General features: G+C 52.6%; 38 protein-coding genes (2 of these 38 running past the window's edge). 6 read left to right on the top strand and 32 right to left on the bottom strand.

The window, feature by feature from the left end; all coding sequences use genetic code 11:
• Positions 1–1,134 carry the 5' portion of a peptidoglycan D,D-transpeptidase FtsI family protein gene (locus tag DQG23_RS22995; protein ID WP_113033291.1) on the bottom strand. The gene continues 828 nt to the left of window position 1, outside the view, so 1,134 of the gene's 1,962 nt are visible here — the first part of the coding sequence; the start codon lies at positions 1,132–1,134; its stop codon lies beyond the left edge, outside the window.
• 152 nt (positions 1,135–1,286) lie between these two features.
• Complete coding sequence (locus tag DQG23_RS22990; RefSeq protein ID WP_113033227.1) at positions 1,287–2,489, bottom strand: M14 family zinc carboxypeptidase; 1,203 nt, start codon at positions 2,487–2,489, stop codon at positions 1,287–1,289.
• A gap of 269 nt (positions 2,490–2,758) precedes the next feature.
• On the opposite strand from DQG23_RS22990, the gene DQG23_RS22985 reads away from it, so the two are divergent.
• Positions 2,759–4,123, top strand: a complete 1,365-nt coding sequence (locus tag DQG23_RS22985) for an FAD-binding oxidoreductase (protein WP_113033226.1) — start codon at positions 2,759–2,761, stop codon at positions 4,121–4,123.
• Positions 4,124–4,563: 440 nt separating this feature from the next.
• On the opposite strand, the gene DQG23_RS22980 is transcribed toward DQG23_RS22985, so the two are convergent.
• The 4 genes from DQG23_RS22980 to DQG23_RS22965 all read right to left on the bottom strand — a co-directional run bounded on the left by DQG23_RS22980 (position 4,564) and on the right by DQG23_RS22965 (position 6,617).
• A complete protein-coding gene (locus DQG23_RS22980; RefSeq protein WP_113033225.1) occupies positions 4,564–5,598 on the bottom strand; it encodes a UDP-N-acetylmuramate dehydrogenase in 1,035 nt (344 codons plus the stop codon).
• Positions 5,579–5,857, bottom strand: coding sequence for a DUF1450 domain-containing protein (locus DQG23_RS22975; protein WP_113033224.1), 279 nt, complete (start codon positions 5,855–5,857; stop codon positions 5,579–5,581). The genes DQG23_RS22980 and DQG23_RS22975 overlap by 20 nt, the downstream gene beginning before the upstream one ends.
• A gap of 5 nt (positions 5,858–5,862) precedes the next feature.
• Positions 5,863–6,138 (bottom strand): HesB/YadR/YfhF family protein, encoded by a 276-nt coding sequence (locus DQG23_RS22970; RefSeq protein ID WP_113033223.1) that lies wholly within the window; start codon positions 6,136–6,138, stop codon positions 5,863–5,865.
• 122 nt (positions 6,139–6,260) lie between these two features.
• Entirely contained in the window at positions 6,261–6,617 is a 357-nt protein-coding gene (locus DQG23_RS22965; RefSeq protein WP_113033222.1) for a HesB/IscA family protein, read from the bottom strand.
• Positions 6,618–6,786: 169 nt separating this feature from the next.
• Between DQG23_RS22965 and DQG23_RS22960 the strand changes: the two genes are divergently transcribed.
• Positions 6,787–7,428 carry a helix-turn-helix transcriptional regulator gene (locus DQG23_RS22960; RefSeq protein WP_113033221.1) on the top strand — a complete coding sequence of 214 codons (642 nt, stop codon included), beginning with the start codon at positions 6,787–6,789 and terminating at the stop codon, positions 7,426–7,428.
• Positions 7,429–7,441: 13 nt separating this feature from the next.
• Here DQG23_RS22960 and DQG23_RS22955 read toward each other — a convergent pair whose 3' ends face one another.
• The 13 genes from DQG23_RS22955 to DQG23_RS22885 all read right to left on the bottom strand — a co-directional run bounded on the left by DQG23_RS22955 (position 7,442) and on the right by DQG23_RS22885 (position 27,783).
• Positions 7,442–7,978 (bottom strand): NADPH-dependent FMN reductase, encoded by a 537-nt coding sequence (locus tag DQG23_RS22955; protein ID WP_113033220.1) that lies wholly within the window; start codon positions 7,976–7,978, stop codon positions 7,442–7,444.
• A gap of 573 nt (positions 7,979–8,551) precedes the next feature.
• Complete coding sequence (racE, locus tag DQG23_RS22945) at positions 8,552–9,361, bottom strand: glutamate racemase (protein WP_113033218.1); 810 nt, start codon at positions 9,359–9,361, stop codon at positions 8,552–8,554.
• A gap of 506 nt (positions 9,362–9,867) precedes the next feature.
• Complete coding sequence (locus tag DQG23_RS22940; RefSeq protein ID WP_113033217.1) at positions 9,868–10,863, bottom strand: polysaccharide deacetylase family protein; 996 nt, start codon at positions 10,861–10,863, stop codon at positions 9,868–9,870.
• 274 nt (positions 10,864–11,137) lie between these two features.
• Positions 11,138–11,971, bottom strand: coding sequence for a 1,4-dihydroxy-6-naphtoate synthase (locus tag DQG23_RS22935; RefSeq protein WP_113033216.1), 834 nt, complete (start codon positions 11,969–11,971; stop codon positions 11,138–11,140).
• Positions 11,968–12,633, bottom strand: a complete 666-nt coding sequence (locus DQG23_RS22930) for a futalosine hydrolase (protein WP_113033215.1) — start codon at positions 12,631–12,633, stop codon at positions 11,968–11,970. The genes DQG23_RS22935 and DQG23_RS22930 overlap by 4 nt, the downstream gene beginning before the upstream one ends.
• 177 nt (positions 12,634–12,810) lie before the next feature.
• Entirely contained in the window at positions 12,811–14,994 is a 2,184-nt protein-coding gene (locus tag DQG23_RS22925; protein WP_113033214.1) for an ankyrin repeat domain-containing protein, read from the bottom strand.
• 302 nt (positions 14,995–15,296) lie between these two features.
• On the bottom strand, positions 15,297–19,232 hold the full coding sequence (locus tag DQG23_RS22920) for a carbohydrate binding domain-containing protein (RefSeq protein WP_158560655.1): 3,936 nt from the start codon (positions 19,230–19,232) through the stop codon (positions 15,297–15,299).
• 311 nt (positions 19,233–19,543) lie between these two features.
• Entirely contained in the window at positions 19,544–20,434 is an 891-nt protein-coding gene (locus DQG23_RS22915) for a carbohydrate ABC transporter permease (protein ID WP_113033212.1), read from the bottom strand.
• A gap of 45 nt (positions 20,435–20,479) precedes the next feature.
• Positions 20,480–21,439: an ABC transporter permease gene (locus DQG23_RS22910; protein ID WP_113033211.1), complete on the bottom strand. Its 960-nt coding sequence runs from the start codon at positions 21,437–21,439 to the stop codon at positions 20,480–20,482.
• A 109-nt stretch (positions 21,440–21,548) separates the two neighbouring features.
• Positions 21,549–23,147, bottom strand: a complete 1,599-nt coding sequence (locus tag DQG23_RS22905; protein ID WP_113033210.1) for a type 2 periplasmic-binding domain-containing protein — start codon at positions 23,145–23,147, stop codon at positions 21,549–21,551.
• A gap of 477 nt (positions 23,148–23,624) precedes the next feature.
• Entirely contained in the window at positions 23,625–23,756 is a 132-nt protein-coding gene (locus DQG23_RS42610) for a helix-turn-helix transcriptional regulator (protein ID WP_113033209.1), read from the bottom strand.
• Positions 23,753–26,035, bottom strand: coding sequence for a helix-turn-helix domain-containing protein (locus DQG23_RS22895; protein ID WP_158560654.1), 2,283 nt, complete (start codon positions 26,033–26,035; stop codon positions 23,753–23,755). The genes DQG23_RS42610 and DQG23_RS22895 overlap by 4 nt, the downstream gene beginning before the upstream one ends.
• Before the next feature lie 674 nt (positions 26,036–26,709).
• Complete coding sequence (locus tag DQG23_RS22885) at positions 26,710–27,783, bottom strand: Gfo/Idh/MocA family protein (protein WP_113033206.1); 1,074 nt, start codon at positions 27,781–27,783, stop codon at positions 26,710–26,712.
• A gap of 125 nt (positions 27,784–27,908) precedes the next feature.
• On the opposite strand from DQG23_RS22885, the gene DQG23_RS22880 reads away from it, so the two are divergent.
• Entirely contained in the window at positions 27,909–28,802 is an 894-nt protein-coding gene (locus tag DQG23_RS22880; protein ID WP_113033205.1) for an AraC family transcriptional regulator, read from the top strand.
• Between the two features lie 275 nt (positions 28,803–29,077).
• On the top strand, positions 29,078–30,187 hold the full coding sequence (locus DQG23_RS22875; RefSeq protein WP_113033204.1) for an SGNH/GDSL hydrolase family protein: 1,110 nt from the start codon (positions 29,078–29,080) through the stop codon (positions 30,185–30,187).
• Positions 30,188–30,277: 90 nt separating this feature from the next.
• Here DQG23_RS22875 and DQG23_RS22870 read toward each other — a convergent pair whose 3' ends face one another.
• The 7 genes from DQG23_RS22870 to DQG23_RS22835 form a co-directional block, all read right to left on the bottom strand.
• Complete coding sequence (locus DQG23_RS22870) at positions 30,278–32,770, bottom strand: glycosyltransferase (RefSeq protein ID WP_158560653.1); 2,493 nt, start codon at positions 32,768–32,770, stop codon at positions 30,278–30,280.
• A gap of 466 nt (positions 32,771–33,236) precedes the next feature.
• A complete protein-coding gene (locus tag DQG23_RS22860; protein WP_113033201.1) occupies positions 33,237–35,990 on the bottom strand; it encodes an alpha-L-rhamnosidase in 2,754 nt (917 codons plus the stop codon).
• A gap of 157 nt (positions 35,991–36,147) precedes the next feature.
• Positions 36,148–37,014 (bottom strand): sugar phosphate isomerase/epimerase family protein, encoded by an 867-nt coding sequence (locus DQG23_RS22855; RefSeq protein WP_337589408.1) that lies wholly within the window; start codon positions 37,012–37,014, stop codon positions 36,148–36,150.
• Entirely contained in the window at positions 36,995–40,339 is a 3,345-nt protein-coding gene (locus DQG23_RS22850) for a carbohydrate binding domain-containing protein (RefSeq protein WP_113033200.1), read from the bottom strand. The genes DQG23_RS22855 and DQG23_RS22850 overlap by 20 nt, the downstream gene beginning before the upstream one ends.
• Before the next feature lie 63 nt (positions 40,340–40,402).
• Positions 40,403–41,998, bottom strand: coding sequence for an extracellular solute-binding protein (locus tag DQG23_RS22845; RefSeq protein WP_113033199.1), 1,596 nt, complete (start codon positions 41,996–41,998; stop codon positions 40,403–40,405).
• Between the two features lie 228 nt (positions 41,999–42,226).
• A complete protein-coding gene (locus DQG23_RS22840; RefSeq protein ID WP_238177988.1) occupies positions 42,227–43,096 on the bottom strand; it encodes a carbohydrate ABC transporter permease in 870 nt (289 codons plus the stop codon).
• The gene (locus DQG23_RS22835) at positions 43,096–44,031 is read right to left on the bottom strand and encodes an ABC transporter permease (RefSeq protein ID WP_238177987.1); all 936 of its coding nucleotides are present in this window, start codon (positions 44,029–44,031) and stop codon (positions 43,096–43,098) included. Before DQG23_RS22835 ends, DQG23_RS22840 begins: the two co-directional genes overlap by 1 nt.
• A gap of 191 nt (positions 44,032–44,222) precedes the next feature.
• On the opposite strand from DQG23_RS22835, the gene DQG23_RS22830 reads away from it, so the two are divergent.
• Complete coding sequence (locus DQG23_RS22830; RefSeq protein WP_113033198.1) at positions 44,223–45,974, top strand: sensor histidine kinase; 1,752 nt, start codon at positions 44,223–44,225, stop codon at positions 45,972–45,974.
• A gap of 30 nt (positions 45,975–46,004) precedes the next feature.
• A complete protein-coding gene (locus DQG23_RS22825; protein WP_113033197.1) occupies positions 46,005–46,853 on the top strand; it encodes a response regulator transcription factor in 849 nt (282 codons plus the stop codon).
• A gap of 157 nt (positions 46,854–47,010) precedes the next feature.
• On the opposite strand, the gene DQG23_RS22820 is transcribed toward DQG23_RS22825, so the two are convergent.
• The 6 genes from DQG23_RS22820 to DQG23_RS22795 form a co-directional block, all read right to left on the bottom strand.
• Positions 47,011–49,791, bottom strand: a complete 2,781-nt coding sequence (locus tag DQG23_RS22820) for an alpha-L-rhamnosidase (RefSeq protein ID WP_113033196.1) — start codon at positions 49,789–49,791, stop codon at positions 47,011–47,013.
• A 63-nt stretch (positions 49,792–49,854) separates the two neighbouring features.
• Positions 49,855–53,364 carry a DUF4838 domain-containing protein gene (locus DQG23_RS22815; protein ID WP_158560652.1) on the bottom strand — a complete coding sequence of 1,170 codons (3,510 nt, stop codon included), beginning with the start codon at positions 53,362–53,364 and terminating at the stop codon, positions 49,855–49,857.
• Positions 53,365–53,424: 60 nt separating this feature from the next.
• On the bottom strand, positions 53,425–54,261 hold the full coding sequence (locus DQG23_RS22810) for a carbohydrate ABC transporter permease (RefSeq protein WP_113033194.1): 837 nt from the start codon (positions 54,259–54,261) through the stop codon (positions 53,425–53,427).
• Between the two features lie 35 nt (positions 54,262–54,296).
• Entirely contained in the window at positions 54,297–55,268 is a 972-nt protein-coding gene (locus tag DQG23_RS22805; protein WP_238177986.1) for a carbohydrate ABC transporter permease, read from the bottom strand.
• A 44-nt stretch (positions 55,269–55,312) separates the two neighbouring features.
• On the bottom strand, positions 55,313–56,785 hold the full coding sequence (locus DQG23_RS22800) for an extracellular solute-binding protein (protein WP_113033193.1): 1,473 nt from the start codon (positions 56,783–56,785) through the stop codon (positions 55,313–55,315).
• A 289-nt stretch (positions 56,786–57,074) separates the two neighbouring features.
• A protein-coding gene (locus DQG23_RS22795) for a helix-turn-helix domain-containing protein (RefSeq protein ID WP_113033192.1) crosses the window boundary here: on the bottom strand, positions 57,075–57,671 show its 3' end. 1,719 nt of this gene lie beyond the right edge of the window; the window shows 597 of its 2,316 coding nt (coding positions 1,720–2,316); the start codon falls outside the window, past its right edge; its stop codon occupies positions 57,075–57,077.

Raw genomic sequence — 57,671 nt, 5'->3', positions numbered from 1 at the left:
CAGCACGGTTAAGGGCTTGATCGTCGACCCCAGAAATACGAGGGAATTCGTATGAGCGTTCATTTCCTTCTCCGGGTAATCGGGATAAGACGTGCGGATCGTCCCGTTATTGACAAATTGTCTGATCTTGTTATAAGCCTCGACCGGAATGCTGCTGCCTGTCCATATGTTTGTATCGTAGTCCGGCATGCTCGCCATAGCGACAACCCGGCCCGTGTCGACCTCCATCGCGACGGCGTAGCCCGAGCGAGCCGCCATGCCTTTTCCTAGGCCGTAATCTTTCTGTTGAAGCAGCTGAATTTGATCCGTGATCGCCTGCTCGGCCACAAGTTGAACATCTTTATTGATTGTTAGATAAATATTGTTGCCACGCGTAGGCGGGGCAATTTCCGGAATGCCGATAATTTTGTTGATCGCATTAACCGGATACGTCTTCAACCCTTTTTTGCCGCGGAGTTGTTCTTGATACATCAGCTCGATACCGTCAAAGCCGACATCCTCCGTATCCATATATTCGCCTTTAGGTTGTTCCTTGTAGTAGGCGAGTCCGTTCTGCTTCTCCCTTGCGGCGTTGAACCGCTTCAAATAACCGACGAGCTGTGCCGCTATGCTTTGGGGATCGTATTGGCGGATGCTCTCCTCGACGATCTCGATGCCCTGCAGCTCATCGCGGTGTTCGGTAATAACGGCCGCCTCGTCCTTGGACAAATCCGTCTTGATACGCCGCGGCACATTGTAGAAGCTCGGATTTTTGGCCTTCGACTTATCGAGATTGATGCCTACGTCCATCCGCTTCAGGATGTCGGCGGCGGTCAGCGTTTCCTGCCCGGCTTTGCCGTGTTCTTCGAAAATTCCCTCCAGCCCATAGGCGATCTCAATGATATCGTCATCACTCTGGCCTACCTCGACACGGAAATACAACGATTGCACCGGCTTTGAAACCGCAATCGGATGTCCGTTGGAATCGTAGATATTTCCGCGGATCGGAGCGATCGGAGTAGGTTTGTAATCGATGAACGTCTCCGAAGCCTTCAGATCCTCGCCTTCTACGAATTGCAAATAAGCAAGCCGGACGAGCAGCACGCTAAACAAAAAAAATACGGAAAAGAAAAACAAATTCAGACGGAACGTCATCCGTTTCCTGTTGTCGACGGCCTGCTGCTTCGGATCTTGTTCTTTCGTTTTGTTCACAAGCACACCGTTCCCCTCGCCTCTCCTGTTCCGTTTTTATCTATGTATAACAATATTTTACCAGATGGAGGCATTTCAGGTAATCAAATTTTTTGTTAAACATTGAGCCCTTCCAGCATAATGCCGACGGTTTCATTATAGATTGCCGGAAATTGCCCGATCGGCAGCGGGTTGACGCCGATTCCGGCTTCAACCGTAAATCCGGGGCGACGGAAATCCTGGATAAACCAGTCCTTGCATCCGGCGTCGCTGCCGGTCAGCTTGACGACCCGGTATCCGCTCGCTTGGCCGAAGCGTTTGGCGATCGACTCGGACTCGAACGGCTCCAAATCGCGGTAATTCCAATAGATTTCCCGGCCTTGCGTATGGAAAGAAACGATGAGACTGAAATCTTTACTTCGCGTAAAATCGGCAATCGCCTTCGCTTCCGGCTCGCAAAGCGGCGCAGCCCCGGAATAATCGGACGGGCCGGGCCCGGCTGCAGCCCGTCGCTCCCGCTCCGCTTCCCAGCGCGCGGGAAACTGATCGTTCAAATCGACGCCGCGAATATTCGCCTTCCACTTGGAAAAATCGAACGAACCGTTATTCATATCCAATAATTCGCGGTAATACGGATGCTGCGGGGTGATGCCTTCCTGGACAAGCTCAACCCCGTCCGGATTCAGCATCGGTGCAAGCCACAGCGTTGCGTTCTCGTATAACTTTCGCGCACTCCTGCCCCGAAGCAGCGTGCCTCCCGAGTAAGCCGCCGCATATTCCTCGGCGAATTTCATCAGCAGCGGCGCCGTAATCCATTCGTTCGCGTGAATGGAAGCCTGATAATGAATCCGCTTCGGACCGGTGCCGATCCGCAGCGCCGGTATATCCTTGCGGAGGACGCTTTCGCCGATAACCTCGCAGCCGATAAACGGATAAGCCTGCAGCAGGGCCGATATATCGTCCATCATTTCGACGTACCCGTACATGACCGTCGTGTCTACGATCGCCGTCCTTTTGCCGGACGGAAGCAAAATCGTACGTCCTGCCTGCAGCCGCTGCGGATCAAGACCCGGATTGGCGGCCAGCAAATCGGACGGGGCTATATCAAATCTTTTGGTTATGTAATAGAAGGTATCGCCCCGCTGCACGACATATCGGTTTGGAACGGCCTGCGGAATCGTCAGCATTTGGCCGGGGACGATTTGATCGACATTCCCAAGCTGCGGATTGGCAGCCGCTATTTCCTGTACGCGGACACCCAATCGTTTGGCGATTCTGTAGACGGTGTCTCCCTTTTGCACGACATAGGAAAATGCCATATTGCTCATGCCCCTTCCCCGAAAAATCCCGTCATTAGGATGCATATGCCGTTGAAACGGCGGCAATTCCAAGTCAACCGTACGAGAGCGCCAGCATCGGCATTTTGTACCCTTAAAATCGCCCCGGACCGAAATATAGTACACTTTATAAATATAAATATTTACTAAGTGTACTATGTGAGCTATAATGTACACAGTTCCACTGCCGTCTATTGTCTATCGAATTAACGGAGCAGCGGACAATCTACCATACTTAGGAGGGAAACCATTTGTTCGAGCAATTAAAAGCGGAGTTAATCGGACGACTCATTTTAACGGGCGAGGAAGGCTATCACGATAGAAGAAAAATATGGAACACCGCCTTCGATAAACATCCCGCGGCGATTGTGGTTTGCAAAGCCGCTTCCGATGCCGTCGCTGCCGTAAAATTCGCCAAAGAAAAAGAGTTTGCAGTGACGATTCGCGGCGGCGGTCATCATGTAGCCGGAACAGCCATATGCGACGGCGGCATCATGGTCGATTTCTCCGAAATGCGCAAGGTAACTGTCGATTTGGAGCGCCGCGTCGCGATCGTAGAACCGGGGGCGACACTCGGCGACGTTGATGCGGAAACGCAAAAATACGGCATGGTAACGCCGACCGGAACCGTTACGGAAACGGGCATCGCCGGACTTGCTTTATGCGGCGGCACCGGTTATTTGAGAGGCAAATACGGCTTGACGAGCGACAATATCGTATCCGTTCGAATGGTTACGGCCGATGGAGAACACCTACAAGTCAACGCTCAGGAGAATCCCGATTTGTTCTGGGCGATCCGCGGCGGCGGCGGCAACTTCGGCATCGTCACTTCTTTCGAATTTCAATTATATCCGCTGGGACCTGAAGTTCTGGCGCTCGACGTTATGTACGACTATAAGGATGCTAAACAAGTTTTGCGCAATACCCAAGCTTTTTTGCGTACGGCGCCCGACGAAGTATCCTTTAACATGATGACCTTCCAAATGCCTGCCGCTCCGGGCGTGCCCGAGTCGCTGCATAATAAGCGGGTCATCGTGATTGCCGGTTTATATGCCGGAGATAAAGACGGCGGGGAGAAGGCCGTTCAACCGCTTCGCGAATTGGCTCAACCGATCTCGGATAATACGGGAATCGTCCGATATACGGAGCTGCAGTCGAGGTTCGACCTCGCGGCGCCGAAAAATGTCGCTGTTGCAGGAACGTCGTTATTCATTAAAGAGTTCAACGACGAAGCGATTGACGCCCTGCTCGCCAAGATCGAGTTATTGCCGAGACCGTCCTTATTGGTTCAATTCTGGGAATGCCACGGCAAAATGAACCGGATCCCTTCCGACGCGACGGCGTTTGCCGTTCGGGATGCCTCGTTTCTCCTTTGCTTCGATGTCGATTATCCGATGGAAGAAGAGAAGACATTCAAGGATTGGATCGAATCCGCTTATGAAACGATGCTGCCGTATTCGGTTCGCAAAACGTCGTATCTGAACACGGTCCGGAACGACCGCCAAATCACGAAAGATACTTATGGGGACAATTACGCGAAATTAGCCTCCATCAAGCATAAATACGACCCGACCAATTTTTTCCGGCATAATCACAATATCGAACCGCAAGCTTAGCGCTCTAACCCCCTCGGGCTGTCGGGTTCCTGCTGGCGAATCGTATTGTCCTTCTAACCGCTACATACACTTGTTGACATCTGACGAATGCTGTGAGTTTGAATATGTCCAAAAGCACGGGATATGCCATGTCCCCCCTCGAAATTCAACTCTGGCGTTCATTACATGTTCGGCATAGGATATGTGTGTGGAGTGAATGACACCACCCGGTTCGGCAGCCGCGGTTAACCCTCCGCCGTCTTGCAGCGACAAGATCCCGGGAACTGCGCTACGCTGCGGTGCGAAAGGTGATTTGGGGCAGTGCCAAAAGTCCATGGACTTCGGTGCTGTCCCGTTTATTTTTAATTCATCCAAGGGAAAATGCCTCTCAGCGTCGTTTCATTAAAAAAAGACCCCATTTTCCGCCTGATAGCGGATGCTAGGGTCTTTTCGCTCGAAATTTAGGCTTCCTCCATGATGACCACTTCCGGCTCGGGAATAAAGCCGTAATGCCGGTGTATGGCTTCCGAAACGGTATCCTTCAAGTATAAAATATGTGCAGCCGTCGCATGATCGGCATTCAAAATCATATTGCCGTGATAGGGCGAAATGATCGCCCCGCCGTGAGAAAGTCCTTTTAATCCCAGCCTGTCGACAAGAGCTCCGATTGAAGAGCCTGCTGCATAATTGTTTTTGAAAAAAGAGCCGCATGAGCGGTATATAAAGTGCTTATTCTGCGTACGGTATCGTTCGATGTCCTGCATTGGCGCAGGTATGCCGGTCCTTCCGGCCTGAAGCTCGCGTAATTCTCGTGAGAAAAAGGAATAAAACGAATCCAATGACGACAGTTGGCCGTTCGCCGCTTTATATTTCGAAAGAAGCCCGCCTATGCCGCCCGAAATCGGTCCTTCAAACTCCGGAACCTTGATTTTCGCCCCGACAATAATCCATGGATTATGCTGGAAAATCGATTGTTTATAGCCAAACCTGCAATCCTCGGCACGAATCGTTTGCAGCGACAACGTCGGATCGTCCAAATCGATATAAGAAACCGTCTCGATTTTGTCGCCGACTTGCTCATTGTAATATTTGGCGTTCATATAAATGCCCGCGCCCAGACTGCCCGGCATCAAATAAGTAAATTGAAACTCCGGCGCCCCCGTAATCATGCCGGCAACGGACAGCATCGAAAGCGGCAAACCGGATGTGACGAACCAGCGGGACCCGTTTACCGTAACGTCGGCCATTTTTTTTAACGAAATGTACAACGTCCCCCGTTTGGGCCGATCCGGGAACAGCATGTTCGAGCCCATGCCGAACACAACGCGATCCATTCCATACGTTGCGCTCACTTCCAAAATGGTAACGAGCTGCTCGATCGTTGCCGGCATTGCGAAATAATCCGCATACCCGCCGATTCCGTAAGAACTATGCTCCGATAACCGCACATCTCGCATACAAAGCTTGTCAAAAAGCTCATACCGATCCTTCGTCATTGTCGAGCAGCTCCATAACATCGTTTATTTCCTTTACGGCCGCCTCCCGGATCAGGTTCAGGCAAACGGATGCCGACTTGGCCAATACCCGCTTCCCCTCCACCATCGCATACGGCACGGCCCTGCATACATGGCACATCGACAGGCAATCGGTTCGAAGCACGGCAATTTCCGGATAATCCGCTTCAAGTTCTTCCAACTCAATAGCCGCAATAGCGTTTCGCTGACACACTTCGACAACCACAAGCCCTAAAGACATAACGGTCACCCGCGGACAAACGCGATTTCATCATAACGGCAATCAAGCGTCAAATCGCGGCCATCCAGGTGCCATAAATCGTTTTCTTCAATGAAAAACGTAATACCGCCAAAATCATTCGATATTGCGGGATAACGCGGATCGTCTCTCGTAATGCCGAATGCGAATGCATCTTCCCCGCCGCCGCTATACCTGACATAAATACGTACGAAGTCTCCCTCGCGATAACCCCAGTCCTTCCGGAAACATTCCACCGCGGTATCCGTAACGATCAGCTTCAAAATGTTTTCCTCCTCAACGATCAATCCGTTTCTGATAACGCCGACTGCTTTTATCCAATTACAGGCTCAGGCCGACGCTGATGCTTACATCATACCATAGCCGGCCATTCGTTTCCCGGAATTCAGTCGCATTTTTCCGCCTTGCCCCGATAAACCGCTGTCCGAAAGCTGGCTCCGCAGCCGCATGAAAATTTGGCATTCGGATTGTCGATCGTAAAACCTCCGTTCATCCCCGATTCCTTATAATCGATTTGTATGCCTTCAAGGTACTCTACACTGGCATAGTCGATGGCCACTTGAAATTCGCCCCACGCGACGACTTGATCCTCCTCGTCCAACGTATCGTCAAAGCGAATGCTGTACGACAAACCGCTGCACCCGCCGTCACTCACGCCAATGCGCAAAAAATAACGATCGGAATCGATGTCCCTTATCATTTCGGCGATTTTGTCCGCTGCCGTATCAGTAATTTGAATCATGTCCGTTACCTCCAGTCAATTTTAGATAGATTATAAACGATTATATTTACAATATTTGTTGCGTACCGCCGCACTTGTCAAGCTGTTGGTTTGTGTTAAAATACTTTTTATAAATAAAGTTTAATTAAGTTGATTACTCCATGAAGTTCTAAATAAGGTGGTGACCCCTTTGCAGCCTAATGCCGAATTATCGACCCGCGATACGATCTTGCATCTGCTCAAAACAAATGAAGAGCTTACTGCCAAAGAACTTACGGAGCGTCTGGACATTACGTCCATAGCCGTCCGCCGTCATATCGACGGGCTGGAGCGCGACGGTTTGATCGAATCCAGAATCATACGGCAGCCTATGGGCAGGCCGACTGCTGCGTACCATTTGACCGATCGCGCCGATGCGCTGTTTCCGAATAAATATCATGCCGTCGCCCTCGACTTGCTGGACGAGCTGGTGCAGGAATCGGGCGAAGCGATGGTCGAGCGATTGTTCGAACGCCGTAAAGAAACGTTGTACAAGAAGTATGCAGGCATGATGGGTGACAAGGACTTTGAAGATAAAGTATCCGCGCTTGCCGACATTCAGAACGAGAACGGCTACATGGCGGAACTGCAAAAAAACAGCGACGACGAATACGTGCTTATCGAGCACAACTGTCCGATCGCGCAAATCGCGAATCAATACACCCATGCCTGCCAATGTGAATTACGTTTGTTCGAAGCTTTGCTGGATGCGGATATTACCCGTCCGGAATGTTTGGCCAAAGGCGGCAAAAAATGCGTATATCGTATTCGGCCGCGCAACCTCCAATCCTAGATTGGGGGTTCTTTTACGCTTTGAGTCTTTGATGCATAAAAACGACCTCATGCGCCAATTTATCGATGCGCTGCAGCACATCCGGGTCGACAATTTTTTTCTCCGGATTAAAATGATCGTCATGGAGATAAACGTAACTCGGCGCTACGAAAGCCCGAAAATATCCGGCGATCGGCTTGAGCTGATTTTCCACGACGAGATAGTGCTGATAGGTCCCGCCCGTTGCGATAAAACCCATCACTTTATTGTATAACGCGTCAACAGGAACAAGATCGAACAAGTTTTTCAGCACACCCGTAATGGACGATTGAAAAATCGGCGTTCCGATCAAGTACAGATCGGCCGACGATACGATGTCGATTACTTTCCTTGTATCTCCCGTATAATCCGACGGATTCCGCCCGTCGCAAAACTGCAGGTCATATTGCCTAAGATCCAGTAGCTCCGTCTGTACCTCGGAATGACTCCGATTGACGGTTTCCAACGCCTTCTCTACGGCAATGGCCGTTTTCGACCCGACTATGGTTCCCGAAATGCCTAACAGCTTCATATTCGCCACCCCATCCTTTATATACTTTATAAATATTTTTGTTTACTTACTATCATTATTCGCAGTTGTCGGCGATTTGTCAACAGCTGCACGCAAAAAGAAAAATAACCGTCTACAAAACGTCGAACGGTCATTTGGCGAATGGCTATCGCTCCGTCAGAGAACGTTTGCGGCAGACGGGCAGTCTGCATGCATTGAAACACCGCGAACCGCGAGCGGCACTCACTACGAAAATCGGATCCGCCGCCCCAACATCCCTCGCGTACTCTTCAAGTTCCAAAGCCCCCTTCTCGCTCGTCGCTTGCACGCGCTAGAGTCCGATTTTGACCAATTGGAATCGAGTCCGGATCCCTTTCCTCGCCCGCAGTCCGAAAACGCCCACTTACAGCGGCTATTTGGCTCAGCGCACGGCTAAATCCATTCTCCAAGCGGGCAAAATCGAATTCCAGCGTTAAAGAAGCTTTGATTCCTTGCTCCAAGCGGGCAAATTCGAATTCCTGCATATGTGTATAAAAAATCAACGCGGCCCGCATGCTCTTTCGAGCCGCAGCCGCGCTGAATACGTAATATCGCTTATAAAATTTGCGGAACCTGCCAGACGACCGGCGTCACTCTGATTTGCTCGCCGAGCCATTCTTGCGCAATTTTCTGAAACATGACGGGATCCCCGCTGCAAAAAAACTGGTGAACCGGCAGTTGGCTCGCCTTGGCCAATTGGCCGCTGTGATAGAGCACCGTACTGATTTCGCGGGCCGTTTCGTCGGCCGAGCTGATCAGTGTAACGGAAGGTCCCATCGCTTCGGCGATCGCTTCGCTGATGAACGGATAATGCGTACATCCGAGTATGAGACAGTCCATCGGATAACCGGTTAGCGGAGCAAGCGTCTGTCTGATCACCTGACGCGTTTCGGCCGTACGGAACCGGCCTTGCTCCACCAGCGGAACGAACCGCGGACATGCAAGGCTGATGACTTCGATGAAGGGGGACAATTCCTTCAGCGCGTTCTCGTAAGCGCCGCTGCGAACCGTTCCTTCCGTTCCGATCACGCCCACAAGACCGCGCCGGGTTGTTTTGATCGCCGCCCGGGCGCCCGGGTGAATAACGCCGACGACGGGGACCGGCACAGACGAGCGTATTTGCTCGAGCGCTACTGCTGTTGCCGTATTGCAGGCGATCACGATCATTTTCGGGTGAAACTGCATTAAATAATCGACAATTTGCCGGGTGAACAACGATACCTCGGCAGGCGTTCTGGGGCCATACGGAGTGCGGGCCGTGTCGCCGAAATAAATGATTTTCTCCTGTGGAAGCTGACGCATGACTTCTTTGACAACCGTTAAACCGCCGACGCCTGAATCCAATATCGCTATCGCTTGCTGCACGATCTATACGCTTCCTTTGCACGAGTATGGTCGAAAAGTTACGCTTAAGCGTTGCCGGTTTGCTGCTGAAGCGGATGACTGAGGGATCCTGCAACCTTCTTCCATTCCCCCCGCATGTATCCATCCACATGGTTAGAATATGAGAATAGCACAGGAAACGTACCGTGACAAATGCCTTCTATTCCCCTGCACAGGCGAAAATCGCGGCATCGGACAACCTTTCCCCGTTAAGGTCGATTTCTTGGACGAAAAGCCATATATTTTGCTCGCCGACAATTCTTTTTCCCGGTATTGCCTTGGCGTAACCCGCCTGGTTTTCACTATGCCCAGCCCGGCAGTATGGCAACTATCGAGTATGAAGAACAGTTCTAAGAATAGTTCCTCGCAATCTAATGATCATGCCTCGTCGGGCCACGCGCCATGATGAAAAAAAGCCGCCAGCCCGCTCCGACAGCGGTTTTGACGGCTTTTCGCTTATTGCTTGGACTGCCTAGTTCCGGTCGCAGTTACATATCGCTTAATAAAGCAAGCTCGTAGCCTTCCTTCTTAATCGCTTTGATGATCCGGTCGAGCGCTTCGATGTTTTCTTCCGAGCCTTGGTGCATCAAAATGACGTTGCCGTCATGCAAATTGTTCATGATATCGTTGTACGGATCGTCGGCGCCGTTCTTGCGCGGCTCCCAGTCTCGCATAGCCGTCGACCAGAAGACGGACGAGTAACCCATACCGGAAATAACGTCGAGCAAATGCGGACTGTACTTGCCATAAGGGAAGCGGAAATACTTGACGATTTCCTTGCCCGTTATTTCTTTATACAGCTTCTCGTAATCCTCGATTTCCTTCTTCACCTGCTCATCGGTCATTTCGGTCATATCCTTGTGCGTCATCGTATGATTGGCGACCAAATGCCCGTCTTTCACAAGTCGTTTCAGAAACTCCGGATCCTTCTTGATATTGTAGCCCGCAACGAAAAAGTTCGCTTTCGCATCGTTATCCTTGAGCGCCTTCAGCATTTTATCCACATCGCCCAAAGGCCCTCCCGTATCGATCGTCAGGTAAACTTTTTTACCCGTTCCGACGTAGATCACCTTCTGCTCGGGCTTCATTTTTTTCGTTTCGGCCGGGAAGTCCGGCACTTGGCCTTTTTTCTTTTTCATGTAATACCAGGAGACCGCTTTTTTATCTCCCGAAGCTGCCGGAGCTCCCGTCGGTTTAGCCGTCTGCGCAGGTTTGGCCGTCGCGGACGGAGACGGCGATGCGGAAGGCGACGGACTTGCCGAAGGCTTGGCCGTAGGCTTCTCAGAAGGCTTTTCCGTAGGCGTTTTAGTCGCAGCCGGTGACGGCGATACGGTTGCGGTCGGCTTCGCGGACGGAGACGGCGAAGTCGATGCTTTAGGCGATACGGCAGCGGTAGCCGCCGGCTGCGGATTCAGTTCGGCGCAAGCGGTCATCAGCACGGCGAACGCCGTGATCGCCGATATGGCTAGCATATGTTTTTTCATGGTCGCTCCCTCCTGTTTCTCTAGTCATCATATGTCGTAAATCGAGAAAAGGCTCAATCGCCCCCGCTCCTATTATTCGACATTTTTCTGCCAAACCCTGCATTTTTTTATTGCAAATACGTTATGACAAAGCTAAACGTCCGGCGCCGTCTTTGATGCCGTCGTTTGCCGTAGGCTTATAGTCTCCTTCAACGGTATACTATCTGGCCTAATGAACCGAAAAAAAACAGCCCAAGCCGAGCAACGGCCTGGACTGTTCGTTTCGTTTCCGCTTCTACATGTTTAGCGCGTCCAAATTGATTTCAGGCACAAGCCCCTCATCAGCCGCCCTGCCCAGCAGCGCCCGAACTGCGGCATAACCGTCCTCGCCTAAATTGGCGGTAAACTCGTTCACATAAAGAGCGATATGCGCTTTCGCCACTTCGGGGTCCATTTCTTGCGCATGCTCCTGCACGTATTCGCGCGATGCCTCCGGATTCGCCCAAGCATACTCGACCGAAGCCCGTATCCAGCTCGCGATGGACGAAAGCTCCAGCGACCGGCGGGCGATAATCGCCCCGAGCGGAATCGGGAGACCGGTATCCGACTCCCACCAGCTTCCGAGATCGGTCATCAGCGTCAGTCCGTACGACGGATACGTGAAGCGCGCCTCGTGGATGACTAAGCCGGCATCGATCTTGCCGTCACGCACGGCGGGCATAATTTCGTGGAACGGCATAACGACGATTTCGCCTACGCCGCCCGGCACGTTTTGTGCAGCCCATAGGCGAAACAGCAAATACGCGGTCGAGCGCTCGCTCGGCACGCCAACGCGGCGACCGGAGAGCGCCGACGGATCGCCGCCGCCTTCCTTCGACAGCACAAGCGGGCCGCAGCCTCTGCCAAGCGCGCCTCCGCAAGGCAGCAGCGCGTATTCATTCAATACCCACGGCAGCGCGGCGTACGAAATTTTCAGCACATCCGGACCCTGTGAGCTTGCAGCCAAACCGTTCGTGATGTCGATATCCGCATACATAACGTCCAGCTTCGGCGCGCCGGGAATGAGCCCGTGCGCCCATGCGTGAAAAACGAATGTATCATTAGGACAAGGAGAATAAGCGATCTTCATGAAAATACCTCCGTAAGCACTTTACTTGCGGCTTCCAGCGATTGCAGCGCCTCTTTGATGCGCCAGGCCGACTTGTCTCGAGGGCCGACCGCATTCGAAACGGCGCGTATTTCAAGTACAGGCAGGCCGAATTCCTTGGCCGCTGCGGCTACGCCGAAGCCTTCCATCCCTTCGCCTGCCGCTCCCGGCACCCGGGAAGCAAGCTCAGCAGCGCTTGCCGCCGTACCTGTCACGGTGGACACCGTGAGTATTGGAGCCAATACGACCGGCAGTCCGGCCGCCGCAAAAGCCTCCGCCGCCCGGCCCGCCAAACCGGCGTCTACCTCGGCCCGCGCCAAGCCGAAGCCAAGCTCGTCCAGGCCGATAAAGCCCTCCGCCGATTCGGCGCCCAAATCGGCGGCAACAATCTCGCTCGCCACGACGAGCGAGCCGATTTCCGCTTGCCCTGCAAAGCCGCCGCATATTCCTGCGTTAACGACCAAATCGTATGTGCCCGACGCAAGCTTCTTTGCCGTGCTTGCAGCTGCCGGCGCCGTACCCACGCCTGCGGCGAATACTTCGAATACGCCCGAACCGGCTTCGCCCAAACCGCGCAGCACCGCATCCCTCTCGGCATCTACCGAGACGGCGATAAGCACGCGTTTTCTGCGGTTAACGTTCATATTTTCATTCCCTTCACATAAACGGCATTCACCGGTCTTTTATTTAAACACCCTTCAACCAATTTAACCGCACCCCAAAAAATAAATCAACTCTTAGACCGGCCGGCCGCTTCTAGAAATTAACGAACATAACACAAAAACCCGCAGGCCGCACTCAGTGCGACTTGCGGGTTTTCGTCAATAGTCTTCTACCTTTTGCCCGTTTACGACCGTCGCGCCAGGCTTGAAATGATAACCGTAAACGCCGTCTTCATTTTTCACAAATACGCTGATCGATTCCGCCTCTTCTTCCGCTTCCTTCCACTTGATGAACATCTGCATCTTCAAGCTTCCGGCTTGAAGGCCTTCGATGTCCACTTCTTCGATGTGGGAGGATGTAAACGCATATCCTTCCGCCGCCCCTTTATTGTAAACCCATACGTCGGTACCCTCAATGGTTGCGCGTCCGAACATATTCTCGGCAAAAAACTGGCTCAAGCCAATAGCCGCAACATCCATAACACGCTTGACATCGTCGTTCTCCGGAAATATCGGCTTAAGCTTCAGCTCCATGCCAAGCGCCTTGGCCGGAACCGGCAGGTTGCGTTTTTCGACGATATCGTATACCGTTTCGCCTCTCTTATTGCGGATTTTTGGGTTAGCGCCTGCTTGCAGCAGCTGCTTGATGGCCGTTTCATCCGCCAAAGCGTAGGTAAGCGCAACATTGCCTTCCCTGTCAGCGGCATTCGGATCCGCCCCCTCCTTCAGCAGAACGGGAACCGCCTTCGGAAACGCGCCGCCCGCCCGCATCAATGCCGTCTGGCCGTCGGCTGTTTTGCTGTCCGGTTCGAGCCCCAGCTCAAGAAGCCGCGTTACCATCGCTACTGCCGTTTCCGCTTTTTTGTTAGCCGTGTACTCGCCCATCAACCAATTCGTTGTGTCGTCCAGCGCCGCAATCAAGGCGTTTTCGCCGGTATCGTTCTTGCTCGCAGGATCCGCTTTTCCCGCAAGCAGCGCGTCGAAAGCTTCCATGTATCCTTCCGCCGCCGCTCTGTGCAATGCAGGCGCTCCATAGTCCGTTCGGGCGTCGGGGTCCGCCCCTTCCTTCAGAAGCTTTTGGACAAGCGCCGCATCATGAACCGAATCGGGCAATTCCTTCGACTTCGCTTCATTATACCCTGCAGCTGCGGGAACCGGGCTCGCTGCAGCCTGCGATGATACGTCCTCATCTTGAGCAGCAGGCTTCCCTTGCGGGGCGGCTGTCGGCTTCGGCGAAACCGCGGACTTCGCAGCCGTCCATTTCGAATCTTCCGCGAGCGCATCGTCCAGGTTCAAACGCAGCTCCTCCAACACCTGGTTAAGCGTCTTACCTCGCATTTCGCGGGAATCCAGCGCCATCATCGCCATCTCAGCCCATATTCGCGCATCCGCTTTTTCCCCGGCTCCCGTTTGTTGATACGGAACGTTCAAACGCCGCCACTCCGACAAAATGCCTCCTATGATCATGAGCATCCGGTCAGGTCCGAGCTTGTCCTCCCAATCGTAGCTTGTTACCGCATTGCCGACATGCACGGAATCGCTCGTGCTGCGCGTCCAGGCCGGAGCGCTTCCCGCCGATGCCGGACGGGACGATGCAAGGCTGTCGTCTACGAACGCCACGGCAAAAGCAAGACCGATGAAAACGGCAAGCGACAGCATCGCACCGCCCCACGTCGTTCCTCCTTGCCTCCGCAGCTCTTCCTCATTGGCTCCGGACGCCGTTTCCGATTCGGCGAGTTTCCTGCGTATCTGGTTATAGTAGTGCGCATTCCCTCTGAGCCCCGTGTAGAGCGCGATAAGCAAACCGATCAGCGTGCTTAAGCCCGGAATTTCGGCTTTCATCGCCCCGTATCCGGCCAACAGCGTAATCGTTATCAGGATGAAACCGATTCCATACATTTTGCGGTAAAAACACCAGAACATATTGAAAAAGAACGCCGCCCAGTTCCAGCCCCCATCCGAACCCGTCCGTTCGCTGTTCCACCGCCGAATATAATAGCCGGCATTCGAGCCGATCAGGGCGCGCAGCGTTTCATTTCCCCCGACGCTCTCCCCGGCCGCGGCATTCGTTCCGGCATGGACGTACTCCGAATCCGGCATTTCCTTATCCGAATACCGGCCAACCGTATCCGTGCCTCCTGGCGAAGCGGCGCTCGCCCCCTCTTCCCAGTCGGAAGCGCCAGCCTTTTGCTCCCCGCCGGCATGATCCTTATCTTTCCAGCCGTTAGCCCCTTTGACTTCCCCATTAACCAGCTTGCTTCCGCAGGCAGCGCAAAATCGGTCGTTCTCGCCCGCCTTCTCTCCGCATTGTGTGCAGTACATGTTGTCCACTCCATTATTCATACATAATTCGCCAAACTAACTGCACAACCCAATATAGCAGAAAAAGCCAAATGTGTGAAGGTCAATTATAGGACTATAGGCTTACCTCATTGTTTGTTGGGGCTTCAGCATGAATGCGGCGGTCCAAAAGTCACTTTTCCAAGTTTATGCCTCATTGAATGCAGCTGAATCTGCAAACAAATACGCTTCCATCCCCGCTTAGCAGCGATTCGGAAGCGCATCTGTTTACAATTGGGATTGGCCCATTCCACCTACTCTTATGGGACAGCCCTCAGACTTCATCTATGACGATCCAACGGAGACTACTGAGAGACAAGCTTCAACTGATCGACCCGGAAGCTGCCTGCGTTGCCGGGGTTGCCCAGCTTCACGATCACCTGGAGCACATGGTCGTAGCTGGAAGGAGCCGTGAATGCCGCCGAGACGTTCGTCCAAGAGGCCGAGCTTACGCTCTCATCCACCAGAACAACGTTTGTCGCGGTGTCCACGATCTGGACCCGGCCTCCCGCCGCTCCGGCGGATTGCGCGTCGAAGCTAAACGAATAAGCGGCTCCCGGCATATACCCCTTCCAAGTATAGATCATTTCCTGCTGGGAGCCCGTACCCGCAGACACAAGCTTCAACGAGCTTAGACCGGCCGACCGGTCTGTGGTGTCGATGACGGCGTTCGCGTCCAGCGTCGTCGCACCGCGCATCCAGTACCGGGGAAGCGCAGCGTCCCAAAGGTCGGCCGTCTCGAAGCCGGCATTGGCGATTTGCGTGCCCGCCAGCGAAGGATAGGCGCGTACGTCGTGGAAGGCGACTTCCTGCCCAACCGGCGTGTATGTGGGCGTATACAAGCGCAGCCGCACATCATGCCCCGCCGCCGGCGTTCGCGCGGTGAACGTCTTGCGCGTCCACGACGTGTCGGAGAAGTTCAGCTCGCCCAACACTGTCAAAGTGGTGTAGTCGAACAACTGGACTCTGCCGTTCACCGAACCGAGCTTCTTGCCGAGGAAGGAGATCGTGTAATCCGTATTCGGCTCGTATGTTTCCAGTTTCTGCTCCATCACCTGCCAAGTGGAGCCGTTCGTCTTGATCGAGACCGCCCAGTCGTTCAGCCCCGGGCCGGTCGCCGTTCGCGCTGCAGTCGCCGATGTGGACTGCCACCGTTGCCAGCCCCGAGGCAGCGTGGCGTCCGCCGGATCGGCCAACTCGAAGTCTCCGTTCCGCGTCTTGTTGCGGCTCCACTTGGCCAGATTCGAGGCAATGGCCATCGTGCACGAGCCCGTCGTGCAGACCGCGTCGGCGATATCCCAGACAAGCGGGTTGAACTCCGCGAAGCCGCTCCAGGCATAGAACTGGTTCGTGTTGATCTTGTCGGTCGTAACGGCCGGCCGCCGGGAATTATAATACGACAAGACCGGGTCGCCCAGGCTCTGGTTCCACATGACGTCCGTGAACGTCTTCGTGAACTTGTCCATATCCGCCGAAGTGAACACTTGGCCGTGATGATACGCTTCCATCGCCCCGCTCATCGTCAGCGCAGCGTGGGAGATGTCCTCATTCGTATAGGACGAATACGTATAATGGCCGTCGTCCCAGGAACCCATCGGGTCCCAATAGTTCCATACGTAAGCGTCGGTCCCGAGCGAAGCGTTCAGCGGATTCGGACGAACCTTGCTCCGGAACGCCCGCGCCATGTCGTTCGCCCGGCTCCAATAATACGAACGGTCGGCGGCATAAGCCGGAACGCCGTTCGTTGCGTCATACAGCAGGTACAGCATGCTCGCGAACGCCAAATATTGATTATGCGGCAGACTTCGGGACGGGAACCAATTCGTACTGAGGCCGGCCGGGAAAATGTACACGCCCGTCCCGTTGTTTGCGCCGTCCGTGCCGCTGACTTGCTTCCAGTACGGATCCCACTTGTGTACCAAATTGTCCGCGATGAAGTTGCGGTACGTGTCGGCTTTGGCCGAGTAAGCGGCGTGGAGTGCGGCATTCGCGTAGACCGCGTTCACGAACCGCAGAATCGGAGTAGCAATTACGCCCTCATGCACCATCTGCTCCCAATAGGGTCCCACCGTAAAAGAATCCGCCCAAACGGTCTGACCCGCCGAACCCGAAGGGATGGACACCTCGACGACAAGATCATGCCCCGCTGCCGGCGTCTGGAAATCGCCGGCGACGATCGTCAGCTTGTCGGTATTGGAGAAGGTCCAGGCGCCCAAAGCCGTGGACGTCGTTTTGTCGTAGACACGCACTTGTCCGGTCGTTCCGGCTGCAGCCACTTTTCCGGAGAACGATAAACCATACTTGTCGTTCGGCTTGTAATTCAGCAGCGCCTGGCTCATCTTGGGCGCCGAGACGCCATCGTGCACGAGCTCAAGTCCGCCGCCGTCGCTGAACAGCGTCGCATCCGTGCTGCGATGAGCCGCAGCGAGCGTCGTCCCCGCTTCACGCGTCCATCCGGCAGCCTCCGTCTTCAGCAGCGGCTTCAGCGAGGTAAGGTCGAAATAGCTGAGATTACCTCCTCCCGAGGCGGGCTGCGTCATCCGCACCTTCAGCGTCTTGCCGGCAGCAGACGGCGCCGTGAACGTCAGGAAACGCTGCTTCCAGCTCAGATCCGTTAAAGTGTCTGCGGACAGGACGACACCGTCCGTCTCGTTATAGATGTCCACTCGGCCGGGGGAATTCGGATTGGACGCTCGGCCCCAGTATGACAGCACATAGGTGGTCCCGGGCGTGTACGTCCGGGTCTGCTCCAGCGTCTTGTCGGAGGCGGGCGACGCCTTGACCGCCAATCCATAGGTTCCGCTGTAAGCGTTATTGATACCGGAGACGAGGTAGGCATCCGACGCCGTCGTCCCGGACGCACGTGTCCAGCCGGCCGGCAGCGTCGCATCCGTGCCGCTCGCCGAGTCGAAGCCGCGGTTCGCCATCAGCTCGTCGGCAGGCGTCGCGGAGAACAGTACAAGGTCGTCGAAGTAACTCGTGAAGCCGGTCAGCTGCCAATTATTCTGGTACAGGCGAACCTTCAGCGTCTTGCCGGCGGCGGAAGGCGCGGTGAAGGTCAGGCTGCCCGACGTCCAGGCCGTGCCGGCGACATTGGCGCCCGCGACCATGACGCCGTCGGTCGCGTTATAGATTTCCACACGGCCGGTCGTCGCCGTGCTGGATACTTTGCCCCAGAACGACAGCGTATACGACTCGGACGGCACGTAGTCGATCGTCTGCTCCGCCACTTCCCAGGACGTGTTGTCGGTCGTGACGGCGATCGAGTTCAAGCCGGAATGCGCGTCGCTGCTCAGGTAGACGTTAGCTGCCGTGGAGGCATGCCACCGCGCCCAGCTTGCCGGCAGCATCGGATCGGCGCCATTCACGGTCTCCATGCCGCCGTTCTGCAGCGGAGCGTGCTCCAGCGATTTCACGGAGACGCCGTCGAAGCGGACTTTGTACCCGGCCTGATCGTAGCTCTGCAAGCCGATGCGCAGCTGCAGCGAGCCGCTGGCCGGCGCTTTGAAGGTGAATATGTAGCGCTCGAAGCCGACATGATGCGCCCGAGCGTAGGCAACCACGGCGTTCGTCGTCGCGTTGTACACTTCAACGAGCGCTTGCGTCTTTTCGGTGTCAACGCTCATGTACGCCTCCACCGCATACGACTTGCCTGGGGTATAGGCAATCGGCTGCACGAGCCGGTTTTGATTTACACCATCGCTTTCCACGATCACGCCGGCCGCACCGTCGAAGGCGTCGCCGGGCGCCGTCGACCGGTACGCGCGTCCGGACGCCCCTTGCAGGGTCCAGCCTGTCGGCACGCCGCTTGCGCCGGCGCCCGCCTCGAATGACCCGTAGACCGCCGTCTCGACCGTGGAGGGAATCGCTCCTTGCAGCAGGAAACCGTTATTCGCCAACTGGAGGTGGGAGTAAGAGAAGTCGGCCCACCCCTTATACCCGTCACCGTCGTGATCCACGGCGTTCGCCAGCATCCGGTCGGTATGGTCGACCATTTTGTCAAGCCAGAAGCGGTCTCCGGTCGCCTCGTACATTTTCATGTAACTCTCGGTGTAGTAGCTCTCGCCCCAAGCCAGCGAACCGCCTCGCGGGGATTCGGACAAAGCTCGGCCGTAGTTCGCGTTCTGATCAATCGGCAGATAACGGTCGATGCTAGTATCCTGCGCCAACACCGTCGGGGAAGCGGCCCCCGCAGCCAATAGCAGCCCCAACGCAGATGATAGTAAGCGTTTCCATTTCATTATGCCATGCCTCCTCTTATAATGAATTAAATGGATCTCCCGCATTCTTCGAGCCAGACAGGGCAAGGGATTTCCCATACCCTACGGATGTATGCGCCCTCCCGCTTCGCAGGAGGGCTTCTTCCTTGACTTTTCATAAACAACCCCCATAATCGCGCGAGAAGGGTTACTTTCCCCTTACTGCCGAAACTTCGGGTGTTTGTGCTGCACGAGGTTTGACCGCCGGCGTGTGACCGAGCACCGCGTGCCGCGATGGCGCCTCGCGCCGGGAGTCGCGCGCGGTTGCGACCTAGACGCATCGATCAGCACGCTCAGCCTTTGACCGCGCCGATCAGCATGCCCTTTACAAAATATTTTTGCAGGAACGGATACACAATCAGAATCGGGATGATCGCGACGACGACGGTCGCCATTTTTACCGTTTCCGGCGGCAGTTGGGCAAGCTCCATCGTATTGATCGCCTGCAGCTCCTGGCTGACATTCGGCGACTGGATCATCCCGCGCAGCACCACCTGAATCGGATACAGCGTCTTGTCGGTCAAATACATAATGCCTTTGAAATAATCGTTCCAATGCGTCACGCCGTAAAACAACCCTAGCGTCGCCATAATCGGCATCGATATCGGGAGCACGATGCGGTACAGCGTCGTTACATCGCCGCAGCCGTCCACTTTCGCCGCTTCCTCCAGCTCTTGCGGGAGATTCTCGAAATACGTTTTCATCACAAGCAGATTAAACGTCGACACCATACCGGGCACGATCATCGCCCAGATCGTATCGTACAAGCCGATGCCGCGCACGACCAAATAAGTCGGAATCAGTCCGCCGTTAAACAGCATCGTGAACACGAGCGCCATCAAAATCGCGTTGCGCCCCGGCACGAACCGCTTGGACAGCGGGTAAGCGAGCAGCGTCGTGACGAGCAGGTTGAGCGCTGTGCCGATCGCAGTCACAGTCACGCTCACCTGCAGCGCCTGCGGAATGCGCGGACTGCTCAAAATTTCCCGGTACGCCGCAAACGTCAGCTTGCCCGGGAAAACCACAAAGCCCCCGTTGCGCAGCACCTCGACAAACGGCGTTACCGACATGACGATAACATAGTAGAGCGGAAATAGCGTCGCCAGCGCGAACAAGCCGAGAACGACGTACATAGCGGCGTCCACCGTTTTGTCGGCCTTCGATTTTTGCAATATATAGGACATCGGATTTTGCCTCCTTCCTGCGAATCGGCGCTTACATGCTCCCGATTACCAGATGCCCGAGCCGCCCAGTTTTTTGGCCAATTTGTTCGCCCCAAGCACGAGAATGAGCCCGATGCACGATTTAAAGAAACCCGTCGCCGCAGCCACGCTGAAATCAAGATTTTCAAGACCTCGCCGGAACACCCAGGTGTCGATAATATCGCCGGTCTCGTAAACGCGGGCATTCAAGAAAATGTAAACCTGGTCAAAGCCGGCGTCCAAAATATGGCCGAGCCGCAAGATCAGCATCAGCACGAATACATCGCGAATGCCGGGCAGTGTAATATGCCAGAGCTGGCGCCATCTCCCCGCTCCGTCCACGACGGCCGCCTCGTAAAGCTCCTGGTTGATCGTCGCGAGCGCCGCAAGGTAAATGATCGCGCCATAACCCGTACTTTTCCATATATCGGTCAAAATAAGCAAGGGTCGGAAAAACTCTTTATCCGTCAGCAGTTGCAGAGGTCCCCAGCCCATATCGCGGAACCAGCTGCTGATCAAGCCCGATTCGGGCGCAAGAAACGAAAACGTCAACCCGTACACGATAACCCAAGAGAGGAAATACGGTCCGTAAGTCACGGTTTGCACAAAACGCTTGAACCAGGCGACGCGAATTTCATTCAGCATCAGCGCCAGAAGCACGTCGGGAATCATGTTGAACAGAACCCGATACACGCTGATAATCAGCGTATTTTTCAAAATGATCGGAAAATCGGGAGAATTGAAAATCGTCCGGAAATTGTCGAAGCCGACCCACTCGCTCCCCCAGATTCCTTCCAGCAAATTGTATTTTTGAAATGCGATCAGCAAGCCGCCCATCGGCAAGTAATGAAGCACGGCATAGTAGATCAGTCCGGGCAGCATCATGAGATAAAACCACCGGCTGCGGTAAACGCTTCTGAACGCGCCGGACCGTTTGGGCTTCAAGCTTACCGCTGCGGGCGCCGTCTGCGCCGATTGTTGCAGCATGTCCGGTCACTCCTTTCTTTCGGCGGTTATGGGGAATAAGCCGGCATGCCCCCGGAAGCCGCATGGTTCGGCGGGTCAAGAAGCATGCCGTTGTTACATTAGATCGTTGTTACTTGATCGCGCCGACCGCCCTCAAGCTTTTTTCGTACGACTCAAACAGCTCGTTGCCTTTGTACTTGGTCATCAGCTCTTCACGGTATTGCGGCCAATTTTTACCCGATTTATCTTCGAGCAGCGCCTTCGTTTGCAGCTCCGCCTGCCGTTTGCGGAAGCCGGCCAAGTCGAAGCCTTGCGGCGGAATAAGGGAAGTTCCTTCGTTCTCGTTCAATTTGATCGTTGTAAAATATTTCGTGATTTCCCTGTCGTGATCCGTCATTCTTGAATCAAGCACGGTGAGGCCGAAAATTTGCGGCGCCTCGAAAGGCGTGAAAAATTGCCATATTTTCAGAAAGTCGCCCTGCTTCGCAATATCGTTCGTATAAGCGTCGACGTTCAGCTTGATCGTTTGGCCTTCCTTGACGTAATGCTTTCCTTCTTCGCCGTAGTGAGTCAGCAAATAACCTTCCTCGCTCGCAAGCCAGTCCAATATCTCGATCGAGCGCTTGACCTTCTCCGGATTTTTCTCGGCGACGGTTTTGGCAAACAGGAACGGGTTCGCAGGACTCGGCTTAACGGCCGCCGGCGTGTCCGGAAACAGATTAAGCGGCACCCAGTTCGCATTCGGGAAAAGCTGCTTCGTGCGAGCTTGAATGCTCTGCGGATTGCTGTCGAACGCAAAATCCTTCGTCGCTCCCAGCACGACGCCGGCTTTGCCGGAAATCGCTTTCTCGACATGCTGCGGAGCTTTGTTCAAATACCAGTCCGGATCGACCAAATCCTCCTGGATCAGCTTGGCGACATCGTTGATGACAAATTCGATCTTGGGGTCCGTCTGAATATCGACAAAACGGTCGTTTTCGATTTTACGCGGGAACGTCAAGCCATGCTTCAAATATTCCGGCCAATCCAGGCCGATGGAGCCGCCGGCTCCCGCCGTCGTAAATCCGTACGTATCCTTCTTCCCGTTGCCGTCCGGATCGCCGTTGCGGAATTTCCGCAGCGTTTCGACATACTCGTCATACGTTTTGGGTACGGGCAATCCGAGCTTATCCAGCCAGTCTTTGCGAATATATAACGAGCGGAAAATACTGCGGTCAAACGGCACCGGCGCACGGTAAAAATTATTTTGCACCTGGTACAGCTTCATTTCCTTCTCGGTCGTCCAGTATTTAAAGTAATTCGGCATCGTTTGCGGTGAAACGAAAGGCGTCATATCGGCCAGCAAGCCGCTCACCGCGTATTGGTTGCCCCCGTCCGGCGTTCCGTCCTTCCACATGTCCGGCGGCGTCGAAGCGAGCAGCGCATTCGTTTTATTGATGTAATCCTGCCCGGAGATCATGTAATCCAGCTTCAATTCTACGTTGAATTTCTCTTCGATTTTCTTCTTGACGAAATCTTTGCCGGCTTCCGGTAAATTGGTGTTCGCCTGTACATGAACCAGCCAGTTTAGCGACAGCTTCTCTTTTTGCGGCTTGACGTCCGCGCTTGGACTTTGGCTCGCCCCGCCTGTTTGCTTGGCCGGAGTATCCGTTTCTTTCTCCTTGCTGCACGCCGTAAGAACGAGCGCAAGCGACAAAAGCGCGGCCGATCCGATTTTGATCGATTTCATAGTAGCGTTTCCCCCTCTTGATTCGTTTGGTCATCGGTAACGCTTTCATCTTTGCACGGGCTGCGTTTCAAGACAATTTTCATTTCTTAACCGCGTAACCGCGCGGGTTTTTGGAGATGATGCAAACAAAGGAAAGCGGATGGGAATAAAGGAAAGTCTGAGGGAATAAAGGAAGGGATAAAAATGAATGATTTGCAAAATTCCAGGTAATGGGGGTATCTGCCTTCAGCCACTCTTGAAATCGAGAATTATAATTAAAATTTGCGGTAAATTCTCGATTTCAAAGGCGGCACGTAAACTTTTCAGCACATACCCCCACTCCCTTCCATACGCAATCCACACTATCCAACCTTTTTTCACAGAAAAGGGCAGCTACAAAATAAAAAGCTATCAATTATCTCGATAGCCGATTTAACTTCCAGACTGACTCTGTCCTCTATATTCGCTTACGATTACACCTGTGAATTGCTTAAATTATTAGAACCCGTTCAGATCGCTGTATCCTACTTCCAATGCGATCTCGTACACTTTCTTATCCTTGCCCGCCGGCAGGATCTTCGCTCTTTCCATGCGAACCATTAACAAATATTCGTTGAAGGCAACTGTCAATTCACGCCGTCCTCGCCTCGCTGCTGTTTCCGGTAATTGCCCGGCGGCATGCCGGTTACCTGCTTGAATATACGGGTAAAATTCGGGACGGAAGCATATCGAAGCCGGTCCGTTATTTCCTTGATCGACATTTCCGTGTGAACGAGCCATTCCTTGGCTTTGTCCATGCGGAATTGAATGACATAATCCATATAATTGCTCCCCATTTCCTCCTTGAACATCCGGCTCAGCATCGACGGCGACACGCGCACATGATCGGCCAATATTTGCAGAGACAAATCCGATTCGTCATGCTCACGGATATACTGCAGCACCTCGGCGACAACTTTCTTTTGTCTGGACAAGCTTTGGGTCTGCACATGCTGCTGAACCGATGCGAAAACGGTGCCGGCGATCCATTCCCTCACTTCCTCTAACGACGAAAAGGTATACAACTGCTCCAGGACATCGTATTCGAACATATCGTTCAGCTCATAGCCCTGCTCCTGCAAAAAATGATCGAGCTCGCCGATCAAGTAAGCAAAAAGGCCGAGCAGCGCCTCGGAATGCTGCAGGGTACGGGGCAAATCTCCGGTCATTTGCTCAAGCTGCTCCCTTGCCAGCCCGAACTCCCCTTGCTTTACGCTGGCGACAAGGGCATTTTTCCATTTGACAAGCACACGGCTGGATTGACGCAGAGACGGTTCCAGTTGGTCCGTTGTAATCGTTTTGTTCGGACCGGTCACCCAGCCATAATCCAGCAGAGCGATCGCTTCTTCGTACGAATCGCAAATGCCTGAATAGTCCTCACGGACATTGCTGATCGCAACGGATACGGTAAAAGCGAAATGCTCGGACACCCGCTCCCTTATTTCCCGGCAGACAAGCGCGATAGCTCTCGCCGTTTCTTCATTCGGCGCTTCCAGCCCGATCACCGCGGCGATTTGTCCCGGCTTCGGCGTCACAGTCGCATAAGAAACGAACGGCTGGCAAAGCTCCTCGATCATGTTGCGCAGCGCGTACATCATAAGGAAACGGTCTTTCTCCTTATACTTTTGCTGGAAAGAAGCGAATTGATCGATATCGACGAGACAAACGCAGAACCATCCGCCCCGCAGAGGCAGCTTGAGTTCTTCCACGAACGCTCCGCTTTCCTTATCGGACAGCTCCCCTCTCAGCATTTGCATGAGAACGCTCTCTTTACGGAACGCCTCCTGCTCGCTGATCCGCGACTGCAGCTTCTCATTCGCCGCCATAACCCGGTTCATAAACGAATCGATCGCCTGCAAATCGTCGCGATCACCGCTGTTCTCGGGAGAAAACTTGCCGATCAGCCGTTGTATGGGAACATACAAGCGGCGGGAAGCGACGAACGCCAGAACAAGCCATACAAGCGCCAATAGCAGCATAATGCCTGTCGTGACCGCGCGAATCCGCTCCGACTTGCGGGTAAGCTCGGCGGTCGGCGTCATAGCGATATATGTCCATTGATTCATAGACGACTTAATGGAAGACACGCTATAATTCGTCTTTGCCAATTCGATTTCGCCGTGCATCGCCGGATTGTCCCAAAACGGAAAAAGCGGAGAAGCCGAATCGAGCTTGCTGCCGATCTCATTCGGTTCCTTGCTCATGACGACTTTCCCCAAGCTATCGACAATCATCACCCTGCGTTCGCCGCCCAGCTCGAATTGGTCGATAAACCGTTTAAGCCGATTGATGTCCAAATGGAGAAACAAATACCCTTGCGGCTGCACCGCATGCAGCGGCACCATGCGGGCGATTAGCAGCTCCGGATTCGTCCTGCCTTCCGCCGGCGTAAAAACGGTCGTCTGATTGAAGAACGCCTTCGCCTGCTTGACGTATCCGTCATAGGGCGGCGCCAGCTCGCGCACCATGCCGAGCCGGGAAGAGTACATTTCCCCCGTTTGCGCGTAAACGAGCGTCACCTCGAATTCGGCGTCGGTCATCGTAATTACTTTTTGTACGGTATCCATCATATAAAGCGTCGTCTGCAGCAGATCGGGAGACGCCCCTTCGCTGATCGATTTTTGCACGTACTGGTCGTTGGCAAGCAGCAGCGAAGCTCGATCCAGGCTGCGGATATAATCGTCAACCTGAACCTCCAGCTGCTTCAATATATGGTTATGATTGCGGTCGACTTCTTCCTGTATGCTTCCCGTCGCAATAGAGGACGAAATCAAACCCAGAATCAAGACGGGAACAAGGCTGAGTATCACCGAATAAACGAACAGCTTTCGTTTATACGGCATTGTAAAGAACGATCCCTTGCTTTTCATTCCGCTCCCCTCCCTCCGGCACTTTGAATCCGCTTCCACAAAGAACTTTACGTCTAGCCATTGGACGAAAAACAAAAAAGCGGAAAGTTTTCTGCTTTTTTTCGCCTGGCTTGTCAAAGCAATTAATGGGATCCATCCGTTCCTGCCGAACCGATTTTCCCGTTCTTTCATCATGGCACGGCCGGGCCCTTCACGGCAATATTCATTTTTTAACTGCGCAGCCGAGCGGCTTACGGGGGCTTTGCAAAAAAAGGAAAGCAAACGTAAATAAAGGAAAGACCGCCGGGACCTTCCGGCAGAGCTTTCCTTCGATCAGTTTGCAGCGTTCCGGTTCAACTCCGATCCATCCCCGCTTGTCGCTTGCATGCGCCGCAGTCCGACTTTGCCCGCTTGGAATCGAGTACGGCTTCCTTTCCTCGCTTGTAGTCCGAAATCGCCTGCTTGCAGCGGGTAATTTGTTCGGCACACCGGTGAATCCGCTCTCCAAGCCGGCAAAGTCGGACTCCAGCGTAAGGCGAACCTCGATTCCTTGCTGCAAGCGGGCGATTTCGGACTCCAGCCTACAGGGGGACCTTCAAAGGCAGCATAAGGATCGAACGGCTTTCCCGTCCTTTAACGGACTAAATGTTAAAAAAAGCGGAGCAATCTCCGCTTTTTTTGAATGTCTGTATTTTTTATCCGACCGTTCCTGCAGGAACGCTCTTCCAGTCGTCCTCCAGCCCGAGACCGCTAAGATCGGCGATCGTGCCGTTAAGCTCCGCCTCATACAGTCTCCAGATGACGCGCAGACCCTGCAAGCTGGACGGGCCGTCCGTCATCGGCGTCGCTCCGGTACGGATGCAATCGAGGAAATGCGCAATTTCATACTGCGTGTTTTTGCCGTTCTGCGGCGCTTCGAAAATAACATTATTATTCGATCCCGTATCCAAATTCGCCTTCTCGGGATTCATCCCGGTATGCGCATACAGCTTCCAGTCGCTAATATCCAACTCAAGCATGCCCTCTGTGCAGTGAACATGAATGCTGTATCTGAGCCGCGAGCCGCGAGCCCCCCACGTTCCGAAATGGTAGCCAAGCACACCGTTCTCGAATTCGATCGTAACGTTGCTTGTCCCTTCCTTTTCCAGCCACGGCGTGCCGTTTCTCGTGCCGATATGCGTGCCGCGAACCGGCTTGCCGAGCATCCAGAGCATCAGGTCGACATAATGGCAGCCGTGGCTGAAAAATTGCCCGCCGCCAAGCCTTGCCGCGCTGTGCGCCCAGTGACCGTCCTCATACTTCGTAAACTGCTCCGTCCAGATCGACATCTGGAATACATCGCCGTACGTCTTCGCGTCAAGCAGTTCCTTGAGTTTGACAACGAGCGGCCAGAAGCGCACGGGATAAGCGGTCATCAATACTTTGCCTTCCCGCTCGGACGTTTCGATCAGGTCGATAACTTCTTTTTCGCTATTGGCCATCGGCTTTTCCATCAGCACATGTTTTCCGGCCTTCAGGCAGGTCATTCCTACTTCGTAATGCAGATCATGCGGCAGAACGACCAGCACCGCATCGACAACGTCCAGCAAATCGCGGTAATCCGTTACAACGAGGTCGCAACCGAGCAGCTTCGCCGCACGCTCCGCGCGCTCCGGAATGATGTCGCAAACCGCCGTTACCTGCATCTGGTCTTTCAATTCCTCATAGCCGCTAAAATGCGAACCCGCCATGCCCCCACACCCGATAATCCCTAATCTAATTTTCGTCATCCTGTTCAACCTCTCCTTCTCTTTTCATCATCGCTTCCTTGCCTTTATAATAGTGGGTGAAGCCGGTTTATGGCTTTATCCTGAAAGTCGAACTTTTTGCACGAACGGACGGTGGCGCAAACCGCATGACCTATGATCGATTTCATCTGCAGCAGGAGCTGGTTATTGACGAAATTTACACCTTCTTCTTCTACGAGCTGCGCAAAAACTACTATTTCGAAGGCGAAAAGCATGATTTTTGGGAGTTTCTGTACGTAGATAAAGGCGAGATCGAAATCACGACCGATCATCACGCTTTCGAGATGAAGCAGGGAGATATGGTTTTCTACAGTCCTAACGAATTTCACAGCTGCCGCGCCAGCTCGAAATACGCGCCCAATGTCATCATCATCTCGTTTGAATGCGGGTCCCCGGCCATGTCTTTTTTTGCGGGCAAGCAGTTTCGGCTGGAGGATGACGAACGGGCGATTTTGACCCGGCTCGTTAAAGAAGCGTACGACGCGTTCGATCCTCCCATCAATGCATGGAAGCGCTCCCGTTTGTTGGGGCGAAAGGAAGGAGCGCCTTTCGGAAGCGAGCAGCTGATCAAAAATTATTTGGAAATTTTGCTGATCGGGATGGTTCGGCGCGGACAATCCGTCGACAGATTCAGCCCGAAGCTTTCCTCGCTGGTGCAAGAAACGAACCGGCAAGATTTGGTCCAGCAGATTATCGCTTACATGAACGAACATATCGGCGACAGCTTGACGCTGGACAGCCTGTGCACCATGTTTCAAACCGGCAAAACGCAGCTCAAAACATGCTTTAAAGCCGGAACGGGACACGGTATCATTGAATATTTTCAGCGTTTGAAAATCGATAAAGCCAAAATGATGATTCGCGAAGGGACCAGCAATTTCACGGAAATCGCCGATATGCTCGGCTATAGCAGCATCCACTATTTCTCGCGTCATTTCAAGAAAGCTACCGGGACGACGCCTTCCGAATACGCCCGTACCGTAGGCGCGCGGATCGGCTAGTCGCAGGAAACCGCCGCGGCATTCCGCCTATTTCGCAGAATAGCTCGGGTACGATTTAATATATATCGGAAATAGATTATTCGGCACTAAGTTATCGGCTAAAATCAATTGACAGCGAAGCGGATCTAAGGCAAACTTTTCCTTAAAGACAAGGATAAACGCCTATCGGCGTCTTATAACGCCCCGCGTTTACCGTTGAAATATAAGAACTTAGCAAGCGATCCGTAAATTCTTATATTTTCAACCAAATTACTTTAATTAGGAGATGAACTTACTTGTCCGAGCAAACGAAAAAGATCGATGTGATTAACCTCGACCGGAATATGACCGTCGAGAATGTCGAAGACAAGTCGCTGCGGTGGCTGTCGCCTTTCGAGCAGCCGTTCCAAATCGCCGGTTTCCCTTGGATCGCCAAGGAAGGCAAGTATCGTCGTCTCCCCGTCGCTCCGGCCGACGCTCTGCCTTCGGCAGTCGACTCGCTGGCGGATTGCACCGCAGGTGGAGAAATCCGCTTCCGGACGAACTCCTCCAAACTGACGATCAAGGTTAAACTGATGGGACCGGGAAACATGTATCATATGCCTGCCACCGGGCAGTGCGGGTTCGACTGTTACCTCGGCGAGCCCGGAAACGAGCAATTCTGGGGAACGGCACGCTTCGACCATACGAAGGACGAGTATGAAGCGCCGTTTTATGACTGGCAAACGAAACGCGATTTTTGCGTCACCCTTTACTTCCCTCTATATCAAGGCGTCGAAGAAGTTTGGATCGGCGTCGACCAGGATGCCGAGCTGAGCGCAGCTCCCGCCTTGGCCAGCGCCAAGCCGGTCGTGCTTTACGGCACGTCGATCCTGCAGGGCGGATGCGCCTCCCGTCCGGGTATGGCTTATCCGGCCGTATTGAGCCGTTCCATCCCGCTCGAATTCGTCAATCTCGGCTTCTCCGGCAATGGCAAGGGCGAACCTGAGGTCGCCCGGACGATCGCCGAAATCGCCGATCCTGCCCTGTTCGTGCTCGACTATGAAGCGAATGTATCCTCCGTCGAGCTGATGGCGTCAACATTGCCTGAATTCATCCGGATATTGCGGGAAAGCCATCCGACAGTACCGATTTTGGTCGTGTCCAAAATCCGCTTTGCGAAGGAACGCTTCGATAACAACATGCTGGCCATGCATGAAGGTCGTAAGCGGGCGCAGCAGGAAACCGTCGAACGGTTCAGGCAGGAAGGCGACCTCAACGTTCATTTTTATGACGGCTCCGACCTGCTGGGCGACGACTTCAGCGACTGCACCGTCGACGGCGTCCATCCGACCGATCTGGGCTTCCTGCGAATGGGGCAATCGCTTGAACCGACGATCAGAGAGCTTGTCAAATCGCTGCTGTAGCCAACAAAGAAGATAGATGTTCTTATTCGTCCATACAAAAAAATGGTTGAGCGGCATATGATGCCTGCTCGACCATTTTTCGAAGTATTTTCATAAAACAAAGGGTAAAGCCGCGGCTTTGGCGGAAGGCGTCCGCAGCTGGTCGAGCTTTCGGGAACTACCATCCCGTATGGCTTCTAAGGTGACTGCTTGCGATTTGAACGGCTCCGGAACATCCGCAGCCTTGCGGTGGATAACCAGATCGAACGCGCATTTGCCGAACAAATCGATCCGATTCGTCATGTACAAGGATGGGCCGATCTTGCGGATCCCGATCAGCGGCACTCCATGATACGTCTGCACATACGCGATAACGAGCTGCTTTCCGTTCACCGCCATCGACTCGGTTACGGCTTGCCAATGACTCGTCTCCGGCGTCCAATCCGTTTCGCCGATTACGAGAACGCTTTTTCGGCCTGTCGCTCGAACGGCTTCCGCAATCGAATCGGGATCGTCTTTTTGCTGAAAAATCGAGTCCGGCGGCGGCGGCAAAACCCAATCCGTATTCCATTTTTGCTCAAAATATCGCTTATTTCGCTTCCACAGCTCCTTATACTGCTCCTGATCCATGTTCCGGAAGCTTGCGCTGCCGTGATGAAAGACGAATGCGTCCTCGATGATGGCAAGCCGGTAGCCTGCCTGCTTGACTCGCTTGCAGTAGTCGTCATCCTCGAACATGCTGATGCCGTACCCTTTATCGAGCTCCCCTACTTTCAGGTACGTCGCCTTCCTCATCGCCACGCAGAAGAAGCCTAGCATTTCCGTGAAGCGTACGCCGCCCCTGTAGTAACGATAAAAATCCCTCAGCCAAGCTTCGTCGGCACCGATTATGCTGTTGCCGCAAAAAAAATCGAGCGCCTGATCGTTGCCCACATGATTCGACATCGGACCGACAAGCCCGATCTCGAAATTCTCCTTTAACGGCTTGATCAACCGGGGAAGCCATCCGCAAGGCACAAGCGTATCGTTGTTCAACAGAACGAGGTACTCTCCAGAGGCCGCCTTGCAGCCTATTTCATTGCCTCCGGAAAAACCGGCATTGCTGTCGCAAGCAACGGTTCTGATTCTCGGATGCCGCATCGCAGCCAGTCCGCTTTCCGTTTCGTCCGTCGATCCGTTGTTGACGACGATGATTTCATAATTCGGATAGTTCGTATTGCACAGCAGACTTTCGAGGCACGCACTAGTCATCGCCCAGCGGTTGAAAGCGACGATCACGATACTCACCTTCGGAAACAAATAAGCTTCAACGGCAGCGTGAAAACTCAAATACCGGTCTTTCCAAGAGTGCGCTGCGGCAAACCGTTTCCTTCTCATCGCCTCCAGCTCGTTATGCTCCGCCATAACTTGCCGGATGTCTTTCTCAAACTGCTCCGGTTCGTCAGCAATTCGTACCAGCTTATTTCCCAGCAGCTCCAGCTCAGGCAGTCTGGCAGCTACGACTGGCTTGCCTGCAGCCAAATACTCGTATACCTTCACGGGGTTCGTCGCCATTGTCAAATTGTTGATCAGAAACGGAATCAAACAGACGTCAAAGCCGTGGAGGTAACCCGGTAGCTCGGCATAAGGCAATTCTCCGAGGAGGAACACATTGCTGCGTTTCTCTACCTTCGACGTATCGCACCCGAACGTATGCCCGATCAAAACAAACGTCCATCCCGGATTCCGCTCGGCCAAAAAATCGATCAGATCGATGTCGAACCAGTCGGAAATCGCTCCGGAATACCCGATTACGGGACCCGTCATCGAGGCAAGCTCGGGAGCCAGCCTTTTGCGGGTGTTATGAAACCGGTCAAACTCGACTCCGTTGCGTATCAGAACGGTTTTATCATTTCGCTGAACGGCGAAATCGTAAAGCTTCTGCGAAGACACGACCACCATATCGGCGTTATCGAGCAAATCCATTTCCGCTTCCAGCATATCCGGAGAATTCGTGGAGAAGTCTGTATGATCGTCCATGCAATCGTATACGATACTGCCTCTCCCGACTGCCTGAACGAGCGGAGCCCAAAAAGAAAGATCGACGATCGAAACCGATTGCCTGATATCGAAAACCTTCATGACATGCTCAATCGACCATATCATATACCTCAGATCCGTCGGGTCGTTCAGCGTATCGCAGTAAACGTTCAACCGCTTGTTCGCGCAAAGCTTTACCTGCCATACGTTCGGCTCGATCTCGCTGAAGCTCACCCGCTCGGATACGTCCTCTCGCGCCGCTTCATCATTTTGGATCGCAGTGAAGTCTAAGGAGAAATAAAAAACGCGGTGCCCATGCTCCGCAAATTGCGCGGCTATCTGCTGAGGGCGCTGTCTTCCGAATGCCCATTCGATAACGGGAAAACGCAGAACGTCGTAAGCTGGAGCGCGGTCTTCGCCGGTATCCGGCAGCTCGCAGACTTCATCTTTCGGCGGCGCCGCGAAGCGGGGGGTACGCTTCGTCGCGATCCTTTTCCTCCGTTTGAGAGGACGGCTTCTCTTCGAGCGGCGAAGCCTTCTCGCACTTTTGGATTTATGAATGCGCGCGCTGCGTTTTCGCTTCATCTTCCGTCCGGCGGCCTTTCTCGCAACCTTTTCCAGCGTGTAACACCTCTTTCCTCTTATCTGGCGAAAAACTCTTTTAGCAGTATATTCCCCCATGGATAAGCGGTATGGTTAGATGACGCATGCCGACGGATTTTTAGGGAAATGGGAATTTGCCCGTTTCGGCTCGGGAGGCGGGAAGAATAAAGCTTCTAAACACCCCAAGGCTCGGCAATGCCGGCGCAAGAAATGCGGGAGCCGAAGCCAGTGCAGGCCGTTATCATGCCAAATAACGCCTCCATTCCCATTGGAGGCGTTATTTGGCATGATCGAGCAACTATTCATTCCATAATCCCTCATTGCAATTCAAAACGGAATGCCGAATTTCTTCATGAACCAGTCGTCGTCGTATTTGCGTCGCAATTGCTGCCTCCGACCGCACGAATGCCGGCGTGGTAACCACCGGTCCGCCACCTGACGTATGACGTCACGCCGGACGGCATTCGAACGCATAGCTGCCGGAACGGATCTGCAGGACGACGTATGCTCCCGCACCGTGCGCATCACCCGGCTCGCGGTGCTTCGCTGCATGACTGCGGTCGCCCGACTTCCCGGAGCTTGAAGCATTGCCGCCTGTTATTCCAGCAACGGACGCGCGGAACGCTCCATCCGCCCATACCAGACTGCCGGACTCCCAAATCTCGATACTGCCGGCATCTTCCGCAGGAATCCATACGGACGCTTCCGTTCCGACGGGGATGTCCACGTTCAGTTGCAGTCCCCTGCTTTCAGCCGACTTTTGCCAGCCTGCGCTTACCTTCCCTCTCGGGGTCATCATTTGGCCAGCGGCATGATCGAGGTCACCCGGCACGTAAGGATTGATGCGGATACGTTCCCAGCCGGTTTCCTCCATTTGGATGCCGGCTATGTACTCGACCATCATCCTCGCCGGGTATGCGTTCCAAGCATGGCAATGGGATTCGATATCCCGGAAGCCTTCCCAAATCGTGGGGGAGCCTTGAAGGATCATATAACCCCAGCTTGGAAAATCGGTCTTGGTCAACAGCCGGTAACCGTCCTCCTCGCGGCCGTTCTGAAACAGCACATGCAGCAGGTTGAGGGACAGCAGCGTTTTGGTCTCGAGTCCTTGGCCTGCGACCGTATCAAGCAGCTCTTGTCTGTCAGCCGACGGCGCGAAACCGTAGTGCAGAGCGACGGCATTCGTACCCTGATGGCTGCTCCCGGAGCCGTAGCTGTCGCGGAACCGCTTATGTTCCGTGTCGTACATGCTGTCGAGAATCGCTTTCGACAACTGCTCCGACCGGGCGGTCATCTGCTCCGCTTCCGATTCGTAGCCGAGAATGCCGGCCATCTCGGCCATCAGAGTCAAACCATGCGCAAGCTTCATGTTTTGTACGGTTAGAAATTCGCCGCTGTGATCGATTTCCGGATATGGGTGATCGCTGATATGCCAATCGCGCGGCTTTATGCCCCGGCTTTGCGGCACAAGCCCCAGTTTGAAATCCGTCCGGTCGAAGTAATGCACAAGCATCCTCTTGGCGGGCGCGTACAGCCGTTCGAGCGTTCTTTGGTCTCCCGTAAACCGATACAATTTCCAAAGGATAGTCGGAAAATGCAAATCCCACTCCGGTATCCGGATGTAGAAATCGGGATGCTCGTAATTGGACGGATAGACGAACGGAAACGTACCGTCCGCCAGCTGCCCGTCGGCAAAATCGGCCAGTACCTTTTCCACCGTTGAGGCGGACGAGAACTGGTACAACAGCAGCTCCGCCTGCAGGTCGGAATCGGCGAGATATTGCGCCTGCTCGCGATGCGGACAGTCTACGAGCTGGCCGAGGGCATTGTTTTTTTGCGTTTGGATACATGCGGCATACATATCGTTCAGCAGCGCGCTCGACGAATGAAATCCGCCTTCATAAGGAAGTGCGGTATGAGCAGACACAACGAGCACCTGCCCCGCTTCCAAAAGCTCCGGATATCCGGTCACCTCGACATAGCGGAATGCCTTATAAGACAAACTCGGCTCCCACGTCTCCTCTTCCGCTCCGCTCATCGTATACTCGTCATAATAAAACTCGGATTTTTCATTGCAAACGTTATGTTTCACGCAACCGTTTTCGTCCAAATCCTCGGAATAGCGCAGCCTGACCGTCGCCCCTCGAACTCCCTTGACAGACAGCCGCGGCCAGCCGGATACGATTTTGCCCGCATCGAACACTTGCCGTCCGGCCTCTTGCACCGGCATCGCAGTCGGAACGATCGTCTCCTCGACGGCCCCTTCGGGAATCGTCTGCCATTTCAACGGCCACCGCTGCTCTTCGATGGCAGCTGCCGTTACGGCTTGCTTGCACGCCCCTTCGTACCCGGCGGTCGTCCAGCTCGCATCCGACTTTCCGGCATCGAACGCTTCGATCGCGGAAATACGGCGGTTTTGCTGATAACGTGTCCCGATTTGATGCGGGATGTCGGCTAGCGTTTCCCAGGTATGATCCGTCTTGACGGTTTCCGACGTTCCGTCCGCATAATCGATATGCCCCTGCAAAAGAAACCCCGGCTCTCCGTTTACGTAGTTTTGCCCGTCTCCGCCGAGATAATGGACGACCGCCGCGATGCAGTTGTCGCCATTTTGAAGCAGCCCCGTAACGTCGTAGGCAAGATAATATTTCGTTTTGACAGGATTCGTCGGCGCCGGCGACCCGTAGCCCCCGACCCGCTGCCCGTTCACGAACAGCTGCAGGTAATGGTGTGCGGAAACGAACAGCTTGGCTAGTCCAGCTTCTTTATTCAACCGAATTTCTTTACGAAAATAGGCGAAATCATTGATCCTCGCATCATCCGGCTTCCAAATCCATTCCCCCTGCCAGTCGCCTGGGGACAGTCCCGCATCGAAATAATCGGAAGCGGATTCCGCCGAGCCTCCTTTGTTTTCCCAAACGATCACTTTCCACCAATACCGGGTATGCCCCTGCAAAGGCGGCCCTTCATAAATGACGCGCAGCGGATGACCTTCCACGCGCCCGCTGTCCCATACATTCCCTTCCCTTCGTTCCAGCCCGGCGGGATCGGTCGAAACCAATACCCGGTAAGCGGCTTGCTCCGTACCCCGCTCCTCGCTGCCGAGCCTCCATGTAAAAGCGATCGACCTGTCGTCGATGCCCATGGGCCGCTCATTATCGTTGACGCGTAATGAATGAATAATCAGCATGGAATGATTCAAGGATTGTGCACCCTTTCGTTATGTACATTTTTAGCGTTAATGGAGACTGGAACGATAGGATTAACGAAACGCTATTACTTATTATAACTTCAAGTTATTAGGATGCCATTATGTTTTGCGATAGATGGCCTGTAGGAAGTGTAAACGCCCGGCATCATCATACACTTTCCCATATTCGGCGAATATTGATTAGCCCTGCTCTCGTCCCGTATTCGCATTCCTCTTTGCCTTCAAACTCCAGCGATAGAAAACCGTTATAATCGGAAGCCTTAATCAGCCGCAGAACCTCCCACACGTCAATATCGCCTTGACCGAAAATCGCTCCTCGCAAATAATTTCCGTTAACCGTTTGAAACCAGCCTTCTCCCGGATTACGGTATGATGGTCTATAGTAAAAGTCTTTCAGGTGAATCATGGAGGCAATCGGCAAGTTTCTTTTCACGGCTGCAACGGGATCCTCATCCACACACCGGAAGTTTCCGACATCCAGTGTCGTTCTGAAATTGGCCCGGTCGACCTCATCAACGAGTGTTTGAATCCGTTCGCTATGCTGAATGTACATCCCATGGTTCTCAACGCTTGTCGTAATGCCGAAGTTGCGGGCATAATCGGCAATTTGCCGGCAGGCCTCCGTTAAGCACGGCAAATCCGCATAAAATTGCGTAAGCGTCGTTTCCTGAGCAGGCCTTGTTGCGACATCGTGACGCATCCGTGTAACACCCAGGGCAGCCGCAATATCTACATGCTTTTTCACCCGGGCAATTTCCGCTTCATACTGCCTCTCATCATCGCGGACAAAATTTGCCGCAATCGCGTAATTCGATAACAGAATGCCCAGCCGATCGGCCTTCGTGCGAATTTCCTCTATTAACGCGGGATCGTCATCCAGACTAAATCCGATCGGCACGATTTCCACATGCTCGCTCCCATGGTCTGCAGCCCATTCGAGCACGTCGATTATCGTCATTTTGCCCGTTCTGATTGCTTGACTTAAGCTGTATGAACTAATGCCGATTTTCAGCATTTGACTTCCCCTCCCGAACATCCAAATCATCGAACCAGGCGAGTCCGTTCGTATTCGTATCTACGCTCAAGTAGACTTGCAAATATTTCGCGGCTGCCTGGGGCGTGACCTCCAGCTCGTAAAACGTCCACTCGGCGTTTTGGTTAATCGTTTTCCAGGTGTAGCTGACTGAAGCTGTTTTGTCCTCCTTGATTTGCCTCAAACCGATCTGTACCAGACCCGTCGTCGATTCGTTCTTGACCCATCCCCGCAGCACATATTTCGCTCCGCCCTCAACAGGAATAAACCCCGAAGAATTGATAACGTTAAACGCATTGCCGCTGTCCGGCGTCAACGCGACGGCATACTGTCCGCTGTGCGCTTCACCGGCGCTCCAGCTCCCTTTCCGCATATTCCAACCGTCGGGCGTACCTCCGGCAGCCTGCTCAAAGCCCGGATTTTGAAGCAAATTATGGTCATAGCTGATCGATAACGGCACCGATTGGACATGATTTCCGTCCGCCCCGATCATAATGGACGGTGCATAATTGCCTTCCGCTGCGCCCGGCGGTAAATAGACCGAGCCGGTTACAGTCGTTTGACCGTTCCCAGGGAGCAAGAAAGGATCAGGAAGCTGCATGATGATACCGGAGGGTAACTGACCCGCTTCCAACGAAATTTGCATTTCTCTCGAAACGTTGTTTGCAATCGTTATCCCAAAAGGGAAGCTGCCTCCTTTGTTCGTTACAATCGCTTCAGGCTTGACTTCCGCACGAATCAAATTGATATACGGATAATAAACGGATCTCATTACCGTTACCGGAATCCCCTTGTAATCGTAATCAATTTTCACCGCTAATGGATAACGACCCTCTGCGGCAGTCGCAGCGATCTGGAACGGAAACACCTTTTCCGCCGTTTGACCGTTCTGCAGCAAGGATATCGAATCCACCGCCGGCTCCAAGGCAAAAGCTGCAGGGAATGCTAATGAAAGCCGCATATTGCTCATATTCTTTTGACCTTCATTTTGGAGGAAGACGGTCAGCTCGTTCGTTTGACTCTGTCCGATGATTTGATTTTCCGATAGGGTAACATCAATCAGCAGCTCGGAGCCGACGATCGGCATTACATTCCCTTTGATCCGTTCGAGTTCGGACAGCATCTCCTGTTTGAGCTCCTCATCGGTTTCATGCCCCGCCCTATTCGTCAAACGATCGACGATTCGTATCGTTCGGACTGCATCCTTGATCACATCGGCCATATTCGGTTGAGCCGTTTCCAGCTCGTTTCGAACGGCAGTCAGCTTTGTGCTAAGCCGCTGCACCTTTTTATTCCACTTCGGATTTTCGGAAAGTGCTTTTAAGATGGTTGCAGATTCAATCGCTTGCCCCACCATCGTTCGAAACGGAATGATCCGGTACAGCTGCGCTTGCTTCGGCCCTAACCGGAAATTCAAAACACCACCCTGCTCATCAAGAGACGATTGAGAATCGCCATACAACAATTCAGCGGTATATCCCGTTGCACCTATCGGCACCGTTACCTGACGTATTTCCCCGCTCGTATTAACCGCAGCGGCATACAAAATATCTCCATCCTTCCATAGGGTCCAGCGGCTGTCTTCCTCCTGGCCTTCCCCGATCCGTTCGGCGCTGGAAACAAGCCGGCCAAGCAATCCCAGCTCCTCCTTGAAACCGACCAAGCCGGACCATAATGCGGAATTCCGCAATTGAAAGGATTGCTCGTTGAACGAATAGTATGCCAACCCTTGTGCTCCGCTCAAGAGCGACTGATACGCCATATTTCGCACTTCATCAATCGTCGGCAAGTAAGGATGATTCTGATTATACATCGCTTGCAGTACGGTCCAAACCGGCTTGCTTTCCCCGGCAGCTTGTTTGCCAAGCACGGTATGCTCGCCAACCAAAGAAATCGGGTTATTGGGGAGCGGATAGGAATCCGTCGCAAAAATATCGGCTATTTTGGCCGTGGTATCATAGGCCCACAATAAAGGAGCTTCAACCATATAGATCGGATGCTTTTCGTCGATGGTGCGAATGATTCGGTAAGCGTCAATAAGCTCTTCTTTTGTCTTCCCGTTAAGCATAGGCTCATCCATGATCATCCATGCCAATACCGCAGGATGATCTTTGAACCTGGAGACGAATTGCTGCGTCGTCGCCGCATTTTCCTGCACTTGCATATTGTAATACAGCGGTACCATTACCTTTAGCCCGTTTTGCTGTGCGGTATCAAGCGCCGCTTGCTGCACATCGGCATTATTCGTCGCCACCCCCTGCACCGCATTTACCCCGGATTGAGCCAAATAAGGATAATCGCTCAGACCTGCATGATAAGCGGCCACCGGGAAGAACGGCGCTCCATTTACCGTAAGCGTACCGTCCTCTTGAAGCATCGTCGGCCGGTCAAATCGATAGATCGTCTCTTCGGCGGATTCCAGCAACACATTCGAGTCATCCGATAGCTTCACCTGTACGCGATAAGGCTCATTTTTGATCATCATGGAAGGATCGAAAACGAACGTCATCGGATAGGAAGCGTCGTCCATCGAATACGTAGCCATTGTGACGCCGGTTGATTCGCGATAAATACGTACTTCGGCTTGCTTGTTGAAAAGAGGGATCTCAGGGGAACGGAAGACGGCGCTGACATGGCCTTCCGTCACACCCGTATAGTAGATAAGCTCATCCGTCTTCAACTCGATCATTGGCATGTGCTGCTTCAGAACAAACGAAGCATCATCCAAATAAACGGTCCCGGTCCCATACAATCTCAAATATATTTTTACGTTCCCCGCTTCCGGCGGTGCGCTGACCTGCATGCTGATTTTTTGCCAGTCTCCCGTCAACACGTCATTTGCAATGGAAAGCGTCTTATCATACTCAGTCAAATGATTTGGCGAGCTGGTATCCTGCCCCCTATAGTACTCAAGCTTGAAGCCTACGCCGGCACCTTGCACCCCTACAGCTTTCAACCATGTAGATATTTCGTAGGTCGCGCCTTCTTCGTACGGTACGATCTGCATGATCCAAGGTTTTGTGTTTTGTGCCGTCTGGATCACAATGCCATTGGAGCCCGTATATGCCGCATCGTTGGATAGCGAGATTTCCGGATTTGTCCAACCGCCCGTCGCGTTCCAACGAATAGGCGCTCCGTCCTGGAGCTGCTCGAAGCCGCCGTTCGTCAGCAATTCGTCGCCGATATTCTGAGCGTCGGCTTGGGCGATTCCGATAACGTTCCACAATAGCAGTATGAAGAAACTGACTGTCACTAAAATACGAAGCGGGAAAGCTTGCGACTTCTTTTCACTGCTTGACTGTGACATGTTTCATCCTCCCAGATTAATAAATGAGTTGCTGCCGGAAATCGATTACCATAAACGCTTAACTTAACGTTTCGTTTGAACCTTCGAATACCAATCGCGAACGCGCTTCGTCACTTCTTCGCCGCCGGTACGATACCATTCCTTAACAAAATCGTCGAATTTCTCGATCGGGTACTCACCAATGATGATTTTCGTCATCACTTCCTGATACAGGGTGTGATTTTGGATGTCTGCATAACCTTCATAAACACTGGCAGGCAGTCCGTCACCGGCAATCGATTTGGAATAAGGTTGGTTATCGACTAAAATTTTGTCGCGCTGTTGAACGATTTTGGCAGTCCGTTCATCAAGTCCGCTGCCCTCAATCTTAAGCTGCAGTAAAATATCTTCCAAACTGAATATAAACGTGTTGGGAATTTTAGCCGTATTCGCATCGAGATTGATTGGCAGAAGCTTCTTCTTGCCATCGACTACTTGATGATCGACTCCTTCGAGGCCGTAAATGATTTCTTCCAGATTTGACGGATCATTAAACCAGTCCAGTATTTTCAAAGCGTTAATTACGGTTTCCTCGCCCTTGTTGGCGATCACGAATTCAGGACGATTAATTCGCATATGCGTAATGAAACCGTCGTAACCGTCAACTTTTGGAACCGGCAGAGCTACTAAATTAACGTCTTTATTGATCTCAAGAATTTTATCGATCTGCCCTGAAGCATTTTTATTGATGTGGAACCATGCTCCTACACGGTCTGAATTCAGTTTTGCCGTCCAATCAGCCGCCTTGTTCAAAAAGGTTTCGTTGTCCAGCAGTTTTTTCTTGTACATATCTCGCATATTGGCAATAGCGGCTTTCATATTGGAAGTTACGCCGGAATAAGTAATCTGACCGTCATAAATGTCCCACATCGGAAACCCTTCCCACATGGCTACGCCGTACATACCGAACAATACGTCCATCCAGCGGCCGAACTCTCTGCCGGAAATCGGAATTTCGTCGCTCGGATTGCCGTTCCCATTGGCATCTTTATCAAGAAACGCTTGCAAGACGTCATCCAACTGCTCCTTCGTCTTGGGAACTTCCTTGCCCACGCGATCCAGCCAGTCTTTGCGGATGAAAGCGCCATAACTCTGATAGAGCTCAACGCGCGGAATGTAATAGATTCTTCCTTTCCCTGAAGGATCTGCCGTCCGTACAACATTCCAAATTTCCTCAGGAATACGCTTCCAAATATTTGGCGCGTATTTGGGCAAATAATCAGTCAAATCCGCCAAGGCGCCTTGTTTGATCAAAGTCCCCTCAATTCCTTGCCACGGCAGGAACACGTCCGGCAGGTCATTGCTGGCAATTCGCGTGTTTAAGCGCTGTATGTATGCCGTTCCCCCTTCCCAAGGCACTAACGGCGAATGATAGCCGACTCCCACCTTATCGATCATCCATTTGGAATAGGGCGAATCTTTCTTTATCGCATTTTTGAAATTCCCGGAATTGCCCCATATTTCGATATAAGGCGTTTCTTTGGGCTTACCCGTTGCCGACTCTTTAGGCGTCTCCGCCGTTGATTCTCCTCCGGATTTGGAGCAGCCGGCAATCGCCGATCCAGCCAGAAGCAATACGAGGAACAACTTGCCGATGTTGCTTTTTCGAAAACTAAGCATAAAAATGTCCCGCCTCTCTTTGTTATATAGTAAACAACTGCAAGCAGTTGCGTACACCGGTCCTGGGGCGTGTCTGAACACTCACTCGGGGTCATCTTTCACCGCCTTTTCGCCCATGCTTCGTTCCGTTTGCGCAGGCCGACCCCCGGTACGCCTTCACAAACGCGCCTTTCCTGGAACGAAAATTCGGCAAAATCTGCTCCCCTCGGAGTTTCCAGTCACGCCCGATCATTTCACCGAGCCGAGCATAGCGCCTTTCACAAAATGCTTCTGCAAAAACGGATAAACGAGCAGGATCGGCAATGTGGCAAATATAATGGTTGCCGCCTGCAAGGTGTGATTATTGTAAGGTAACGCCATTCCTAATCCTCCGGACACCATATCGATGTTAACCACGTATTCTCTCAACTTTAACTGCAGCGGATACAAGACTTGGTCCTCAATAAACAATAAAGGATGCAGGAATTGATTCCATATACCGACTGCATAGAAAATACCAAGAGTAGCCAACACCGCTTTCGAGGATGGAAGGACAATTTTGAACAGCAGCTGGAAATATCCGCAGCCTTCTATTTGCGCCGCCTCTTCCAATTCCTTGGGCAGCCCCTTGAAAAATGTCCTCATAATAATCAGGTTAAAAGCCGAAACCGTATACGGAACAATAAGAACCCAGAACGAGTTGTATAAGCCGTAAGAGCGAAGCGCCAAAAAATAAGGAATGATCGGATACCGGAAAATCATCGTAATCACGATCATAATCATCAATAGTTTCGCTAGTTTAAATTCGTTTTTCGATAGAGGGTAAGCGAATAAGGACGTAACCAGCAAGCATAAGCATGTGCCTGCCGCCGTTACGAGAATCGTAATAAAAAACGAGTTCCACAACGGCTCCTGCTTCAGAACATATCGCCATGATTCCAGCGTAAATTGCACAGGCCAAAAAAATACCTTCCCTGCATCGACAGGTGTGGGACCGCTAAAGCTCGTCGCCAATACTTTTACAAACGGCATGAGCATGAGAATGGACAAAAGCCCGAGAACGAATGCGTTAACATACCTGAACAATACGTCGCCTTTGGTTTCGTGGACCCCGCTCACTACCACATCCCTCCTTCTTCTTGGTATCTTCGAGCCAAGCTATTGAAGAAGATGACCAAAATAAATCCGATCGTCGATTGAAAAAGGCCGATAGCGGTTGTTGAGCTGTATTGCCCTTGAACGATGCCGACCCGGTATACGTAAGTATCGATTACATCCCCGACCGGATAGGTTAAGGGCGTCAGCAGATTATAAATTTGCTCGAAGCTTAAATCCAGGAAGCCGCCGATATTTAGCAATAACAGTACAACGATAGTAGGGACTAACAAAGGCAAGGTAATATTGAACATCTGCCGCACTCTGCTCGCTCCGTCTACCATCGAGGCTTCGTATAGCTCGGGATTGATGCCGCTGATCGCCGCAAGTAAAACGATCGTTCCCCAGCCGGCTTCTCTCCAAATACTGGTTAGAACAACAATGGGACGAAAATACGCCTCGCTCTGCATAAACAAATAAGGCTCGAATCCGAACAATCCGCGAATCGAATTGACCACACCCGATATGGATAGAAAATCAAAGGCAAGTGCGGAAATAATAACCCATGAGAAGAAATGAGGCACGTAATAAATCGTTTGCAGCGTTCTTTTGAAAATCAAATTTTTCAGCTCGTTGAACATCAAAGCCAATATGACCGGGACGGGAAACACGAAGACGATATTGAATAAACCGATTATCGCCGTATTTTTTAACACTCTCCAAAATTGCGAATAGGCGAACAGCGATTCGAAATGTTTGAAGCCTACGAACGGACTTGCCAATATCCCTTTAAAAATCATATAGTCCTGAAACGCTATTATAATCCCCGCCAGCGGAATATAGCGGAACATAATAAGGAAGACTACTCCCGGAATGACCATCAAATAGAGCTGCCAATACTTGCGAAAATTTTTTGCCCACCCTTCCTTCCCCGCTTGTGTCTTGCTTGCCGTCAGCAATATTGTTCACCCTGCTTTCTTGTTGAAGTGTTCGTTTCTTTCATTGCGGTTTTCATCTTATCATCTGCATATATCAAGCGGAATGAGACATTCTTTAGCATTTGGTAGGACATCTATTAGAATGCGCTTTCAACATCCTTGTCGCCCTTGTCAATTTCTTCTATAATGATGGCAAGAAACGGGGAGTGCACATGCTGCGGCGTTTATGGAAAAGCGTTCTATACATCGGTTTCTCCAAAAAACTGTTTTCATACTTTTTGTTTCTTAGCGTTATTCCGATTCTGATTGTGATCCAAATCTTGTATTCGCAAGGGAAGAGCACCATACAAAACGCATCTATCGATTTCATTCAACTGTATGGATCCCAACTGAATACAACGATCAACAACTACGTGATGCAGGTCGACTATACTTCCCGTACGATTTTCAGCGATTATACAATGCTTGCTTATTTGCAAAAGGAATCCGCGCATTCAACCGGTGAACGCATTGAGCATAACTTGTCCATTTCCCGCCAACTGCTCCGGTTTGCCGACCAATTGCCGTTTGTTGAAGGCGTTATGATCATAAGCAATGAAGGCAACATTCATTCCACGGGCAATATGAACGTAGAAACCAATTACGCCTTGCTGTCCAATCAGAGATGGTTCCAGGAAGTGAATAAAGCAAACGGGCAGCTTACGTTAACCCCATACTACGGCCAAACTACGATCAAAGAACGCGAGTTTGATGTCTTTACAGCGGGACGTCTTATCAAAACGCAGCAAGGGGAAAAGGCGGGGATTATTTTATTCGAGCTTTCCTCCAGAAGTCTCGTTTCCTTGGACGCTCCTTTATTCAACCTTAACCAGCTGTATGAAGCGCGAGTATCCGTTCACAACAAAAATGGGGAGCTCCTGTTTGATATGATTCCGGATTACGGGGGAGCTGCCGGGCCAAAAGACGATTCGTCCCTCGATGCAGGATCGGTACTAAGCATTACGAACCTTTCCCCGGAAACGGGAATCAGCGTCACGATAAATGTACCGGAGAGAAACTTATACAAAAGGCTGGAGCGATACAAAAATCTTTCACTCCTCGTCACTCTGTTCGTTCTGATCCTCATTGCTCCCGCTTCAATCTGGATCAGCTATCATATTACGAAGCCGATCCACCGGCTTATTTCAAGCATGAGGCATGTAGAGCAAGGCCGTTACCGGGTCATTCCCTATTCGGGAAGGAAAGACGAGTTTGGCGTGCTGACCCGGCATTACAACGAAATGATTCTGCAAATCAAGCATCTGATCGAAGATGTATACAAGTCCAAAATCAAACAAAACGAAGCCCGATTTCTTGCCTTGCAAAACCAGATCAATCCGCATTGGCTGAACAATACGCTGGAATCGATCCGTATGGAAGCACAGATGAACCGTTCACCTGAAGTTGCCGAAATGATCAAAAAGCTCGGAAAGCTTTTTCAATTCGCTTTGAACAAATCAAATCAACCGAATCGAGTTCGCGATGAAATCGAATATGTCGAAACATATATCGCTTTGCAAAATATCCGCTTTGACGATCGCTTCAAGCTGCACGTGGAACTGGAGGAGCAGTTGTATGATTTCCTCCTTCCGAAGCTAGTGTTCCAGCCCTTGATCGAAAACAGCATCTTACACGGATTTCTTAAGCATGATCGCAGTTACAATATTTACATCGAAGGCAGAAGCGGCGGCGGCGAATGCCTGATCCATATTCGGGACGATGGGGAAGGAATGACGGAACAGCAAGTACAGCAAATTCGCAAGAGGATGCAATATCGCGGGATCGACGATACGCCTTCGGAATCGTTGGGGTTAATGAATGTAAACACTCGCCTGCTTCTTCACTATGGCGAAAGCTTTCGAATAACGATCGAATCGGAGCTTGGCCGAGGAACAACAATTTCATTTACTTTCCCTATCACCTAATAAGGAGTGCAGAAGGAGTGAGCTTCCGCCATGTATAAAGTCGTATTGATCGACGATGAGAACAAGATAACGCGAGGATTGAAGCAGATCATCAATTGGACGCAACTGGGCTGCGTTGTTGCCGGCGTCGCCTATAACGGCAAAATGGGTTTGCAAGTAGTCGATGAAACGCAGCCCGATATTGTGATTACGGACATAAAAATGCCTTACATGGATGGACTGGAGATGATCGAGGTACTGAAAAGCAAATCATCCCCTATCAAATTTATCGTGCTAAGCGGTTATTCCGATTTTCCATATATGCAAAAAAGCATCAAGCTCGGCATTAATAATTTCATTCTTAAACCGGTGGATGAACAAGAATTAGAGAACAGCGTTCTGGATGCGATCATGAGTATCGAAACGAGCAGGCGCGAGCTGGAGACGATCGCTTCCCTGCAAACTCGATCCAATATGTATGCAGAGCTTATCAATAAACAAGTTTTGTCAGGCGCCTCATCGGAGGATGCCAATCAAGCTATCTTAGCCGATTTCCGCGAACAGCAAATCAATCAGCAAGCCAGCATGATCCATAACATCAAAAAGTACATTGACGAGCATTACGCCGAGAATATTTCCCTTGTTTCCGCTGCCGAGCGTTTTTTCATTAATCCCAGTTATTTAAGCCAGCTTTTCAAGAAAAAAACGGATGATACGTTTCTGAATTACGTAACAAAAATTCGACTCGAGAAGGCCAAACGCTTATTGCAGGAAACCGATCTCAAGGTGTACGAAATCAGCAGTCAGGTCGGTTATAAGGACCCTAAATATTTCAGCAAAATATTCGAGAAACATGCAGGCGTCAAACCCAGCGACTACAAATCACCCGTCAGGTCTTGATGTAGGGAAGTACCCGTCTATCCACAGAATTCGCATCGAATTCTAGAGTAAAGGGCTGGTTTGCCAGCCGCTCCTCTAAAAAACGCCTCCAAACCCGCTGCATACGGGTTTGGAGGCGTTTGAGCGCAAACAAATACGCGCTAACCGAAATATGTAGTCACGCCGGACGGCATTCGAACGCATAGCTGCCGGATCGGATCTGCAGGACGACGTACCTTCTCGTTTCGTAGGCATCCCCCGGCTCGCGGTGTTTCGCTTTATGGTCGTTCGAGTCCCCGGAGTTTGAAGCATTGCCGCCCGTTATTCCGGCGACAGACGCGCGGAACGTTCCATCGGACCATACGAGAGTTCCGGACTCCCGAATCTCGATGCCGTCGGCTTCCTCCGCAGGAATCCAAACGGACGCCTCCGTCCCGACCGGAATGTCCGCCTGAAGCTGCAGCCGGAATCCCTCGTCCTCGCCTTCGGCTGTCTTCTTCCAGCCTGTGCTCACGAGCCCCCTCGGCGTCATCACTCGCCCTTCCGCATGCTCGAGTTCCTGCGGTACATAAGGCTTGATGCGGATGCGTTCCCAGCCCGCTTCTTCCACCTGAATGCCAGCGATGTATTCCACCATCATCCTCGCCGGATAGGCGTTCCAAGCGTGGCAATGGGATTCGATGTCGCCAAAGCCTTCCCAGATCGTCCGGGAACCTTGCCGAATCATATAGCCCCACCCCGGAAAATCGGTCTTCGTCAGCAAACGATAGCCCTCCTCCTCGCGGCCGTTCTGGAACAGCACATGGAGCAGGTTAAGCGACAGCAAGGTTTTGGTCTGGAGGCCCTGTTCCGCAATCGTATCCAGCAGCGTCTCCCGATCCTCCGGCGGAACAAAGTCATAATGCAGGGCGACGGCATTGGTGCCCTGATGGCTGCACGCGGAGCCGAAGCTGTCGCGCAGCCGCTTGCGCTCCGCATCGTACAGACTGTCGCAAATCGCCCGCGACAATTGCCCGAAGCGCGCGGTCATCTGCTCCGCTTCCGAGGCATAGCCGAGAATGCCGGCCATGTCCGCCATCAGCTTCAAGCCATGCGCAAGCTTCATATTTTGCATGGCAAGAAATTTGCCGCTTTCGTCGATTTCCTGGTACGGATGATCGCTGATATGCCATATGCGCGGCTTCACACCTGCGCTCTGCGGCACAAGTCCGAGCCTGAAATCCGTACGGCCGAAATAGTGCAGCAGGGTCTTTTTCGCAGGCGTGTAATACCGCTCAAGCGTTCGCTTATCCCCCGTAAAACGATACAATTTCCAGAGAATCGTCAGAAAATGCAAATCCCACTCCGGAATCTGGATATGGAAAGAGGGATGCTCGTAATTGGACGGATACATAAACGGAAACGTGCCGTCCGCAAGCTGACCGTCGGCAAAATCGGCCAATACTTTTTCCAGCATCGCAGCTGCTGAAAATTGGTACAGCAGCAGCTCGGCTTGCAGGTCGGAGTCGGCGAGATACTGCGCCTGCTCACGATGCGGACAGTCGACAAGCTGGCCTAGCGCATTGTTTTTTTGCGTTTGTACGCACGCTTCGTACATCTCGTTGAGCAAACTGCTCGACGAATGAAAGCTTCCTTCGCTGGAAAGCGCGGTATGAGCGGATACGATGCATACCTGGCGAGCTTCGAGCAGCTCCGGGTAACCGGTCGCTTCCACGTAGCGGAACGCCTTATAGGAGAAGCTCGGCTCCCATGTCTCCTCTTCTGCGCCGCTCATCGTATACTCATCGTAATAATACTCGGATTGTTCATTGCAAACGTTATGCTTCACGCAGCCACGCTCATCCAAATCCTCGGAATACCGCAGTCGAACCGTCGTTCCTTCTATTCCTTTGACCGCCAGCCGGACCCAGCCGGAAACGATTTTGCCCGCATCGAACACTTGCCGGCCGATTTCCTGCACAGGCATCGCAACCGGTACGATCGTCTCCTCGACCGCTCCTTCCGGTATCGTTTGCCATTTCATCGGCCAGCACTGTCCCTCGATGGCGGCTGCCATAACGGCTCTATTGCATGCTCCTTCATAGTCAACGGTCGTCCAGCCGGCTTCCGACTTACGGGCGTCGAGCGACTCGATTGCGGAAATACGGCGATTTTGCTGGTAGCGGGTTCCGATTTGATGCGGGATGCTCGCGAGCGTTTCCCAGGTTTTATCCGTTACGACGATTTCCTCCGTTCCGTCCGCATAGGCGACATGCCCTTGCAAAAGAAAACCCGGCTCGCCGTTTACGTAGTTTTGCCCATCGCCGCCGAGGTAGTGAACGATCGCCGCCAAACCATTATCGCCTTCCTGAATCAGCTCCGTAACATCATAAGCTAAATAATATTTCGTTTGGCGCGGATTGGTCGGCGCCGGCGACCCGTAGCCCCCGACCCGCGTTCCGTTCACAAACAACTGCAAGTAATGATGCGCCGAAACAAACAGCTTGACCCGTTCCGCTCCCTTCCTAACCTGTACGACTTTGCGAAAATATGCAAAATCGTTGATGCCCTCATCAACCGGCTTCCAAATCCATGATGCCGCATCAGCCTGCTTCCAAATCCATGCCGCCTGCCAATCGCCGGCGAACAGCCCCGTATCGAAATATTCGGGCGCGGATTCCGCGAAATCTTCGTTGTCATCCCAAACGACCACCTTCCACCAATAGCGGGTATGTCCCTTTAAAGGTGGTCCGTCATACACAACGCGAAGCGGATGGCCTTCCATGCGCCCGCTGTCCCACGTTTTCCCTTCTCCATGCTCGAGCCCAGCCAAATCTATTGAAATCATTACCCGGAAAGCGGTTTGCTTCGCCCCGCGCCGTTCACTGCCAAGTTTCCACGTAAAAGCGATCGATCGGTCATCGATACCCATCGGCCGCTCCAGATCGTTGACGCGCAAGGAATGAATCGATACATTCAAAACAAAATTCCTCCTTCATTATTGAAAATACGCACCGACCCGCAAGCCGGTGCGTATTTCCCGTTAATTGGCAAGCTGATGGAACGAAGCATCGTCGACGTACACTTCGGTTTCCGTCTCGGTTCCGTGTATGACGACAACAAACGTCGTAAACTTCACTTCTGTCGCTCCGATATACGCGGGTATTTCTCCTGCATAATCGATGGCAGACCATCCTTGTGAGGCTGCCGATAGCGGTTTTGTCTCACTGAGCAAATTGCCGATCCTTATGCCGGCCGCATCGAGCAGATTGACGGAAACCTGGATCGTGCCGGAAGTCGCGACGCCATCGGGAATCCGGAAATACGCCCTCATGGCGAACGGTCCTGCTTTGGCTTGGAAGGTTTGGAACGGTCCTCCCCGATCAAGTCCCTTCGCAACCAAAGCAGCCTGCCCTGTATGACTTATTCCTTCGATGCGCTTAATGCTGCCTTTGGATTGAACCCATAATGACCACGGAGGAGCCGTCAACATTCCCGACTCGAACGAAGCATTGGCGTTAACCGGCGCCGCTCCGTTCAGAATCGCGAGCAAAAGCCGCGCATATTCACGTTCCGGAGTATTTTCCGCAGTCTGAGCCCAAGCAGTCACTTTATCCATAACCATAGCCGAACCGGGTTCTTGGTTCACGATCATGTCCGCCATCTTCCAGAACGTTTGCGGACCCGGCCTCGCTCCGCCTTGTTGATAGATAACGAAGTCATCGATGTACAAGCCCGTTCCGCTTTGGAAGCCGTTAACGACCCCTACGACCTGCAGCTTTTTTACTTCCGTATTGTTGATATACGCCGGAACATCTCCCAACATTTCGATAGACGCCCAGCTCCCGGCCGTATTCGCGAGAGGCTTCAACTCGGACTTGACTGTCGCCAAATTTTTGCCCTGCGCATCTTGGTAATTGTAAGACAGTTGGATCGTCGCCGTAGTCACGATGCCTGCCGGCGTGTAGTAATGTAATTTGGCTGCTGCCAATCCGGGCGAGATTGGCACCGTTTGAGCGGGACCTCCCCGTTCCAGCCTGTCAATAACCAAGCTTGCCTGCCCGCTATGAGCGATATCCTGCGACCGCTTGATGCTTCCCGTCGATGCCACCCATAACATCCATGGAGGGGCCGTTTGCGCACCGTCCTCGAATGAAGCGTTAACGGTAAGCGGCTGCAACTCGAGCATCGTGGCTTGAAGCGTCTCGGCATAGTTCCGAATCAATGGAGACGGATGGCTTGAAGCGTATTCATATACGCGCTGGGTAACCGTTCCGCCGGAAGGCTCGTTCGCTTTCATATAGTCGACCAGATGCCAAAAATCGTATTTATTCCAACCGGACCAATCGATAAACGGCATAATGGGAAACGCTAGCATAGGATCGTTCTTGAACTGCTCGATCAGTTGTTTACGGAGCTCCCCGGCCTGCAGCCTGCTTTCGGTCGTCGAAACCGTTTCATCGAGCGTCGCCAGGGCAGCCTCAGTATCGGCCAGTGGTTCGCTTTGCTTCGGATAACTGAAAGCGGACGCTTCGTAATATTCGAATGAACGCATCATTGCGCTGGCACGAGCAAGCTGCTTGTCCGTAACCGCTTTGGCCATTACCGACTCCAACAAACGTCTGCTTTCGGCCATATCTTCTTCGGTCACCATACTCAAGTAGAAGGCATCGTCAAGCGGCATATACGTATTGTTTTTGCTGGCTTGAAACCAGTCCGATGCAGGTACGCGCTCGGTCCAGAATCGTTCCCACAGCTCGAAATAAGCAGCCAAATCCGGAGCCGCCGCCGCCCCTACCGCGCGTTCGTACCATTCATTTAACAGTGTATCCACATCCGCATAAGGATTCCATTGCAGCTTGGCTGACAGCCACGCTTTCGGCCCCTCGCCGGCATTATTATAAATTTCAGCGTAATGTGCGGCGATTCCGTGCTCCGCAGCGTATTGATAATTGTCCGCCATTAGATGCGGATAAACGCGCGGAACGAAGAACATGGCACCGTATAAATAATCATACCATCCCAGTTGGGCTGCCTTCTCCTGCCATTGACCGGTCTGATCATGTCCGGCCTGCCGGACCTCAGAATCGACCCATGTCAAGCGGTCCTTCGTAATGAAAGGAATAACTTGCGGATGCAGCGGAAACGAAGGCGGGTCCATCACTTCCTGATACGCAAGCAAGCCGAACCATTTATCAGGGTACACAGCAGTCACTTGTTCAACCACTTGATTCACCCAGTTGTAATAAATGTCGGACATATCCGTAAGCCCGATCGAGTTCATCCGATTCGGATAATTCGGGTGCGACGGGTCCATTTCACAATATCCACCGGCGTCGTTGACTCCGAGCGAATAAGAGGAAGCCCCCGGATTCGCGCTAAAATAGTTCAGGATGCCGTAAACCGCAGCGTCGACCGTTCCTTGAGCCGTAAAGCAAGGCTGCCACCCGTATTTCACGCCTGGAGCCGGCGGCTTGCTGTTGGGGTAAAATTCGGGATGCGACGCACCGTATACTTCAACCGGAAAAAGCGAAGAAAGGTTATGGTGAAAGCTGACCGGAGCGTTCGGTCCCTGCAGCAGGTTTCGGTCCCGCCACTCATACGTCTTACGTCTCCATTCCGGCTGGTTCATATCGGCAGGATTGCCAGTAAGCGGGCTCAATACCCGGAGCAGATTAGCCGGTTCTTCCCGAATGTCGATCACAGGCAGCGCAATGTCGCTGTGCTCCGGCACATCTTCGCCATCTTCACCAGGCAATAACCAACGAACGCCGACGTAACGCTCCAAAAAGGCGTACACGCCATGCTTCGTTCCTCTACTCGTCGGTCCGATGATGTAAAGTTCCTGCCCGCTCGTTCGAATGATAAATCCGTCGCCGTTCAGTGTATCCAGGCTATCGTACAAATCCGTATTCGCGGCCGGGATGCCATGTCCGATATAGATCCGCGCATAGCTGTCGTATAGACTTCCTTGCGCCGCCAATTCGGCTTCCGTCACGATCGGCAGGCTAACGCCTGTCGACTTCCCTACATACTCAATCAACGTGTTGGCCGCCGCGCGCTCTTCAGGCTGTTCTTCCGCTGCGGCTACGATCACGACTGCTCGCGCTTCGTCGTCCTCAACTACAACAAGCGGCGAAGGAATTTCCGCAGGTACCGCAACCGCCGACGCCGCTACGGGAACGGCCCCCTTGAAAGAAACGCTGTACACGACCTCAAGCTCTGAGTTCCCGGAAGCTAGCGGCTGTACGGCAAACGTCGCGATCTTTGTTGGTGGACCCCAGTCATATGAAGTCGGAATAACGACTTCAGCCGCCCCGCCGTTCACATGCCGGGTAATGGTAAAATCGCTACTTTTCGGCTTTCCGCCAGGCGGCTGTTTGTTGAACTTGGCCTGAATCGTACCGTTATCCGCATGTACCGAAACAATAATCCCTTGGCTTTTCCCCGGATCATTCCCCTGATTGTTCGCGGAGCCGAACGACATGCCGGGAAACGTGAGCAGCAGACACATAACAAGCAAAACGGAACCTAAAAATTTCGTTCTCCTCATGCTCATCCTACTCTCCTCTTGTACGAAATGGTTATCCTTCGGGCAGCAACGGATCACCGGCTACCCTTTCACCGCTCCCAGCGTAGCCCCTTCCATAATCCAGCGCTGGAAGAACAAGAACATGATGATGGAAGGAACCGTCGCGATCATGACGCCCGCGAACAGGGTCACCCAGTCCGACGCGTACTGCATCATTTGGTTCGCCTGGTACATGTTGACGCCGATCGTATACTTTTTCGGGTCGCTCAAATAAATGAACGGTCCGAGAAAGTTGTTGTACAAGCCGATAAATTTGAAAATCGCGACCGTCACGATACCGGGCATCGATAACGGCATAATAATGCGGGTGAACACGCCGAACAGCGAGGAGCCGTCCATGAATGCGCTTTCCTCCAGTTCCTTCGGAAGCGACTGCATAAAGCCGCCGAGCAGCATCAGGAAAAATACGCTTTCTCCCAAGCTGTCGAGGATCACAAGCCCTGTCAAGCTATTCGTCAAATGCAAGTCGCGCATCAGCACATACTGCGGAATCAGCGCATTGATGCCGGGCAGGAACAGCGACAGCATAATGACCGCCCAAATCAGCTTCCGGCCTCTGAATTCCAGACGGGTGAGCGCATACGCGTTGATCGCCGTCAGGAATGTGCCGATGAGCAGACTTAAGCCCACATAATACACCGTGTTGAGCATCGCTTCGCCAATGCCGAGCTTGGTCCACGCCTTGCTGTAGTTCGCCCACTTCCATACTTCCGGCAGCTTCCACACGTCCTGGAAAAACTCCCGGTTCGTCTTAAGCGATTCGTACAAAATCCAAATGATCGGAAACAGGATGGTAAGCGACCATACGACCAGCAGCACCCACCAAACGAGATCCAGAATTGAACGTTTCTCTTTCATGATTGTTTTACCTTTCCGGCATCGCGACCCGTTGCCTAGTATTCGATCTGCCTGTTAGGGATCAGCTTATCCGTCAACAGCTTCGCGCCGACCAGAATGACGAACAGAAACATGCCGATGGCGGAGGCGTATCCGTAATTGTGGAATTCCGCGCCGAAGGCCAGGTTAAACATATACAAGCCGATGACATCGGTTGAGCCGGCCGGCCCGCCGTTTGTGAGAATAAGCTGTTGTTCAAACCCTTTTAGCGAACCCAAGACGAGAAACAGCGCGCTAATCCGCACAATCGGCATAATAAGCGGAATGGTGATCATAAACATTCGCTTCATATGACCGGCCCCTTCCAGAATGGCGGATTCGTACAGCGATTTCGGGATCGTGGCCATAGCGTTGATGAAAATGATGATATAGAAGCCGACGCCCGCCCAGACGTAAGGGGGAATAATCGCCCAGATCGCCGTTCGCATATCGCCTAACCAGTAAAAATCGCCGATCGGCACGCCAAGCAATCGAAGCAGCGAGTTCAGCAAGCCGAAGCTTCCGTCATAAACAAACGCCCAGAGCAGCGCAACGACGACCGTCGACAACACGTTGGGGAAGAAAAACAGCACCTTGAATAGAGGCGTCCCCTTGTATCCTTTGTTATGCAGCAAATACGCGAGCAATAAGGATATACCAATGACAAGCGGCGGGATGGTAAGCATATAAAACAGATTGTGAGAGAGCGCGCGCCAAACATACCGGTCCTGAAACAGCTTGACGAAATTGTCCAGCCCGACAAAATCCGGCTTGGATATACCGTTCCAATCCAGCAGCGAGTAATACGCCGACAACAAGTTCGGATATAAGGTGAACAGAAGATAACCTCCGAATGCGGGCGTAACGGCCAACAAAACGAACAATCGCTTCTGCATCTTCGCCTTCTTCATCCAGCCGTTCCCCGCCGAACGCGTCCGATAACCGTTGCCGGCCCTGGTGTCAGGACTTGTCGACATGCTTGCAGTCATTCCTTTCGCCTAATAGCAAGGGGGAGGAAGCCCCCCGATGCCCGTTATTTTTTCTTCGAGTCAATCGCTTTCTTCATAAAAAGTTCCACCTCTTGCAGCACATCCTTCGGATCTTTCTTCCCTTCGGCGATCAGCCCTCTGTTATCGTTTAGCAATTTATCGGCCTGCGCCCGCTCCGGAGCGGACAGCGTTACAGCGAACGAGCCCGTTTCCCCCATCACTTTGTTCGTTTTCATGTATTGGAGCATCGCTCTCGGAGCGTCCTGCAATTTCTCCGCGCGCGCTTGATCATCCATATAGTCGCTGCGAATCGGCAATTGCCCGCCCTTCTCCGCGAACGCTTGCTGAACGTCGAGATTCCACAGCCACACATTGAACTCTTTCGCCCATTTGCGGTTTAATTCCGGTTTCTTTCCCCAAATATAAGCGCCGCCGCCTGCCGATACACGCATCCATTTCGTGCTGTCCGGCTTGTCGCCATACGGTACGACCATAAAACCCCATTCGAAATCTTTCGGCATCGAATCCTTCATTTCATTGCTGACCCAGACGCCTGTCGTCACCATCGCCGCTTTGCCTTGCAGCACTTGCATTTGCGACTGCGTATGATTGAGGCCGGCCGCTCCCGGCGAGAAGTATCCCCGTTTGCCAAGCTCATACATCCGGTTGTACATATCGATATACTCCGGAGACGTGTAGAACGGCAGCTCGAGATTACGGTAGTTGCTCTCAATCGTCTTCAGGTTGCCGCTAATTTCAGCTAGCTCGAACAGCTTCCACGGGCCGGTAAACGCATAATCCAGATAACCGATAACCGTGCCGGGATAAGTGATCGGGATGACACCTTTCGCTTTAATGTCCTCACACAGCTTCAGGAACTCATCCCATGTCCGCGGGTTTTGATTCCAGCCATTTTGCTCGAACAGCTTTTTATTGAAAAACAAGCCTGTCCCCGTTCCGTTCATCGGCAGCGCATACGTTTTATCCAGTATTCGCGCAGCGCCCTTGTACTGCCCTTCTAGCGCCAACTCCTTAAGCGTCTTGCCCGATCCGTCGTACGTTTTGCGATCCCACAAATCCTCTTGCGATTCCAGTCGGCCTTCTTTGATCAGGTTGACCGCTGTGTCGTTAAAGCCGGCTGGCGGTCCATTAAACATGTCGAACATATCGTCATCGTTGTTCGCGGCGATTTTCGTGTTGACCAGATCGCCGATTTTTGGAGAATAGACGACTTCAAAGCTGACGTTCGGAAACTTCTTCTTGAACGTTTCCATCGCATAATCGAACCATTCGCGTCCCGACCCCCCTTCAAAAAAGCCGAATTTAAGCGTCACTTTCTCGTCTTTAGGCAGTCCGTTCTCCGGATAAACAGCCGCTTGCTTGCTCGCCGGACTCGGAGATGCGCTCTTCGCCGGCTCCCCTTTATTTTCATTGCTCGTGCCGCCGCATGCCGTTACCGCTAAGGCCAGCGTCAGACTGATTAGCGGCGTTGCTGCTCTTTTACATGTTGTTTTCAATACTTATCCCCTCCTGTATGGTGTGAACTGTCGTATTTCGAATGATGCCGTGAGAGGTTGCAACCGTTCTCGTGAAAACCTTATCATCCGCGCTTTCCGGTTGTAAATAAACGGTTTATGACCGCTAAGCAAAAATTGACGCGGTCTTTTTTCGCTTCTGTCACATGCCTTGGAACCGTACGATAAATGAATGCAAAAAAAAGCCCGGAACGCCTCAGCCGCAAAGGTCGCGGGCAGTTGAAGCATTGTTTCCGGACTAAACCTTTATTTACGAATTAACTTTTTTTATTTATGCCAGATCCTTGCGGTAATTGCTCGGCGAATTGCCGGTCTCTTTTTTGAACACCCGGTTGAACGTGATCGCGCTCGCATAGCCGACTGCTGAAGCGATTTCCTGAATGGGCCAATTTGTCTTCTCCAGCAGTTCTTTCGCCTTTCTCATTCTTATGTCCGTAACGTAATCGATAAATTTCACGCCGAATTCCTCTTTAAACAGCTTGCTCAAATGGCTCGGCTGCAAGTCGAACGTATCTCCGATAAGCGAAAGAGACAATTCCGGATTCCCGTATTGCTCGCCTATGTATGTTCTGACTTGGCGAATAATCTGACGTCCGCTCTTGCTGTCCCGGAGGTCGCGCATGCTCTTGAACGTTTCCCGCAGCTCCCGCAAGCTGGCTTCGTAATTGTCCTCAGCGGTCTCCGCCTTCTCCGCCAAGTGTTTTAATCGGGGATGCACGGCCGCCCAATGATGCTGAAGTTCGGTCGACAGTTCCATCATTTCTTTATGGAGGTTCGACACAAAATAATGGAAGATCATCCTCAAGTCTTCACGGGAATATAACTCTGCTCTTAACGAGTCGTACAGTTTATGGAACGCCTTCTCCCA

Source organism: Paenibacillus contaminans (genome assembly GCF_003285015.1).
GTDB classification, from domain to species: Bacteria; Bacillota; Bacilli; order Paenibacillales; family NBRC-103111; genus Paenibacillus_V; species Paenibacillus_V contaminans.
Note: the sequence above shows the minus strand (reverse complement) of the source record. Positions and strands in the feature narration are given on the sequence as shown.

Coding starts and splice junctions, on each gene's coding strand:
- DQG23_RS22990 (WP_113033227.1), bottom strand. CDS start 2,489: ATGGCATTTTCCTATGTCGTGCAAAAGGGAGACACCGTCTACAGAATC.
- DQG23_RS22980 (WP_113033225.1), bottom strand. CDS start 5,598: ATGACGAAGGATCGGTATGAGCTTTTTGACAAGCTTTGTATGCGAGAT.
- DQG23_RS22975 (WP_113033224.1), bottom strand. CDS start 5,857: ATGTCTTTAGGGCTTGTGGTTGTCGAAGTGTGTCAGCGAAACGCTATT.
- DQG23_RS22965 (WP_113033222.1), bottom strand. CDS start 6,617: ATGATTCAAATTACTGATACGGCAGCGGACAAAATCGCCGAAATGATA.
- DQG23_RS22955 (WP_113033220.1), bottom strand. CDS start 7,978: ATGAAGCTGTTAGGCATTTCGGGAACCATAGTCGGGTCGAAAACGGCC.
- DQG23_RS22940 (WP_113033217.1), bottom strand. CDS start 10,863: ATGAAAAAACATATGCTAGCCATATCGGCGATCACGGCGTTCGCCGTG.
- DQG23_RS22935 (WP_113033216.1), bottom strand. CDS start 11,971: ATGAAGATCGCTTATTCTCCTTGTCCTAATGATACATTCGTTTTTCAC.
- DQG23_RS22930 (WP_113033215.1), bottom strand. CDS start 12,633: ATGAACGTTAACCGCAGAAAACGCGTGCTTATCGCCGTCTCGGTAGAT.
- DQG23_RS22925 (WP_113033214.1), bottom strand. CDS start 14,994: ATGAATAATGGAGTGGACAACATGTACTGCACACAATGCGGAGAGAAG.
- DQG23_RS22920 (WP_158560655.1), bottom strand. CDS start 19,232: ATGAAATGGAAACGCTTACTATCATCTGCGTTGGGGCTGCTATTGGCT.
- DQG23_RS22915 (WP_113033212.1), bottom strand. CDS start 20,434: ATGTCCTATATATTGCAAAAATCGAAGGCCGACAAAACGGTGGACGCC.
- DQG23_RS22910 (WP_113033211.1), bottom strand. CDS start 21,439: ATGCTGCAACAATCGGCGCAGACGGCGCCCGCAGCGGTAAGCTTGAAG.
- DQG23_RS22905 (WP_113033210.1), bottom strand. CDS start 23,147: ATGAAATCGATCAAAATCGGATCGGCCGCGCTTTTGTCGCTTGCGCTC.
- DQG23_RS22895 (WP_158560654.1), bottom strand. CDS start 26,035: ATGAAAAGCAAGGGATCGTTCTTTACAATGCCGTATAAACGAAAGCTG.
- DQG23_RS22885 (WP_113033206.1), bottom strand. CDS start 27,783: ATGACGAAAATTAGATTAGGGATTATCGGGTGTGGGGGCATGGCGGGT.
- DQG23_RS22880 (WP_113033205.1), top strand. CDS start 27,909: ATGACCTATGATCGATTTCATCTGCAGCAGGAGCTGGTTATTGACGAA.
- DQG23_RS22870 (WP_158560653.1), bottom strand. CDS start 32,770: ATGAAGCGAAAACGCAGCGCGCGCATTCATAAATCCAAAAGTGCGAGA.
- DQG23_RS22855 (WP_337589408.1), bottom strand. CDS start 37,014: ATGCTGAAAATCGGCATTAGTTCATACAGCTTAAGTCAAGCAATCAGA.
- DQG23_RS22850 (WP_113033200.1), bottom strand. CDS start 40,339: ATGTCACAGTCAAGCAGTGAAAAGAAGTCGCAAGCTTTCCCGCTTCGT.
- DQG23_RS22845 (WP_113033199.1), bottom strand. CDS start 41,998: ATGCTTAGTTTTCGAAAAAGCAACATCGGCAAGTTGTTCCTCGTATTG.
- DQG23_RS22830 (WP_113033198.1), top strand. CDS start 44,223: ATGCTGCGGCGTTTATGGAAAAGCGTTCTATACATCGGTTTCTCCAAA.
- DQG23_RS22825 (WP_113033197.1), top strand. CDS start 46,005: ATGTATAAAGTCGTATTGATCGACGATGAGAACAAGATAACGCGAGGA.
- DQG23_RS22815 (WP_158560652.1), bottom strand. CDS start 53,364: ATGAGGAGAACGAAATTTTTAGGTTCCGTTTTGCTTGTTATGTGTCTG.
- DQG23_RS22810 (WP_113033194.1), bottom strand. CDS start 54,261: ATGAAAGAGAAACGTTCAATTCTGGATCTCGTTTGGTGGGTGCTGCTG.
- DQG23_RS22805 (WP_238177986.1), bottom strand. CDS start 55,268: ATGACTGCAAGCATGTCGACAAGTCCTGACACCAGGGCCGGCAACGGT.